The 57,671-nt window shown below is 60.7% G+C and carries 49 protein-coding genes and 3 pseudogenes (1 of these 52 running past the window's edge); 26 read left to right on the plus strand and 26 right to left on the minus strand.

From position 1 onward, the window contains the following. Nucleotides 1-408 precede the first annotated feature (408 nt). Complete coding sequence (locus GTP44_RS02660; protein WP_161018214.1) at nt 409-813, plus strand: response regulator; 405 nt, start codon at nt 409-411, stop codon at nt 811-813. Between the two features lie 86 nt (nt 814-899). On the opposite strand, the gene GTP44_RS02665 is transcribed toward GTP44_RS02660, so the two are convergent. From GTP44_RS02665 to GTP44_RS02690, 6 genes are all read right to left on the minus strand, one after another. Continuing rightward, nucleotides 900-1,829 (minus strand): alpha/beta hydrolase, encoded by a 930-nt coding sequence (locus GTP44_RS02665; protein WP_161018215.1) that lies wholly within the window; start codon nt 1,827-1,829, stop codon nt 900-902. A 16-nt stretch (nt 1,830-1,845) separates the two neighbouring features. After that, complete coding sequence (locus GTP44_RS02670; RefSeq protein WP_202423952.1) at nt 1,846-4,035, minus strand: TonB-dependent siderophore receptor; 2,190 nt, start codon at nt 4,033-4,035, stop codon at nt 1,846-1,848. Between the two features lie 96 nt (nt 4,036-4,131). Continuing rightward, nucleotides 4,132-6,261: a TonB-dependent receptor gene (locus GTP44_RS02675; protein WP_161018216.1), complete on the minus strand. Its 2,130-nt coding sequence runs from the start codon at nt 6,259-6,261 to the stop codon at nt 4,132-4,134. Between the two features lie 100 nt (nt 6,262-6,361). Beyond that, on the minus strand, nt 6,362-7,789 hold the full coding sequence (locus GTP44_RS02680) for a PepSY-associated TM helix domain-containing protein (protein ID WP_161018217.1): 1,428 nt from the start codon (nt 7,787-7,789) through the stop codon (nt 6,362-6,364). Between the two features lie 16 nt (nt 7,790-7,805). Then, nucleotides 7,806-7,970 (minus strand): hypothetical protein, encoded by a 165-nt coding sequence (locus tag GTP44_RS02685; RefSeq protein ID WP_161018218.1) that lies wholly within the window; start codon nt 7,968-7,970, stop codon nt 7,806-7,808. A 129-nt stretch (nt 7,971-8,099) separates the two neighbouring features. Next, nucleotides 8,100-8,546, minus strand: a complete 447-nt coding sequence (locus GTP44_RS02690; protein WP_229256746.1) for a DUF2946 domain-containing protein — start codon at nt 8,544-8,546, stop codon at nt 8,100-8,102. A 342-nt stretch (nt 8,547-8,888) separates the two neighbouring features. Here GTP44_RS02690 and GTP44_RS02695 point away from each other — a divergent pair, with 342 nt between their 5' ends. Both GTP44_RS02695 and tnpC read left to right on the plus strand, forming a co-directional pair. Beyond that, nucleotides 8,889-11,921 carry a Tn3 family transposase gene (locus tag GTP44_RS02695; protein ID WP_161018219.1) on the plus strand — a complete coding sequence of 1,011 codons (3,033 nt, stop codon included), beginning with the start codon at nt 8,889-8,891 and terminating at the stop codon, nt 11,919-11,921. Then, nucleotides 11,918-12,268: a Tn3 family transposase post-transcriptional regulator TnpC gene (gene tnpC / locus GTP44_RS02700; RefSeq protein WP_161018220.1), complete on the plus strand. Its 351-nt coding sequence runs from the start codon at nt 11,918-11,920 to the stop codon at nt 12,266-12,268. Before GTP44_RS02695 ends, tnpC begins: the two co-directional genes overlap by 4 nt. Nucleotides 12,269-12,312: 44 nt before the next feature. On the opposite strand, the gene GTP44_RS02705 is transcribed toward tnpC, so the two are convergent. Next, nucleotides 12,313-13,311 (minus strand): MBL fold metallo-hydrolase, encoded by a 999-nt coding sequence (locus GTP44_RS02705; protein ID WP_161018221.1) that lies wholly within the window; start codon nt 13,309-13,311, stop codon nt 12,313-12,315. A 127-nt stretch (nt 13,312-13,438) separates the two neighbouring features. On the opposite strand from GTP44_RS02705, the gene GTP44_RS02710 reads away from it, so the two are divergent. From GTP44_RS02710 to GTP44_RS02730, 5 genes are all read left to right on the plus strand, one after another. Beyond that, complete coding sequence (locus tag GTP44_RS02710) at nt 13,439-14,401, plus strand: LysR family transcriptional regulator (protein WP_161018222.1); 963 nt, start codon at nt 13,439-13,441, stop codon at nt 14,399-14,401. 101 nt (nt 14,402-14,502) lie between these two features. Beyond that, nucleotides 14,503-14,892 (plus strand): hypothetical protein, encoded by a 390-nt coding sequence (locus GTP44_RS02715; protein ID WP_161018223.1) that lies wholly within the window; start codon nt 14,503-14,505, stop codon nt 14,890-14,892. Between the two features lie 75 nt (nt 14,893-14,967). Further along, the gene (locus tag GTP44_RS02720; RefSeq protein ID WP_229256747.1) at nt 14,968-16,299 is read left to right on the plus strand and encodes a TolC family protein; all 1,332 of its coding nucleotides are present in this window, start codon (nt 14,968-14,970) and stop codon (nt 16,297-16,299) included. Then, nucleotides 16,296-17,858 carry an efflux RND transporter periplasmic adaptor subunit gene (locus GTP44_RS02725; protein WP_161018224.1) on the plus strand — a complete coding sequence of 521 codons (1,563 nt, stop codon included), beginning with the start codon at nt 16,296-16,298 and terminating at the stop codon, nt 17,856-17,858. The genes GTP44_RS02720 and GTP44_RS02725 overlap by 4 nt, the downstream gene beginning before the upstream one ends. After that, nucleotides 17,855-20,989 (plus strand): efflux RND transporter permease subunit, encoded by a 3,135-nt coding sequence (locus GTP44_RS02730; RefSeq protein WP_161018225.1) that lies wholly within the window; start codon nt 17,855-17,857, stop codon nt 20,987-20,989. The genes GTP44_RS02725 and GTP44_RS02730 overlap by 4 nt, the downstream gene beginning before the upstream one ends. On the opposite strand, the gene GTP44_RS02735 is transcribed toward GTP44_RS02730, so the two are convergent. From GTP44_RS02735 to GTP44_RS02775, 9 genes and pseudogenes are all read right to left on the minus strand, one after another. After that, nucleotides 20,979-21,467, minus strand: a complete 489-nt coding sequence (locus GTP44_RS02735) for a carbonic anhydrase family protein (protein ID WP_161018226.1) — start codon at nt 21,465-21,467, stop codon at nt 20,979-20,981. The genes GTP44_RS02730 and GTP44_RS02735 overlap by 11 nt on opposite strands. 25 nt (nt 21,468-21,492) lie before the next feature. Further along, nucleotides 21,493-21,543 (minus strand): annotated as a pseudogene (locus tag GTP44_RS28160) (hypothetical protein); the annotation flags it as partial. A gap of 314 nt (nt 21,544-21,857) precedes the next feature. Beyond that, complete coding sequence (locus tag GTP44_RS02745; protein ID WP_161018227.1) at nt 21,858-22,256, minus strand: response regulator; 399 nt, start codon at nt 22,254-22,256, stop codon at nt 21,858-21,860. After that, nucleotides 22,253-23,440 (minus strand): hybrid sensor histidine kinase/response regulator, encoded by a 1,188-nt coding sequence (locus GTP44_RS02750; protein WP_161018228.1) that lies wholly within the window; start codon nt 23,438-23,440, stop codon nt 22,253-22,255. The genes GTP44_RS02745 and GTP44_RS02750 overlap by 4 nt, the downstream gene beginning before the upstream one ends. Beyond that, on the minus strand, nt 23,437-23,862 hold the full coding sequence (locus tag GTP44_RS02755; RefSeq protein WP_160990448.1) for a response regulator: 426 nt from the start codon (nt 23,860-23,862) through the stop codon (nt 23,437-23,439). Before GTP44_RS02755 ends, GTP44_RS02750 begins: the two co-directional genes overlap by 4 nt. Nucleotides 23,863-23,878: 16 nt before the next feature. Continuing rightward, a complete protein-coding gene (locus tag GTP44_RS02760; RefSeq protein ID WP_161018229.1) occupies nt 23,879-25,351 on the minus strand; it encodes a sensor histidine kinase in 1,473 nt (490 codons plus the stop codon). A gap of 312 nt (nt 25,352-25,663) precedes the next feature. Beyond that, a complete protein-coding gene (locus GTP44_RS02765) occupies nt 25,664-26,344 on the minus strand; it encodes a hypothetical protein (RefSeq protein ID WP_161018230.1) in 681 nt (226 codons plus the stop codon). A gap of 2 nt (nt 26,345-26,346) precedes the next feature. Continuing rightward, nucleotides 26,347-27,105 carry a MipA/OmpV family protein gene (locus GTP44_RS02770; RefSeq protein WP_161018231.1) on the minus strand — a complete coding sequence of 253 codons (759 nt, stop codon included), beginning with the start codon at nt 27,103-27,105 and terminating at the stop codon, nt 26,347-26,349. A gap of 7 nt (nt 27,106-27,112) precedes the next feature. Next, nucleotides 27,113-27,691: a porin family protein gene (locus GTP44_RS02775; protein ID WP_161018232.1), complete on the minus strand. Its 579-nt coding sequence runs from the start codon at nt 27,689-27,691 to the stop codon at nt 27,113-27,115. Nucleotides 27,692-27,884: 193 nt separating this feature from the next. Here GTP44_RS02775 and GTP44_RS02780 point away from each other — a divergent pair, with 193 nt between their 5' ends. The 6 genes from GTP44_RS02780 (at nt 27,885) to GTP44_RS02805 (ending at nt 34,372) form a co-directional block, all read left to right on the plus strand. After that, nucleotides 27,885-28,562 (plus strand): response regulator, encoded by a 678-nt coding sequence (locus GTP44_RS02780; RefSeq protein WP_161018233.1) that lies wholly within the window; start codon nt 27,885-27,887, stop codon nt 28,560-28,562. Next, the gene (locus GTP44_RS02785) at nt 28,559-29,851 is read left to right on the plus strand and encodes an ATP-binding protein (RefSeq protein WP_161018234.1); all 1,293 of its coding nucleotides are present in this window, start codon (nt 28,559-28,561) and stop codon (nt 29,849-29,851) included. Before GTP44_RS02780 ends, GTP44_RS02785 begins: the two co-directional genes overlap by 4 nt. Before the next feature lie 108 nt (nt 29,852-29,959). After that, entirely contained in the window at nt 29,960-30,490 is a 531-nt protein-coding gene (locus GTP44_RS02790; RefSeq protein ID WP_160990446.1) for a sigma-70 family RNA polymerase sigma factor, read from the plus strand. Further along, a complete protein-coding gene (locus tag GTP44_RS02795) occupies nt 30,487-31,476 on the plus strand; it encodes a FecR domain-containing protein (RefSeq protein WP_161018235.1) in 990 nt (329 codons plus the stop codon). Before GTP44_RS02790 ends, GTP44_RS02795 begins: the two co-directional genes overlap by 4 nt. A gap of 81 nt (nt 31,477-31,557) precedes the next feature. Beyond that, entirely contained in the window at nt 31,558-33,945 is a 2,388-nt protein-coding gene (locus tag GTP44_RS02800) for a TonB-dependent siderophore receptor (RefSeq protein ID WP_229256748.1), read from the plus strand. A 91-nt stretch (nt 33,946-34,036) separates the two neighbouring features. Then, nucleotides 34,037-34,372, plus strand: coding sequence for a hypothetical protein (locus GTP44_RS02805; protein ID WP_161018236.1), 336 nt, complete (start codon nt 34,037-34,039; stop codon nt 34,370-34,372). 16 nt (nt 34,373-34,388) lie between these two features. Here GTP44_RS02805 and GTP44_RS02810 read toward each other — a convergent pair whose 3' ends face one another. From GTP44_RS02810 to GTP44_RS02835, 6 genes are read right to left on the minus strand one after another with little or no spacing between them, the layout of a single operon-like run. Further along, nucleotides 34,389-35,441, minus strand: a complete 1,053-nt coding sequence (locus GTP44_RS02810; RefSeq protein ID WP_161018237.1) for a nitroreductase family protein — start codon at nt 35,439-35,441, stop codon at nt 34,389-34,391. Beyond that, entirely contained in the window at nt 35,438-36,310 is an 873-nt protein-coding gene (locus GTP44_RS02815) for a ThiF family adenylyltransferase (protein ID WP_161018238.1), read from the minus strand. Before GTP44_RS02815 ends, GTP44_RS02810 begins: the two co-directional genes overlap by 4 nt. A gap of 35 nt (nt 36,311-36,345) precedes the next feature. Further along, on the minus strand, nt 36,346-37,566 hold the full coding sequence (locus GTP44_RS02820) for a carboxylate--amine ligase (protein WP_161018239.1): 1,221 nt from the start codon (nt 37,564-37,566) through the stop codon (nt 36,346-36,348). Continuing rightward, nucleotides 37,559-38,689, minus strand: a complete 1,131-nt coding sequence (locus GTP44_RS02825) for an acyltransferase family protein (protein WP_160990441.1) — start codon at nt 38,687-38,689, stop codon at nt 37,559-37,561. Before GTP44_RS02825 ends, GTP44_RS02820 begins: the two co-directional genes overlap by 8 nt. Next, the gene (locus GTP44_RS02830) at nt 38,686-39,300 is read right to left on the minus strand and encodes an arsenate reductase/protein-tyrosine-phosphatase family protein (RefSeq protein ID WP_161018240.1); all 615 of its coding nucleotides are present in this window, start codon (nt 39,298-39,300) and stop codon (nt 38,686-38,688) included. Before GTP44_RS02830 ends, GTP44_RS02825 begins: the two co-directional genes overlap by 4 nt. Further along, the gene (locus GTP44_RS02835; RefSeq protein ID WP_161018241.1) at nt 39,297-40,319 is read right to left on the minus strand and encodes a polysaccharide deacetylase family protein; all 1,023 of its coding nucleotides are present in this window, start codon (nt 40,317-40,319) and stop codon (nt 39,297-39,299) included. Before GTP44_RS02835 ends, GTP44_RS02830 begins: the two co-directional genes overlap by 4 nt. Before the next feature lie 153 nt (nt 40,320-40,472). Here GTP44_RS02835 and GTP44_RS02840 point away from each other — a divergent pair, with 153 nt between their 5' ends. The 3 genes from GTP44_RS02840 (at nt 40,473) to GTP44_RS02850 (ending at nt 46,709) form a co-directional block, all read left to right on the plus strand. After that, nucleotides 40,473-41,735: a glycosyltransferase gene (locus tag GTP44_RS02840; protein WP_308494302.1), complete on the plus strand. Its 1,263-nt coding sequence runs from the start codon at nt 40,473-40,475 to the stop codon at nt 41,733-41,735. A 13-nt stretch (nt 41,736-41,748) separates the two neighbouring features. Then, the gene (locus GTP44_RS02845) at nt 41,749-44,106 is read left to right on the plus strand and encodes a hypothetical protein (RefSeq protein ID WP_161018242.1); all 2,358 of its coding nucleotides are present in this window, start codon (nt 41,749-41,751) and stop codon (nt 44,104-44,106) included. Between the two features lie 236 nt (nt 44,107-44,342). Then, nucleotides 44,343-46,709 (plus strand): acyl-CoA dehydrogenase, encoded by a 2,367-nt coding sequence (locus tag GTP44_RS02850; protein WP_161018243.1) that lies wholly within the window; start codon nt 44,343-44,345, stop codon nt 46,707-46,709. Nucleotides 46,710-46,716: 7 nt separating this feature from the next. On the opposite strand, the gene GTP44_RS02855 is transcribed toward GTP44_RS02850, so the two are convergent. The 4 genes and pseudogenes from GTP44_RS02855 to GTP44_RS02870 form a co-directional block, all read right to left on the minus strand. Next, nucleotides 46,717-47,814 (minus strand): Tle-like phospholipase domain-containing protein, encoded by a 1,098-nt coding sequence (locus GTP44_RS02855; protein WP_161018244.1) that lies wholly within the window; start codon nt 47,812-47,814, stop codon nt 46,717-46,719. Further along, complete coding sequence (locus tag GTP44_RS27110) at nt 47,811-48,008, minus strand: hypothetical protein (protein ID WP_202423953.1); 198 nt, start codon at nt 48,006-48,008, stop codon at nt 47,811-47,813. The genes GTP44_RS02855 and GTP44_RS27110 overlap by 4 nt, the downstream gene beginning before the upstream one ends. A gap of 202 nt (nt 48,009-48,210) precedes the next feature. Next, a pseudogene (locus GTP44_RS02865) lies at nt 48,211-49,002 on the minus strand (phospholipase effector Tle1 domain-containing protein); the annotation flags it as partial. Nucleotides 49,003-49,112: 110 nt separating this feature from the next. Beyond that, complete coding sequence (locus GTP44_RS02870; RefSeq protein WP_161018246.1) at nt 49,113-49,922, minus strand: ferritin-like domain-containing protein; 810 nt, start codon at nt 49,920-49,922, stop codon at nt 49,113-49,115. 180 nt (nt 49,923-50,102) lie between these two features. Between GTP44_RS02870 and GTP44_RS02875 the strand changes: the two genes are divergently transcribed. The 9 genes and pseudogenes from GTP44_RS02875 to GTP44_RS27800 form a co-directional block, all read left to right on the plus strand. Continuing rightward, entirely contained in the window at nt 50,103-50,633 is a 531-nt protein-coding gene (locus GTP44_RS02875; protein ID WP_161018247.1) for a PRC-barrel domain-containing protein, read from the plus strand. A 115-nt stretch (nt 50,634-50,748) separates the two neighbouring features. After that, on the plus strand, nt 50,749-52,179 hold the full coding sequence (locus GTP44_RS02880) for a circularly permuted type 2 ATP-grasp protein (RefSeq protein ID WP_161018248.1): 1,431 nt from the start codon (nt 50,749-50,751) through the stop codon (nt 52,177-52,179). 3 nt (nt 52,180-52,182) lie between these two features. Further along, nucleotides 52,183-53,130, plus strand: a complete 948-nt coding sequence (locus tag GTP44_RS02885; RefSeq protein ID WP_160990433.1) for an alpha-E domain-containing protein — start codon at nt 52,183-52,185, stop codon at nt 53,128-53,130. Nucleotides 53,131-53,144: 14 nt separating this feature from the next. Then, nucleotides 53,145-53,945 (plus strand): transglutaminase family protein, encoded by an 801-nt coding sequence (locus GTP44_RS02890; protein WP_161018249.1) that lies wholly within the window; start codon nt 53,145-53,147, stop codon nt 53,943-53,945. 41 nt (nt 53,946-53,986) lie between these two features. Continuing rightward, nucleotides 53,987-54,862 (plus strand): proteasome-type protease, encoded by an 876-nt coding sequence (locus GTP44_RS02895; RefSeq protein WP_161018250.1) that lies wholly within the window; start codon nt 53,987-53,989, stop codon nt 54,860-54,862. Nucleotides 54,863-54,911: 49 nt separating this feature from the next. Next, on the plus strand, nt 54,912-55,286 hold the full coding sequence (locus GTP44_RS02900) for an Hpt domain-containing protein (protein ID WP_160990430.1): 375 nt from the start codon (nt 54,912-54,914) through the stop codon (nt 55,284-55,286). A gap of 356 nt (nt 55,287-55,642) precedes the next feature. Beyond that, on the plus strand, nt 55,643-56,056 hold the full coding sequence (locus tag GTP44_RS02905; protein ID WP_160990429.1) for a hypothetical protein: 414 nt from the start codon (nt 55,643-55,645) through the stop codon (nt 56,054-56,056). A gap of 349 nt (nt 56,057-56,405) precedes the next feature. Beyond that, a pseudogene (locus GTP44_RS27795) lies at nt 56,406-56,600 on the plus strand (serine protein kinase); the annotation flags it as partial. A 122-nt stretch (nt 56,601-56,722) separates the two neighbouring features. Continuing rightward, a protein-coding gene (locus GTP44_RS27800) for a serine protein kinase (protein WP_371867130.1) crosses the window boundary here: on the plus strand, nt 56,723-57,671 show its 5' portion. 527 nt of this gene lie beyond the right edge of the window; only the first 949 of its 1,476 coding nucleotides appear in the window; it begins with the start codon at nt 56,723-56,725; its stop codon lies beyond the right edge, outside the window.

The raw sequence follows: 57,671 nt of genomic DNA on the forward strand, positions 1-57,671 counted from the left end.
GCTCAACTGGGAATGGATACGGCTCTTTCTTTTTGCGCGGTTTCTTGGTGGTCATCGTGTCGATCATGGAGCATCCCTTTCGGTATTATTTCATGACCCCGTTTCACACAGAAATTCTTACAGGCTCTGAACCCTGACATGCTGTTTCTCCAAATTCCGCGGGTTGCTTCGCCAGGAAATGTCGAGAAAATTATATAATTTAGCGGTGTTCTGTACAAATCAGTCTTGCTAGAAACTTAGGCTGACTATATTCTTCTTCACATCGCTTACTCGCCTTTCCAACACTGACCCTGTTTTTTTTCAATGGGATAATCAAAATTGAAAATCCCTTTAAGTTGGACACAGGCGTCGCTTTAGCGCACCCGCCGGGTGAAGTGCGGAGGGGAAGAAGCTGGCTGTGGTGCTGTAATGAATGATCGAAATGCCAGCCCGGACACCGCTACAAATGGCGCACTCATCCTCGTGGTCGATGACGAGCTTGATCTTTTATCCGCCTATGCCATGTTGTTAGAACACTTGGGTTATCGAATACGCACAGCGAGTAATGGCCGAGAAGCTTTGGCGTGTGCTTTACATGAGCGGCCCGATATTGTTGTGTCGGATTTTATGATGCCGATAATGGACGGAGCCCAATTGTGCAGAGAGTTACGCGCCAGTCCTGCGCTTAGTAGTATCCCATTCATACTTTGTAGCGCAGGAAGGCTACGCAACGATGTCCCGATTCCCTACGATACTTTTTTTCCCAAGCCTGTCTTGGTTGATCGACTGGTAAATGAAATCAATCGGCTTATCTCGCGCAGAGATGCTACCTAGTTGTAGTGCGTGCTTGATTCCATCGCCCTCGATCTACCGCTGCGCCTTGACTTTGCCCAGCTCTGGCTGACAAGCGTCGACCGCATTTATCTTGGGCTGTCCTGCGACGGCCCCATTAGACCGCGAGACTGCATCCACCAGACCAGTTCGTCGAACCAGTGGTCACTCGTCGTGCCTTTCTGCTTGAGATCGAACCCGTGCCCGCCGCGCTCATAGATGTGGAGTTCGGCTGCCACTCCCGCCTGCCGCCATGCGGCGTAGATTTGCATGGCATCGTTTGGCTGATACTCGTCATCGGATGCTGCAGCGATGAAGGCCGGTGACGCATTGGCTGGCACAGGTGTGCGTAGTCCGCCGTAAAGCAAGGCGACGAAATCGGGTCTCGATGCCTTGTCTCCGATGGCGAGGTCTGCTGCGAGAAAGGCTCCAGCGGAAAAGCCGATAAAGCCGACACGATTGGGGTTGACGCCCCATTCGTTCGCGCGTTGTCGCACTACCTTCATGGCGCGCGCGCCGTCCTCCAGAGCATTTTGTTCACCAGCAAAGCGCGGTATCTCAACGGAAGAGCCACTCTTCGCCCGCGCCATCAGGGTATCCATTTCCTTCATATGCACTTCCGGCATCTGCATCGAATCAGCGGCACTTCGGATCGTACGGTATTTGAGCACGAGCGCAGTGATGCCACGCTGAGCCAGTCGACGCGCAACCGCCGTGCCGCCGGCGTCGTAACCCAGTCCAACAAAACCGCCTCCGGGCGCGACGATCATGGCTGTGCCATTGGCCTGGCCGGGCGCGGGGCGGAACAGTTCCAGCGTGGGTTCGCTGACGTTGCGGATCATGGTGCCGTCCCCACTGTCTAACTGCTCCCGGATTTCCGGCACGCCTAGCGAGGCGATCATACCTTGAGGATAAAGCGGAATAATCATCGCCTCGACTGTCGATGTCTGTGCAGTAGCTGTCGCCGAAAGCAGTATCGCGGCGGCAACCAGGCTGACACTTCTGATGGAGCGGTTCATGAGCATTTTTCGGCTTTCAGAACTTGGTTTTGAGGGTAAGGAAGGCCGAACGCGGCTGGACTGGCATGACGAGTGGATTCCCGAAATACTGGTAGGTGTCAAACGAGCGCCGGCCAGCCAGATTAACGACTGAAGCCTGGATCGTAAACCGTCCGAGGTCGTAAGCAGCCTGAGCGTCGATCATGGCGTAACCAGGTACGCTCAACGTGTTGGGGAGCGTGATCTGGCGGGCACTGAGTGCAGTTACTCCCGCGCCAAAAGACAAACCTTTGGCCGCACCTTTAAGAATGCGGTAGTGTGCAGCGAGACGTCCGCTATTGCGAGGCACCCGGGTTAATTCGCTGCCCACCGGAATCGCATTATCCGCTGTCACCCGGGTGTTCGTGTGGGCATAATTGGCAAGCAGCGACAGCGCCGGCGTCGGCTCCCAAATCAGGTCGGCTTCCACTCCGCGCGCACGTTGCCGGCCAGTCTGGATATTGAACCCCACGTTGTTCGGATCCGCCGTGGCGACATTATCGCGACTCTGGTTGAAGACCGAGAAAGTGCCCGACAACCCGGCTGTCGGTAACGCCAGCTTTAGGCCGTAATCGATGTTACGGGAGGTCTCGGGTTTGGGCACTGCGACGCCAACGAAGCCAAATGCCGCGCGAAAGGCCGTCGCGTAACCTGCAAAGAGCGCGACGCCGGGAGCGATATCCAACGTTGCCCCGATCCTGGGCAAAACACGATGGTAAGAGTCATCATTGGCCACGCCGATATTGCTGGCTTCCTCGAATTTGAGTTGCGTATAGCGCAGCGCACCCGTCACATGTAGCCGGCCGTAGGTCGCCTGATCCTGCAGATAAAAGGCCATCGTTCGATAATGGTCTGTCTGCAGGTAGTTGACCGGCAATTGCGGCGTGTAGACCACGTCATAGACCGGCTTCGCCAAGTCGATCGTCCCTTCGGGCGTATTGCTCACGAATAGTCCCATATTGCTGGAGAAACGGGTCAAGTCGTAATCAAGACCTGCGAGGAAGGTATGCGTACCACCGAGCATTTCCACCTTCGCCTGCACGTTCGCGTCGAACGTCGCTTCCTTTGTGTCGGTGATCATCGTGATCGGAAGGATCGGGTAGACGGTGGGCGTGGCCGGGTCAGGCGCCATCATGTCTGGATCGACGAAGCTGCCATACTCCCGGATCGCGCTCTTGTAATAGCGGCCGCTGACGGTCAGCTTGACGTCATCGGAGAAGCGGTGGCGCAGCGTCGCCTGCCCCATGTGGTTGTTATTCGTGGTCAAAGGCTGTGCCAGCGGCGATCCAGGAAAGGCATTGCGGTCGATCTGTCCCGCCAGCGCCTGCCCGGCCGGCAGGCCCGAGTATTCGAGCTGACTCCGGTGATTGGACTGACCTTGAAGCAGCAGATCGGTCGCGGGATCGATCTGGAATGATAGACTGGGCTGCAACGACCAGCGTCGCCCATGAACCTGATCGATCCAGCTTTCGTTGTTCTGGTATTCGCCGGCAATCCTTGCGGCCACGCCAGGAGCCAGCGGTACGTTGATGTCACCGGAAGCGCCCTTGTCGGAATAGCTGCCAGCGCGCATCGCCAAGAAGCCGCCAAGCTTGTCGTTTGGCCGCTCGGATTCAATATTGATGACGCCGCCCAGCGGCGTGCCTAGACCGCCGCCGTAGAGGGTGGCGCTCGGCCCCTTGAGTACGTCAATCCGCTCTACGCCCACCAGGCTGGTCGGATCGAACGCCTGCTGGTTGCCTGCGTAGATCGGCAGACCGTCCAGATAGACCTCGGCAGGAAAGCCACGCACGAGCGGAGGAATCAATAGCTGCTCTTCGGAGCGCGTAGGAACCACGCCGGAAACATTGACCAGCGCCTCGCCCAAGGTGCGGCGGTCTTGGTCCTCGATCAGCGATCGAGTCAGTACTTGCACTGACTGCGGCACCTCGATCAGTGGCGTGTCGGTGCGCGTCGCCGCCGTTGCGCTCGGTACAGCGTAACGCTCGCGCCTTCCTGTTACGACAACCTGCTTCATGGTCCAGCTCGATACATCCTGTTTTTGATCGGGTGGCGTGCCACCATGATCGGTGGTTGCATCCAGAGCGGGCGAAAGGTCTGCGCCCGGAGCGGCGGCGCCTTCCGCGCGAACGTCAACGCTAGTGGCGAAGGCAGCGGCCACACAAATGCACATATACGTTTTTTTCATCTTATTTTCTGATTCATGTCGTTAGGCGCCATCATGTCGCCGGAGAAATTCAGGGTTGTCCTTGGTTTAGCGCGCTAAATAAATAGGTGAGCCGTTTCAAAAACGATAGGTGACCGTCAGCTGTGCTGACAGCGGCCGGCTAGGATCGAGCGTGTAGTTGAAGACACTTGCCGATCCGCCGGTGTAATACTTGCGATCGAATAGATTAATGACGTTCAACTGCGTCCGCCATGCGCCGCTTTGATACGACAACGAGGCGTCGGTGCGGACATAGCCGGGCAGCTTGTAGGTATTGGGGAGATTCGCTTCCCGTTCGCCGACGTAATAAATACCGGCGCCCACACCCAACCCTTTCAACGCTGCGCCCTGGAATTCGTAGGTATTCCAGACGCTTGCGTGGTGGCGCGGGACATTGGACAGTGCGTCACCGACCGGCAGGCTGTTGTCGCTCTTCACGAAGGCATCGGTATAGGTGTAAGCAGCGATAAGTTTCCATGCCGGCGTGATCGATCCCGCGATGTCGAATTCGACTCCCCGGCTTGCTTGCTTTCCAGTGAGTACCTGACGCGTCGGATCGAGGGGATCGCTGGCCAGAATATTGGTGCGCTTGAGGTCGAATGCCGCGAGGGTTGCGTTCAGGCGATTCTTAATCAATTCTTGCTTCAGGCCGACTTCAACCTGTTCGCCGAGCTCGGCGTCATACGTGCTAATGGTCACGCCGTGGGCGATATTGGGCGCGTGGCTGCGGCTCCAATCCGTGAACAACGCAGTACTGTCGGTCGGTTGCCAGACCAAGCCAATGCGTGGCGAGAAAGCATTCTGGCTGCCTCTGGCAACCTCTGATCCGCCCAGCAGCTCACGATTTTCAAACCGGTCGCCACGCAAGCCAATATGAAGTTTGACCTGCGACGTAACATCAATCAGATCCTGAACATACACCCCAAGGTCCTTGCCCTGGGCCTGATGGTAAGGGCCCGATGCCGAGGCAGCTACTAATGGGGAAACGTAGTTGGGGTTGAACAAGTCGAGCGTCAACTGCGATACCGCCGAGCCGGCGCCACCCTGTTCAAGGTAGCCATAGTCAATGCCGGCGAGTAGGGAATGTTTAAAGGCGCCAGTGGTGAAATTGCCGAGCAACTCGGCCTGCGCCGAATACTGCCTCGATGCTTCATTTGCGCCGCTATAAACCGAGACGTCGAGCAGGTTGCCGCCCGTGTACGAGCCGCTGTCCGGGAAGCTCTGTTGGGATAATTGGTGCGCATGGCTGTAATGTGCGGCGGCGCGCACCTTCCATTGAGCGTTCAGCGCGTGTTCGAATAGCAGCGTAGCAGCCTCGGTATCGTTTTTAGCAAAGTCGCCTGCCACGCCGGGATAGACGCCATCGCGCAGCCCAAAATACCGGGTGCGGGAAAGCGTCGCGTAATTTGGGAGGTTTGGGACCCCAAAATCAAAGCCATCACGATTCAGATGGTTGAATTCGGTGAGCAGCGTCAGCGAGGTTCCACGACCGTTATTCCAGCTGATCGCTGGTGCGATTGACCACGAATCGTAGCCCGCGTTATCGCGGAAGGTCGAGTTCTTTTCATATGCGCCGTTGAGGCGGACGCTCAGGCCGCTGTCGAGACCCTGATTGACATCAAGAGTCGAGCGGCGCAAGCCATAGCTGCCCAGTGTCAGACCCACTTCACCGAAGTTCTCCGGGCCCGGTCGCTTGGAAACAGTATTGACGTAGCCACCTACAGCGCCAACACCGCCGTAAAGCGCTCCGGCCGGACCCTTGAAGACCTCCACCTGCTCAATGTTTTGTACATCACGGAATGCCAGATAGCCGTAATTGCGGAAGCCGTCCCTCAGGCCGTTGTTTTCGCTAAAGCCGCGGATATTAAAAAACGTCGCGCCGTTGCCGCCGTAATTGGACTCAGCAAGCACGCCGCTGACATTATCGAGTAACTGGTCAGTGCGGGTAACGCCGCGGTCGCGTAAAACTTCGTGCGGAACGACCTGAATCGACGCAGGCAAATCTTTTAGTGGGATCGATGTGCGGCTGGTGCTTTCCGCAACTACAGCCTGATAGCCAGGATCAACATCGGCACGAACCAATACAGTGGGTAGCTCTTGAGGGGTGCTTGCGTCAGCAGACCAGGCGATCGAGACATTAGAAGAAAACGCGATACCGAGCGCGATTACGAGCGGGCGAACCTTGGTGCTTTTGCATTCAAATTTCATGGTGTAATCCGATTAATTATGTGTAGTTTGTGTATTGGATTGGCATTTTTCAGGCCGCGATGCCGGTCGGCCGCTGTTGAGATCAACACCAAAGGAAGCATCAGGGCGATTTCATTTGTGCAGGAGGACGGCGCATCTTCTCAATGAGGCTGTCGAACAGCAACACGGCCAGCATCGACGCCCCCAATAGCGGGAAGCAACAGCCCAGCACAACGGCGATTACCACTACGCCTTTGGCCAGCTGATCACCTTCCTTGCGCGCCGGCGCGGCCAACTTGCCGGTGGGACGGCGTTTCCACCAGGTGATGACTCCGCTGAAGCAAAGTGCGACTAGGGCCAAGCAGCCTGCAAGCATGACAATCAGGTTGGGCGTGCCATACTCGGCCCCCTGGTGCACGCTGACACCCCACTCGGTGATGCGGCCAATGGGGCCGATTTGGTTGGCGCCGATATCCATCAGCACCTTGCCGCTGTATTGGTCAATGTGTACTACTCGCTGGCCTGCAACTTGGCCTGGCGTGCGGATCGCGGAATAGACACCGCGAGGATCGCGCGGCAGCGCCAGACGGTAGCTGCCATCCATGCCAATGCGGGCAAGGTCGGCCAACACCGTATCGGGACCGACGACGACGGGATTGTTCAACACCGAATAGCTGCTGGCGCCATGGCCGGAATGGGCCATCGCTTTATGTTGCGCGTGCGGGTCGTCCGATGCCGGGACAGATTCCTGCTGCTGTGCCCAAGGCAACTCGCCAAGCTCGGCCGCTGGCAGCGTGGACTTGGGTACACCGCGCCACATGCCGTTGGGCACACCAAGATCGTGTGCGCTCAACCAGGCGTTAACGTTCTTGCCCCAGAACACGGACCACGGCATTCCTGTCAGCGCCAGAAACAAGATGACGACGCCCGCAAAAACGCCAGTGACGGCGTGGAGATCACGCCACCAGATCCTTCCGGCCGCCTTGGGACGAATAGACACCACGCCAGCAGTTCGTCCACGTGGCCACCACAGGTAAATTCCCGTCGCCATCAACACAATGATCCAGCCGGCCATGATCTCGATGACCACATTACCTGCGTCGCCGGCGATCGCCAACGAATGAACGTGCTTGACGATGGTCATGATGCGGTTGCTTTCGTCGATCGCGCCCGTAACGCGCCCCGTACCCGGATCAACAAACACCTGCAGCGTCGCGCCGTCAGGTCGGATGATGTCGACTTGCGCGTTGCGGCCACTGTCTGCCGGCGACGTGTATGCCTTGGGTTGTCCAGGATAGGCCATCAAGGCTTGGGCAATGATCCTCGTAGGCTGGAGACCTTGGACCTCGCTTGCCGCCGCTGGCCTGAGCATTTCGGACGAATAAACAATGTCGTCGATCTGCTTGTGAAATAGATATATGGCGCCTGTCACCGCAAGCGAAAAAATAAACGGCACACAAAGGACGCCGGCAAAGAAATGCCAACGCCAGATGCGGCGGTATAAGCCAGACGATCCAGCTGTGCTGTTGGGTACGTTTTCCGTACTCATAGTTTTACCTCAATAGTTAATGGCTTATCTGCGCCAGAGGAACGAGCTTCAGTGAGTGAGACGGCAGCGGCGGCAGGCTATAAGAGGCGAAGTAAAAAAACGCCAACGCTGCAAACGCAGCGGCGTTGAAGCAACGCAACGCCCGAAGGGCGAAGGCGAGCGAGTTCAGTGATTGGTTCATGGCAATCCTCGTTAAACAGGTTCAGATCGCCGCCAGATTTATGGCGGCATAATGCACCGGCAAACCGGGCATATACTGGAGCTGGAGATGTGACCGCATCAGCGCACGCGCGTGCTGCCGAGGGCTTGGTCAGGCGAGGAAGGGAGGTGCGCGCGGGTTGGCGGTAGACCACGCATGCAGGGAGTGCGGTGCGGCGTAAAACAGCGGTGGATAGATATCGCGACCGGAGTCGATGGCAAAGACAAGTGATGCAGAGCCCGTCAATGCAAACGTGCCGCCATGGGTGACGCAAAAAGCACAGTGCTCCATTCCATGTTTGGCTGTGGCCGGCTTTTTGCTACTTTCGGAGTCAGTAACTTTGACTACTTTGTAGCCATTGACCGTACAGATTTCCAAGGTGACCGCGGGGTCGGTTCGGGCGGCCAGCGCGTGCGAAATGGTCGGGGCGAGCGCACTGAACAAGATGGCCAGCATGGCAATCCAGATATGCAGTGTTTGTCGCTTTGCTGTTCTGATCATGCTGACATTATAGTAGAAAGTTCTTCCCGATTGACGTAAAACCAGGCTATAGGGCAATTTGTCCTAATATTCGTACCCATCGGCGACAGCCTTGTTCTCAATGCTCCTGGTCATGTTGCTGGTCTCCTTCCAATTTCACACCAGCTCAGTTAATCATCGCTCGGAAGTGACTGCGAATTCCTCACGCAATCCATAGAGTTTGCATGACCTGTATACGGGTCATTTCTGACCCATTTAGGGCCATTTTTGAGCTGGTCGAGCTCATAGGTGAGCCAGTATGGCTCAGGGATTTGAGCGAGGTTGACTTGGTGCTGATACTGGTGCAATGTTGCGCTTGTTTTAATGCCGTACATAGGATTCAAGCGACTCATCAACCAGTTCTTCCAGGAGCAACGCGCGATGGCCAGTATTGAACGAACCGCATATCCCAGATTTCCCCGTACGCTCACGCTCAAGGATTTGCAGACATCGTTCACGCCAAAGCCGGAAGAGTCAGAATGGGCTCAGAATTTCGGACGCGGGCAGGAAAGGCGACTGGCACTGTTGGTGCATTTAAAGTGCTTTCAGTTCCTGCGCCATTTTCCTCCGTTGGAGGCTATTCCGTCAGAAGTAGTCGAGCACGTCTCAGCAAGCCTTGGAATGCAGCCGGTCGGCAAGTTAATTTACCCCAAGGCCCATACCGCACTGTACCGGGATCATAAAACCATACGGACTTTCTTGGGTGTGAAGGCATACACGGACGCCCATACCCGCACGCTAACGATCGATATTGCACAAGAAGCAGCGGCGGTCGTCGATACCCGCGTGGACATCATAAACATCACTGTCGAAGAACTGGTGCGGCTCGGCCACGAACTGCCCAGTTTTGGGGAAGTCGATAAGATCGCTGAACAAGCGTACGCCGCTGCCGAATCGACATTGCATACCCGCGTCGCCCAGCGCCTCACACCTGAGCAGCGCAACTGGCTGGACCAATTACTCAAGACCGATTTGATTGCCAGGCGCTCAATGTATAACGAAATCAAGCGCTCCGCAAAAAAAGCATCGCGCAAACATCTGGATCTGGTGTTGGACCAGCTACGGTGGCTTGAGGAACTGCCAGGGTCAGACACGCTGGTCGCCGACATACCGGCGACCAAGCTGAAACACTTAGCGGATCGGGCCGCAGTCCTCGATGCTGGAGACATGAAAGACTTCAGGCCGGCAAAGCGCTACACGCTGATTTTGTGCTTGATCCGCCAGATGAGAGTTGGTGCGCGTGACGATATTGCGGAGATGTTCATCCGGCGCTTGAGCGCGATTCACAAGAGCGCCCGTGAGGAGTTGCTGGTGATTCAGGCCCGGCAGCGTGAGCTGAGCGAAGTTCTGGTCGCAACGCTGGAAAAGGTGGTTGAGATTCTGGCAGAAAAACTTGATGATGCGGATACGGGGCGGCGTATTCGAGAGCTATTGGCGCCGCATGGTTCGCTCGAAAAACTGCAGGCAGACTGCGAAGCGATCAGGGTTTGGGGATCAGGCAATCATTTGCCATTGCTGTGGAATACCTTTAAGTCATGGCGTTCTGCAATGTTTCAGATGGCGAAGGTACTGCAGTTCCACTCGGCTACGCAGGATCAATGTCTGCTCAACGCCCTGGCGGTCGTACTGCAAAACGAGCACAAGAAAGCGGAATGGATCGCCGACGATGTGGATCTTTCTTTTGCATCCGAGCGCTGGAAAAAACTAGTTCGCCGTTCTCATGGCTTGGGCAATCCAACTAACCGGCGCAATCTGGAAGTGTGTGTGTTTTCCCATCTGGCGAGCGACCTGCGCTGTGGTGATGTATGCATCGACGGCGCCGGGACATTTGCAGACTATCGTGAGCAATTGATGCCTTGGGCCGAGTGCCTCGAATTGCTTAATGCTTACTGTGAGCGCGTGGGCATCGCATCTGATGCTGATGCGTTTGTACAGCATCTACAAAAGCTGCTGTCCGACACCGCTGATCAGGTCGACAAGGAGTTCCCGCAGCATGCCGGCGACCTGTCAATCGGAGCAAACGGCGAACCGACGCTTAAGCGCACGACGGCGCGCGAGATCCCGGCATCGGCGATCGCACTACAGGCCGCCATTGAGAGCAGGATTGTGCCACGCAATCTGCTCGATATCTTGGCCAACATTGAACACTGGACAGGTTTCACACGCAACTTTGGGCCGCAGTCTGGTGACGACCCCAAGCTACGCAATGCCAAAGAGCGATACCTGCTAACGGCATTCGCAATGGGATGTAATCTTGGCCCGAATCAGGCAGCTCGCCATCTGTCCAACGGTGTGACGCCGCACCAGCTTTCGTACGTCAACCAGCGGCACATGAGCTTAGAACAGCTCGACAATGCCTGCCGTGATCTCACCGAGCTCTACCTGCGTTTAGATCTTCCTAAACTGTGGGGAGAAGGTAAGAAGGTGGCCGCTGACGGTACGCAGTACGATTTTTATGAGCAGAACCTACTCGTCGGCATGCACTTCAGGTACAGAAAAATGGGCGCCGTCGCATACCGCCACGTAGCTGACAACTACATTGCTTACTTCCGTAGTTTCATCCCGCCGGGCGTTCTAGAAGCAATCTACGTCATCGAGGGGTTGATGAAAGCAGGCTTGTCCGTGCATCCTGACACGGTGTATTCGGACACACACGGCCAATCAGAAGCGGTGTTCGCATTCACCTATCTGAATGGTATCCAGCTAATGCCGCGCATACGGAACTGGAAGGATTTGAAGTTCTATAAGGCCGACAAAGCCCACAAGTACAAACACATCGACCGGCTATTTACCGAAGTGATCGACTGGAAACTGATCAAAAACCACTGGAACGACCTGATGCAGGTCGCTATCTCGATTCAGCAAGGTCGGGTGTCCTCACCGATGCTGCTGCGCAAGCTAAGCCATGAAGGACGCCACAACAGGCTCTTTGCCGCGGCGCGAGAACTGGGCCGCGTTCTGCGCACGGTATATCTACTCAAATGGATCTCTCAGAAGGAGATGCGTCAGGAAGTCACTGCTACAACGAACAAGATCGAGTCCTATCACGCCTTTACCAAGTGGCTCGACTTCGGCGGTGACGTGATCGCAGAAAACGATCTGAACGAACAACAAAAGCGGGTTCGCTACATCGACCTGATCGCCTCAGCGGTCATACTACAAAATACCGTCGATATGATGCGCATACTTCAAGATATGGAAGCCGACGGCGAGCATGTTGACGTCAGTGAGGTTACATTTATGAGCCCATACGGGACCAACGGGGTCAAACGCTTTGGCAGTTATCATCTTGATTTGAAGCGTCCTCCAGAACCGTGGGTCAAAGAGTTGATGTTCCGACAGGCGGTCAAAAAGGCGAGGCAAGCGAGTGCCCCAAGTGGTGCCGCCGGCGCAGCAAAAGGGAAGAGTGTGTGAATAAACCAAACGAAACCGCCGAAACGCCATATGGTCGCCTCGACGTAGCAGCGCTGAACGCGGCGCAAGACTCATTCGATACCAGCAAGCTACTCCAGATGGTTGACGAACTTGACGCCGTATTGGTCGCAACAAGGAAAGAGGACGGACTGCGTGATATGTTGCTGCGCCTACACGGGATGGCGCACACCGTCATCAATGGCGCCGCGCTATCGGTGCCGGCAAATGAAGAGACGCTTCCAGAGTTGGCGTTTGATGTCGCATCAGAGGTGCTGGAGATCATTTCGACGCTGAGACGGTGGCAACCACATCTAGAAGTACTTGAGCGACTGGCCACTAGAAACTAATTTCGAAATTTGCATAAGGGGCTAGGTTTATATAACTACAGCACTTATGTGTCATTTCCACCTTTATCCCGGCACACCCTCCTGAATGGTACGAACCGAAAGCCCTGCTCCAGCGGCACCAAGCTACCAATTGCAGGAAACGGGAAGTGGAAGCCCCCCACTAAGGCATCATTGTCGAGCGTTTCAAGGAAATGATGTCGTACGCTCAGCGCGGACGCAGGGTCCATGTCAGTCGCGACGGACCACTCCGGATGGAGCGCAAACACAGCGGGCACATTAATCATGTCGCCGATATAATGGAAAGGCCGCGAACCATTACGAATGGTGTAGGTGGTGTGACCTGGGGTATGTCCATAAGCTGGTACCGATAAGATTCCGGGTGCTACTTCATGGCCTGGCTCGTAACGTATCAACATTGTGTCAGGCATACCGGTAAACACCCTTTGCGCCAATTCGAACGCAGTTTTACGTTCCGGGGCCGCTCGCATATTCGATGCACTCATCCAGAAATCGTACTCGCGCTGAGCCACCCAGACTTTGGCGTTGGGGTAGACAAACTCGCCAGCACGATTCCTCAGCCCGCTGATATGGTCCGGATGAAAATGAGTGATCAGCACGGTGTCGATATCTTCTGGCTTGAATCCTGCCGCCTTCAGACTATCGACTAATCCCCCCGTAGTTTCCCGCGGCGTGCCAAACTCACCAAGCCCCGTATCGAGCAGAATACGACGCCCTTCTGAAATGACAAGGAAACCGGTAAAGGGAAGTTCAACCTGAGTGGTGCTCAGCCCCAACTTATTCACTAAAGCCAACACCTCTTGAAATGGAGCATTGGACACGTATTGGTCGTTGAGTGGGAAGTGCGTCACGCCGTCATACAGTGCGACAACTTCTACATCGCCCAGACGAACCCGTCGAAATCGCTCTTTCTGTCCAATTTCTAACGCGGATAAAGGACGCGTCTGGGCGAATGCAAGCTGTTGTGAAAAAAGAGTGATGGCGCTGGTTGAGGCAATGCAGGCGAGCATTTCACGACGATTCATTTGATTAACTTTCAATGTGATAGTAAACGGAATGTTCTGTACATCTACACCGATAACTATAGTGCTGTCGGAAAAGTGCCGATAGATGAGAAAATAGTAAGAACCGTCTCAAATATAGAACAATGCCATGCAAATATCTAACCTAAATGACCTCGCCCTATTTGCTGCGATCGTAAAAGCTGGCTCCATCACCGCGGCGGCGAGCGCCACTGGGCAAACCAAATCGAAAATTAGTCGGCGGTTGGCCGTACTTGAGGAGCAACTCGGTTTGCGCCTTATACAACGCTCGACCAGGGCAGTCCATGTGACTGAAGTTGGCGCGGACTTCTTTAAGTATTGTGAAGCTATGCTTGAAGCGGCGCAGGGCGCGATGAATTTAGCGAAACAGGCGATTGAACAGCCTCGCGGTTTGGTCAGAGTCAGCACGCCGGCAGGTCTGGCCCATCTTTTTTTAGCCGATCTTCTTCCCGGATTTCTCTTAGAAAACCCCGAAGTGCAAGTTGCGCTGGAGCTGACCAATCGCCGCGTTGATTTAATTAGGGAAGGATTTGACATAGCGCTCCGGGTACGCACCCTACTGTCGGATTCTGAACTCATCCTGCGCAGCCTTGGTACCTCGCCGCAAGTCCTTGTGGCGAGTCCGGCATTTGCGGAAAAGCTTGGTTCAATTCATGAACCGTCAGTCTTGGATGGAGTCGTTGGTCTTGGGGCAAGTGAACACGATGGCATGTCTGCTTGGCTGGTAAAAGATGCCAAAGATAAAATTTATACTATTCCCTTTAAACCTGCGCTACGTGCTAGCTATGGCCCGCTTCTGATCCGAGCAGTCTTGCAAGGGGTAGGCGTAGCTCAACTGCCGCTCAACCTGTGCCACGAACATTTACAACGTAATGAATTAGTTCTTTTGCTTCCTAAGTTCCGCTTACCCGAGCATCAACTTCACTTGGTCTATGGTTCAAGCAAGGGCCTGTCGCCAGCCGTCAGAGTATTTGCCGATTACTTGGTCGAGCACCTCAGACCACAGTTAAAGCATGTTCAAGATGTATATAAGTCGATGTTAAATGAAACACCGGCGACCTTGATTGCTTGAGTCGGCATCCACTACCGTACTTCCTCGCCGATGCGCTGCAAAGTGGCGCCGTCAGTCAAGAAACTCCCCGCGAGTTGTGCTAACATCGCCGCAGAATGCATATGTCACAAACTAATCGGGCGATCGCGGCCATCATTATGTTGTTCAGCTTGCTGTTTGCTCAGCTGGCTGTTTCTGCATACGCCTGCCCGATGCCGGACAAGTCGCGCCAGGTTGCGATGGTTGGCATGGCTGGTATGCAGGGCTGCACGGACATGGGTATGGACAAGAGCAGCCCCGCCCTGTGTGCCGGGCACTGTGACACGGGCCACCAGTCGGCAGACACCCCCGGCGCGCCCGCCGTCCAGCCATTCGTGGCCTGCAACTTGGAAATCGTGCTCCCCGCCATCGAGCGCACCTACCTCTCGCTTGCGATCTCACTCGAATCTGTCCCGCTAACGCGCGCCACGGCTCCGCCTTTGGCCATTCAGCATTGCTGTTTCCGCATTTAATCCTCCAGAGCGCCTAGTTCGTCACCGCCTCGCCGTCCAGGCATGCGGTGTTGTTCATCGCATTCTGGAGATAATATGTCAGTCCCGTTTTCCGCGCACGCCGCTGCGCGAGTTTCCCGTCTTCGGCTGCTACCGAAGGCCGCGCTCATGCTTTCGTTCCTCGTCGCCGAGCATGGCGCACTGACGGCACCGCAGCCGCTGACACTCGGCGAGGCCCAGCAGCGGGCGGTCGCCCGCTCGCGTCAACTCGGCGCCCAAGACCAAGCCATCACTGCCGCCTACGAAATGGCGGTCGCCGCCGGCCAGCGCCCCGATCCGGTGCTGAAGGTGGGGATCGACAATTTGCCCGTCAGCGGTTCCGATCGTCTTAGCCTTGGCCACGACTTCATGACCATGCGCCGGATGGGCCTGTCGCAGGAGCTGACCGGTGCCGACAAGCTGCACTGGCGCTCCGTCCGCTATCAGATCGAAGGAGATAAGGCCCGGGCGCAAAAGGACGTCGCGCTGGCCGCCATCGAGCGCGACACCGCCATCGCCTGGCTGACGGTCTTCTACTCGGAGCAAATGGCCAGCGCAGTCGCCGCCCAGGTGACCGTGTCGCGCCAGGAAATTGCGGCCGCCGAGGCAGTCTACCGGGGTGGGCGCGGCAGCGCGGCCGATATCCTTGCGGCCCGATCTGCATTGCTCGCGCTCGATGACCGCGCCAGCGAGGTCCAGCGCCGCCAGCGTGCCGCCCACACCATGCTCGCCCGCTGGACTGGGGAAGATACCCCGGTGGCCGGCACACCGGATATCGAGCGTATTCGCTTGGACCCAGCCGCGCTCGACACCGATCTCGCCCTGCACCCTCAGATGGCCGTCCTGAACCAGCAGGCGGACCTCGCGCAAGCTGACGCCAATTTGGCCAGGGCGAATCAGCACACCGACTGGAGTGTCGAAGTCGCGTTCCAGCAGCGCGGATCTGTGTATTCGAACATGCTGTCGGTCGGTATTTCGGTGCCGCTACAGTGGGATAGGAAAAACCGACAGGACCGCGATCTGGCGGCCAAGCTTGCCCTGGTCGAGCAGACGAAGGCCGAGCGTGACGAGATGCTGCGCGAACATATCGCCGAGACACACAGCATGCTGATCGCCTGGCAGAGCGGCCAGGAGCGGATTGCCCGCTACACGCACGAATCGTTGCCGCTGGCCGCCGAACACAGCCAGGTAGTACTGGCCGCCTATCGCGCGGGGCAAGCGACGCTGGCCAACGTCCTGGCGGCGCGGCGCGGCGAGCTTGAACTGCGCCTTCAGTCGCTGGAAGTCGCGCTGGAGACAGCGCGCCTGTGGGCACAACTGAACTTCCTCTTTCCCGAGGGCGCAGCCGCACAGCACTCCGCCACCATCAACCATCAGGAAGCCAAATGAAGAACCAGAATATTGTCGCGGCGATCAGCGCTATGGTGATCGCGGCAGGCGGATACGGCGCCTACCGTTTCGGGGTGCGTCAAGGCCTGCAGTCGGTGCCGGAAAGTGGCGCCGCTGCGTCAGTCGCCGGCGACGCCGGCAAGAAGCCACTGTACTGGCACGACCCTATGGTCCCCGATCAAAAGTTCGACAAGCCCGGCAAGTCGCCCTTTATGGACATGCCGCTGGTGCCGGTCTACGCCGCCACCGGTGGCGATGACGGGGCCGTCATCGTCAGCCCGCGCGTCCAGCAGAACCTCGGCATTCGGACTGCCGTTGTCACTGTCGGCAGACTGCCATCCGCTATCGTCGCGGTCGGGAGCGTCGCGTACAACGACCGCGACGTTGCGCTGGTGCAGGCCCGCAGCAACGGGTTTATCGAACGCCTGTATGTCCGCGCCCCACTCGATCGGGTCAGACAGGGGCAGCCGCTGGCTGAGCTGTATGTACCCGACTGGATCGCAGCGCAGGAAGAATACCTGGCGACCCGCCGTCTGCAAGGTGGCGACACCGCACCGCTGGTCGACGGCGCCCGCCAGCGCATGCGTCTGGCCGGTATGACGGACCGGCAGATTCGGCTGGTCGAGTCGAGCGGCAAGGTGCATCGACGTCTCACCATTTCCGCGCCCGTCAGCGGCGTGGTCGCGGAGCTTGGCGCCCGCGAAGGCATGACCGTGACATCGGGCGCGCAACTGTTCCGCATCAACGGTCTTTCCACGGTGTGGGTGAATGCGGACGTGCCCGAGAACCTGGCGGCCAAAGTCCGGCCGGGCGATGCTGTCGAGGCGCGCTCGCCTGCCCTGCCGGGCGGCGTCTTCAAGGGCAAGGTCGGCGCGGTGTTGCCCGAGGTGGACGCCGCCACACGCACGTTGAAAGCCCGGATTGAACTGGCGAACCCTCGCGGACAACTGGTGCCCGGCATGTTCGCCACGATTACCTTCACCGCCACACGCGGCGCCGATGTGCTGCTAGTCCCGTCCGAGGCCGTGATCCAGACCGGCACGCGTAGCGTGGTCCTGCTGGCGCGGGAAGGTGGAAAGTTCCTGCCGGTCGACGTCGAACTTGGTGGCGAAGGCAATGGCCAGAGCGAGATCCGCAAGGGCCTGACCGCCGGGCAAAAAATTGTCCTGTCGGGCCAGTTCCTACTCGATTCCGAAGCCAGTCTGAAGGGAACAGCGACCCGCATGGGCGATTCCCAGTCCCCCGGATCGGCGCCGGAGGCGCCGCTCCATCACGGCCAGGGCAGGGTCGAGCATATCGGCAAGGACGAGGTGACGATTTCACATGGCCCGATCGCCACGCTGCAGTGGGGCGCGATGACCATGGGATTCAAGATGCCGCCGACAGGAATGCCCGGCAACGTCAGCGTGGGCGACCACGTGGCGTTCGACCTCAAGCCGCGATCGGACGGCGCCTTCGAGATTGTCACGATTTCGCCAGTCGGGCACGCGCCCGTCGCCAACGACAAGGCGATGGGCGACATGAAGATGCCTGCGGCGCCGACGGGAGCGCAACAATGATCGCGAAACTGATTCGCTGGTCGATCAGCAAACGCTTGCTGGTCCTGCTGGCCTCGGTGTTGATCGCCGGGTGGGGCGTCTGGTCGCTGGCGCGCACGCCGCTCGACGCGATCCCGGACCTGTCCGACGTGCAGGTCATCATCCGCACCACCTATCCGGGCCAGGCGCCACAGATCGTCGAAAATCAAGTGACCTATCCGCTGACCACCACCATGCTGTCGGTGCCCGGTGCGAAGACGGTGCGCGGCTATTCCTTCTTCGGCGACTCCTTCGTCTATATCCTGTTCGACGACGGCACCGATCCCTACTGGGCCAGGTCACGTGTGCTCGAATACCTGAATCAGGTGCAAGCGCGCCTGCCTGCGCAGGCTAAGACGGCGCTCGGCCCGGACGCAACCGGCGTCGGCTGGATCTACGAGTACGCGCTGGTCGATCGCAGTGGCAGACTTGACCTTTCGCAGCTACGCGCCTTGCACGACTGGTTCCTGAAGTTTGAGCTGAAGGCGGTGCCGAATGTCTCCGAGGTGGCCAGCGTGGGGGGGATGGTACGTCAGTACCAGATCGTGCTGGATCCCGACAAGCTGCGCGCCTATTCCATCCCCCATGGCAAGGTGATCGAGGCCGTGCAACGCGCCAACCAGGAAAGCGGCGGCGCGGTGCTGGAGCTGGGCGAAGCCGAATACATGGTTCGCGCGTCCGGCTACCTGCAGTCGCTGGACGACTTCCGGCAGATTCCGCTGATGACCACGGATGCTGGCGTGTCGGTGCGACTGGGCGATGTCGCTCGCGTGGCATTGGGGCCGGAGATGCGACGCGGTATCGCCGAACTGAACGGTGAAGGTGAAGTGGCCGGCGGCGTGATTGTCATGCGCTCCGGGAAGAACGCGCTGGACACCATCAATGCCGTCAAGGCCAAGCTGGACAAGTTGAAATCGGGCCTGCCCGCTGGTGTTGAAATCGTCCCCGTGTACGACCGTTCCAACCTGATCAAACGCGCGGTCGAGCATCTGGAGCACAAGCTGATCGAGGAATTCATCGTCGTCGCGGTGGTCTGTGCGATCTTCCTGTTCCATCTCCGCTCGGCGCTGGTGGCAATCGTATCGCTGCCATTGGGGATACTGATCGCCTACATCGTGCTGTCCTACCAGGGGGTGAATGCCAACATCATGTCATTGGGCGGCATCGCCATCGCCATCGGCGCCATGGTCGACGCGGCAGTCGTGATGATTGAGAACGCCCACCGGCATATCGAGGCTTGGCATCACGCCTATCCTGGCCGGAAGCTGGCCGGGGAGGCCCGGTGGACGGTGATTGGCGACGCGGCGGCCGAAGTCGGCCCGGCGTTGTTCTTTTCGCTGCTCATCATCGTGCTCTCCTTCATCCCGGTGTTCACGCTGGAGGCGCAGGAGGGACGCCTGTTCGCGCCGCTGGTATTTACCAAGACCTACGCGATGGCGGCGGCGGCCGGCTTGGCAGTGACGCTGATTCCCGTGTTAATGGGCTACCTAATCAGGGGGAACATACCAGCCGAACAGAAAAATCCGCTGAACCGATGGCTGATCGCGCTTTATAGGCCGCTGCTGGAAATCGTGCTTCGCCATCCCAAAACCACGCTGGTGGCGGCGGCACTGGTCGCGCTGGCGACGCTATGGCCGATGTCGCGCCTGGGCGGTGAGTTCATGCCGCCGCTGGATGAGGGGGACCTGCTGTACATGCCCTCGGCGTTGCCGGGCATCGGCGCCGGCAAGGTCGCGCAGCTGCTGCAGCAGTCCGACCGCCTGATCAAGACGGTGCCCGAGGTCCAAACCGTGTTCGGCAAGGCCGGCCGCGCTGAATCCGCTACCGATCCAGCGCCGTTAGAGATGTTCGAGACGACAATCCAGCTCAAGCCGCGCGAACAATGGCGGCCCGGCATGACCACCGACCAGCTGGTCCAAGAACTGGACCGCATCGTCAAGCTGCCTGGGCTGTCCAATATCTGGGTGCCGCCGATCCGCAACCGGATCGACATGCTGGCCACCGGGATTAAGAGCCCGGTTGGCATCAAGGTGGCCGGCACGAGCCTGCAGCAAATCGACCGCATCACCGGGGCAATTGAGCGGGTTGTCAAGCGTGTACCCGGCGTGTCGTCGGCCCTGGCCGAACGCCTCAACGGCGGGCGCTACGTCGAGATTCATATCGACCGCGACGCAGCGGCGCGCTATGGCTTGAATATCGCCGACGTGCAAAGTATCGTGTCGAGCGCCATCGGTGGCGACAACATCGGCGCAACGGTCGAGGGCCTGCAACGCTTTCCGATCAATGTGCGTTATCCGCGCGAGGTGCGCGACTCGGTAGAGAAACTGCGCGAGCTGCCGGTGTTGACCGAGCGCGGCGCGCAGATTCGGCTTGGCGATGTGGCCACGATCCGGATTGATGACGGTCCGCCCATGATCAAGAGCGAAAATGCGCGCTTGTCCGGCTGGGTGTACGTCGATATCCGGGGCCGGGATCTCAGCTCCGCAGTGCGTGAGATGCAGCAACTTGTCGCCAAGGACGTCGCGCTTCCGGCCGGCTACTCGGTGTCCTGGTCCGGGCAATTCGAATACCTGGAGCGCGCGACCGCCAAGCTCAAAGTTGTCGTGCCCATGACGTTGGTGATCATCTTCGTGCTGTTATATCTGACCTTCACGCGGATCGACGAAGCGTCGCTGATCATGGCGACGCTGCCGTTCGCGCTGGCGGGCGGCATCTGGCTGCTCTGGGCACTGGGACATAATCTGTCGGTCGCAAGCGGCGTTGGATTCATCGCCTTAGCGGGTGTGTCGGCCGAATTCGGTGTGATCATGCTGATGTATCTGAAACAGGCCTGGGAAGCGCGCCTGATGCAGGGCGCAGCCGGCGAAGCTGACCTGCTTGACGCCATACGCGAAGGCGCCGTGTTGCGTGTGCGGCCGAAGGCCATGACGGTCGCCGTGATCATCGCCGGCCTGTTGCCGGTCATGATCGGATCCGGAACGGGCTCCGAGCTCATGCAGCGTATCGCGGCGCCGATGGTGGGCGGCATGATCACCGCGCCGCTACTGTCGATGTTCGTCGTGCCGGCGCTCTACCTGCTGTTACGGCGCAGGTCAATCCGCGCTAGTCGCTAACCTCGACAACCCGGCTGTTGAGCGGCTGGATTGGGCGCGCATTCATTGTATAAAGCTTGCGAAACGCGGACAGCTGTTGCTTAGAAATCTCGGCGGTTTGCTTCAGTACCTGCCACCGGACGCCATCGCTGCATGGCGGTGTCGTCAAGGAGCCCATAAATTTAAAATAGCTGTGATCGGCCGGCAATAACTCCCCAGGATTCATATTCGCCAATGCGAGAAGTTTGCCTTCGGTGGGCAGCGCGGTGAACATTGGCGCCAACGCTTGATTCCTGCGTCCCTCCTTGAACAGCAGCGCGACGACCGACAGCTTGCCATCGAAGCCCTTGTGAACGAAGTGCGCCACCAGCGGGTAACGCACGCCGTTGACCGATTCTTCGCTGGGGGTGTGGAAGTGGAACTGCAGCAAATGGCCGACATCCTCGCCGACTTTCAGTCGTGTTCCCGGCCGCAGGATTGACTTGCACCGTGTGGCCATTGTTGATCACCTCAGCAGTCCCGGCGGCGTAGCTAAATTCCAGCGCAGCTAGTGGCGCCTTCTTTGCCGCACGCACGTCGATGTTAATCGGCGATTGTTCCTGACTCAGCCGGCAGGCCGCGTTGGCTTTATCGAGATCCGCCCCATGGCCAAACGCCGCAGTGTTTGCCTGGCAGGCGCGCTGATATGATCAATATGCGCGTTAAATACCAAATTCATCAAATATGATATTTCCGTGCGGCAATTCACTATAACAAAAAACGTGAATTCAGTTTCAAAATTATGTGATGCTGAACGATCTGGGGTCTTGGATGTCGCTTAATAGAGACGGCAGAGACGGTAGAGCGCACCTACACGTGGGATAGGACATCGCGCTGCGAAAGCGTTGGCTCATCGATTCGACAGGCCCAAAAGGCGCCGCGCTGTAAGCGCCCTCTCAAGCCGCTTTGGCAGCGCTTCAATGTTGATCGGTTTGGTCAAATAATCGTCAAAGCCGGCAGCAGCGCCGCGCGCCACATCCCCCGGCATTGCAAATGCGGTGACCGCGATAATCGGCATTGAATGGAATTCGGCATTCGCACGCAACTTTCGTAGTATCGTGTACCCATCAATATCGGGGAGTTCCACGTCGACCAGCAGCAGGGCCGGACGGTGCCGCTCGACCTCCTGCAAGCCCAAAATGCCGTTGGGCGCCCCAATCACGCGATAACCCAGACTACCGAGTAATACCAGCAGCAGATCCAGATTGGCGGGCGCGTCGTCGATCACAACGATAGTTTCCCCGTTCATGGTGATCGACTTCCTGCGCCGTGCGCCAATGTCGGCGGTACCCACTTCGGCAAGACGGCATAAAATACACTGCCCGTGCCGGGCGAACTACTCACGCCAACGTGGCCGCCTTGCGCTTCGACGAGTTTGCGAGTCAATGACAACCCCAGGCCACTGCCTTGGCATGACGACTGCGCGTTATTGCCAACCTGCCGGAATTCCTGGAACAACAGCGGCAACTCCTCGCTACCGATCCCGACGCCGCTGTCGTGCACCTCCAGCCTGATGTGGTCGGGACCGTCGACGCGGGTGTGGATCGATGCGTAGCCGCCGGCCGGCGTGAACTTGATCGCGTTGGACAGGAAGTTGTACAGAATTTGCTTGAAGCGCAGTACATCGATATAGAATTCATCCAATGTATCGTCGCGCACAACGGTGACCGAGATCGATTTCTCCCGCATCAACGTTCCGCAAATGTCTACCACCTCAGCGACCAGCGCCGAAATGCTAGCACGTTCATACCTGAACTCCATCTTGCCGGACTCGATCTTGGCCATGTCGAGGATGTCGTTGATGAGGTTCAACAGGTGCTTGCCGCTGGTGCAGATGTGCTCAACGCACTTTTGATAATCACGTGAATGGGGCATGACTATGCCCGTGCGCAGCATCTCGCCAAACCCGATCACCGCGTTAAGTGGTGTGCGCAACTCATGCGACATGCTGGCGATGAACTGGCTCTTGGCGCGGTTCACTTCTTGCATCTGAGCATTTTCCCTCTGCAGTTGCTCGCTACGCGCCATCTGCACGGCGGCGTCGCGCCGGGCGATCGCGTAGTCGATTGCCCGCCGCACGTTATCGGACAGCACCCGGTCCTTGCAGAGATAGTCCTGGGCACCGGCCGCAATGCATGCCATAGCCATCTGTTCGTCATTACCTGTGAGCACCACGATCGGTAAGTCACGATGGTGCAAGCGCACCTGCTCAACACAAACAACGCCCTTGCCGTCAGGAAGCCCTAAATCGAGCAGCACGACATCGAGCGCCAGACGATTAAGCAGGCCCAGCGCCTGTCCCAAACTGGTCGCGTAGACCAACTCGACGGTACTGCCTGCACTGAACGTCAACGTTTCCTCAATCAGCGCGGCATCGGCGGGATTGTCTTCTACGACCAGCACCTTCAGCGGCGCATCAAGCTCATTGCTCATGGCAGTTTCACCAAGGTGAACCAAAAATTCTCCACCGAACGCACTATCGACTGGAAAGCTTCCAAGCCAACCGGTTTGGTCAGATAGCAATTGGCGCCGACATCATAGCTCTTCACAATATCGAGCTCGGCGTCCGAGGACGTCAGAACAACGACCGGGATCGCACGCAACTCGGCCTGCTGTTTGATCTCGGCTAACACCTCCCTGCCACTGATCTTCGGAAGATTCAGGTCGAGGAATATCAGATCGGGCAACGCATAATCGGCATACGGTGGCTCGCGACGGAGCATTTGCAATGCCTGCTGACCATCGATCGCCACCGTGATGTCGATGCGGACCTTGCTCGCTTCTAGCGTATCCCGTGTCAACTCGACATCACCGGGATTGTCTTCCACCAACAAGGCGCGAAATAGACGTCTCATTACCTCCCCCTTCGGATCAGGCACGCAAAGTAAAATGGAAGGTAGCGCCGGCGCCCAGCGCCGAGTCGACCCAGATACGACCGCCGTGGCGCTCGACAATACGCTTGGCAATGGCCAGGCCGATGCCACTGCCCTCATAGCGTCCGAGTTCGTGCAGCCGCTGGAACATCTGGAAGACCTTGTCTGCAAACGCCGTGTCCAGGCCTATGCCGTTGTCGCTCACTGAAAACTGCCAACTCGTTTCATCGATCGGCTGGGCCTCGATACGCAGATGCAAAGGTGTCTCTGAACGAAATTTGATCGCGTTACCGATCAGGTTCTGAAATAGCTGCCGCATCTGCCCTTCATCCACCGTCAGTGACGGCAGAACCCCCACATCGACGCGTGCGTCGCAATGCTGCAGTGGCGCCTCCAGTAGGTGCAGGACGCCTTCGACGACTTTTTGCATCGCAGTCCGCACCTTGGGCTTGCCTTGGCTGCCCACGCGCGAATATTGTAGTAAGTCAGCGACCAAGCGTTGCATGCGCTTGGCGCCATCATTGGCAAAATGCAAATACTTATCTGCCTTGGCATCCAACTGTCCTTGATAGCGCTGGGAGAGCAATTCCGTGAAGTTGGCCACCATTCGCAAAGGTTCCTGGAGATCGTGCGAAGCGACGTAGGCGAATTGCTCTAAGTCGGCATTGCTGCGCCGGAGATCGTTTTCTACGCGCTTACGTTCGCTGATGTCGATGATGCAGGCCAACGTGGCGCCACCGTCCAGGCCCTCGATAGGATTCAAGCCAATTTCAACCGGTATTTCGACGCCATCGCTGCGCCGCGCGAATAATGCCCGCTCGGCGCCCATCGGACGCGTCGATGGGGAGCGATGGAAACCGGCGACCATCGCTGGGTGCTGTGCTCGATAGCGCTCGGGTAACAGGATCTCAAGCGGTTTACCGATGAGATCTTGGCGGTCATAGCCAAACACCTCTTCGGCCTTGCGGTTGATAAAAGTGATGTTACGCTGTTGGTCGATGACCAGCATGGCATTGGGCGACGATTCGACGATGTGGCGAAAGCGCTGTTCAGCCTGGCGTATCCTGCTAATGTCAATGACACTCGCCAACACCAGCTGACCTTCGGCGGCATCGATCGGGGTGAGCCCGATTTCAAGGGGAAATTCCGTGCCGTCGCTACGGCGTCCATTCAACTCCCGCCCCACTCCCATCGGCCGGGCGCTGGGGTTCGACAGGAAAGCCTGTCGTAGCGCGGGATGCGCCGCGCGCAGCCGTTCCGGTATCAGTATTTCCACCTTAGCGCCGAGTAACTGGCGGCGCGGGTAGCCAAACAAGACCTCCGCGGCGGCATTAATAAGCAGTATCTCGCCCTGCTGATTAAGTAACAATAACGCACTCGGCGAACACTCAACCAAATGTCGGAAGAGGCCACTATTGCTGTCCACCGCATGCACCTCGGGCGACAATGGTGCCGCGAAGGAGTTGCTCATGAATGTCGCTCCATCAATTTAGGTGGAAAACACACTCATGGTCTACTTCGTATGGCATGAGTTACCAGAACAGAGAGGTTGCAGTCGAAGCGCCGCGCTCCGACCATGTTGCCACATCAGCGTGGCTGCCGGCAATCAGTATCCCTCTTCGGCCGATAAGGTTGTGGCTTTATTGATAATCTACGGCTAACGGTTTCAACCGTCCGAAGTGCCAGCGCTGCCGTACAGCACCGTACTACTCTTTGGCATAGCCCTTGATCTCCTGTTTTTTTTTTGGCGTGGTGCGCATCGGCGAAGGGTGTCGATCATTCGCTATTCCAGCAACGCTGTGATGGCCAGCGGCGTGCCGCTGGTGATCACTTGCCCGACCTCCGGCAACGCAGCGAAGCGATAGCCGATCACGCGGAAGTTTTGCACCGCGTCGCCGCTGAAGGCCGGGCCCTCCTTGGGTGCAAGAGCCATCAACGCGCCATCGGCCGCTTGAAACCGTACCTGCACCGCTTCGCCGCGCCTATAAATAAACTGGACGCCGGCGCAGCTCTTGCCTTGGTCTTCGCCGGCATAGCGCAGATAGGCCAGCAGTTGATCACACGCGGTGCGCAAATCAGCTGAGGAATAAATGCCATCAGGCCGCGTGACGATGGACACCCAGGGCCCGGCGCTGAACTGCCCTGCTTTGCGGCTGACCACCAGTTCCGCATTGTCGTCGTAGGCCGCTCTGGAAAACGGGAAGGTGGCGCGGCCGAGCGCATCGAGCGTCAGCGATGTTTGCGTGGTTTTAGTGGTCAACGTTAGCCGCACGCCGTCCAGCGTAACGTTCTTGTCGCGCGGACGAAGACGATAGTGGTTTTGCAAAAACTGTTTGGGCTTGCCGTACTTTTCAAACCAGATCATCTGACGGTAAGCATCGCGATAGGCGATCCAGTCGCTGTCCTCCTGCGCCCAGGCGAAGGAAGACAGCAAGGTGAAACAGAGCAGGATCGCCGGGCGCATCGTCAGAACCGGTACGCCAGGCCGGTTGACCAGGTGGTAAAGGTGCGCCGGTCAACGATAGGACTGTCCGCCGGCTGGCTGCCCAGGCGGGACGCGGTGACGCCACTGGTGAGCAGCCATTTGCTGCTCAGTGCCCAGTTCCAGTTGGCGCCAACCGACAGCGCCGCCATGCCGCCATCCGGACGATAATCGCGCACGCCCCCCCGGTCGCGGCGCACTTCATAGCGCTCGCGCATGACGGAATCGCTGGCCAGCGCCACGCTGGCGAACAATGACAAGGCGTGGTGCGGCGCAAGTCCGGTCCAGCTTTGCTGCACGCCCGCCTCGCCACGGAAGCCGTGCGCGCTGGTGTCGTAGACCATGCTGGTGCGCAGCCGCGCATCGTCACCGAGGTAATAGTTAAAGAAGCCGCCGGCGTCGGGCGAGCCGCTGATGGGGGGTGAGCCACGCAGGCGACGACTGTCGTTCGGATCGCGTGAGTTGGTCGACATCAGCAACGGCCCATATTCCACGCCGGCCGTTTGTGACAGATGCAGCCCGGCGACACCACCGGACGAAACGAAGATGCCGTTACTCCATTCAACCTGTAACAATGGCCGCAGCAGTACCGGACGCGCTTCGCCGGCTTGCGCCGCATTGCCGGTCACAAGCCCTGCCCCCAGATACATATCGCGGCTACCGTCCGGCATCATTGGCGTATGGTCGTCGGCATATACTACGCCGCACAACGGCAGCAGCATCAGAGGGAGTAGCGGGTTCATGTTGTCCTTAAAAACCGACCTTGACGCCGAGCGATAACTTGTCCATCGTCGCCTTCAGGCCTTGCTGTTTCAATTGATCCGTGTGCTCCAGCTCCAGTTGCAGCGCCACATCCTTGCCAACCATATAGGCGATGCCCACGCCCAGATACACGCCGGTCTTGTGCACCGTATCCCCCGCCGATTGCGACGTGTTGCCCAATGACGCCTTGAAGCGCCCTTGCCCCACCCCCAGCTTGCCGTACAACGACCAGTTGTCGTCCAACCGCCAGGTGGTGCGCACCGCCAGATAGCCCATGCTGGTGCGGGTCTTGATCTGATAGCCCGGTTTCAGATCGAACACGCTATTGCCGCTCTGGTCGCGATAACCGCCTTCCAGCGCCCACGATGGCGACAACACGTAGCCCACGAATACGCCGGCGGAGAGCATGCGCTGATTGGCGCTGCGCTCCACGGAGGTGACGCCATCGCCATATTTAAGATGGCCTTTGCTGCCCTGGTTGATGTTCGCGCCCAGATAAAAATCTTCAGCATGCGCCAGCGAGCTTGCGGCAACGACGATCAGGGTGGGGCACAAAAATTTTTTCATGTCAGATTCCGGTTGAAGTAAGAGCCTCCATGGTAGGGAGCTTGCCGACCGTAATCCGCCGCGATCTGTCGCAGAATTGTCCTCAATTTGTAAGGCGCATTTGTATAAAAAGTGTACGCAGTTGTACTGGATTGTCGAACATGCCACTTTCTGCGCGTCCTCCACTACAATGGTGCTCCAAACAGGAGATGCGATGCAGCGTGTAATGCTGGTGGAAGACGATGCGCGGTTGGCCGCGCTGGTGAAGGAATACCTCGACGGCTACGACTATCAGGTCGATATGGTCTGCCGTGGCGACCTTGCGCTGGAACGCTTCCGCGACACGCAGCCCGACCTGGTCATCCTCGATCTGACGCTGCCCGGCATCGATGGCCTGGTGGTGTGTCGCCAGTTACGCCAGTTGAGCGCTGTTCCTATCCTGATTCTCACCGCGCGCGAAGACAGTTTCGACGAGGTGTCCGGCCTTGAACAGGGCGCCGACGATTACGTCAACAAGCCGGTGCAGCCGCGCGTGCTGCTGGCACGCCTGCGCGCCTTGCAGCGGCGCGGCGCCAGCATGGGCAGCAGCGATATCGTCATCGGCCAGCTGCGCATCTCGCGCGAGAACCGCACCGTCCAATGGCGCGCGCAGGAAGTGTCGATGAACAGCGCGGAATTCAAGCTGTTCCTGATCCTTGCCGACGCCGCCGGCAAAGTCATGTCGCGTAACGATATCCTGGTCAAGATGCGCGGCATCGAGTTCGATGGGCTGGACCGCAGCATCGACAACTGCGTCTCGCGCCTGCGCCGCAAGTTCGGCGATCAAGGCGCCGATCGCATCAAAACCGTCTGGGGCGAAGGTTATCTGTTCAGCCCTTCGGCCTGGGAATGAATCGCCTGTTCCGGCGCTTCGCGCTGCTGGTGCTGCTGGCGATGACGCTGGCCAGCGCCGTCATTTACCTGACATTCCGTCTGCTGTTCGGCGATCCGTTGGAGCAGATCGCGCGCCGCCAGGCCGCCGGCCAGATCTTCCTGCTGGAGCAGTACATCGACCAAGCGCCGGCAGACGAATGGCTGCCACGCCTGAACAAGGTACGTGAAGTGTCCGAGGTCACGCTGGAACTCCAGCCGTTGCGCGCCACGCTGTCCTCCCTGCCCTCGCGCCAGCATGAGGCGCTACTGCGCGGCGAGTTGGTGATCGACGTCGCCGGCAAAGCTTATTACCGCCGCGTCGACACCACGGGTACGCGCTATATCGGCAGCGATGAAGACGTGATTCACGCCGGGCATCTGCCCATCGACATCGGCGAAGCGCTCGGCATGGAGGCGATCCGCTTCGCGGTCATCGCGCTCTTCCTGCTGGTGCCGATCGGCTGGTGGTCGCGCAGACACTGGCGCGGCCTGCAAGCGCTGTCGAAGATGGCCGATGATTTCGGACACGGCAATCTGTCCGCCCGCGCCGACGTGGCGCGCAGCGCCAGCATCGCGCCGCTGGCCGGCCGCATCAACGAGATGGCGGACCGTATCGCCGCCCTGCTGGAAGCGCGCAAGCATTTGCTGCACGCTGTGTCGCACGAACTGCGCACACCGATCGCGCGGCTGGAGTTCGGCATGGAGCTGCTGCGCGAGCGTCACGCTGGCGACGATGAAGCGTTGCAGCGCCGGCTGCAAGCCATGCTCGCCGATGTCGAGGAACTGAAAGCGCTGGTCGAGGAGCTGTTAAGCCTCAATCAACTCGATCACGCCGAGGCGATGCCGCGGCAAGCGTTTGCGCCAACGCCACTGCTGCGCGCCTGCACGCCGCCGCAAGGCGCGCACGAATTCAACGCCAGTATCGCCGACGACCTGGGCGAGCTGCATGGCGATGCACGTTTGCTGGCGCGTGCCATCAACAACCTGCTGGGCAACGCCGCCAAGTACGCGCAATCCCGCATCACGCTGACCGCCACGCGCGGCGAGCAACTGCACATCGTCGTTGAAGACGATGGTCCCGGCATTCCCGCGGACGCGCGGGCGCAGGTGTTTGAGCCTTTCTACCGTCTGACGCGCCAAGCCGATCATGCGGCAGGAGGTTACGGCCTGGGTCTGGCCATCGCCGCGCGCGCCATCCGCTTGCATGGCGGCGACATTCTTATTGATGCATCACCGCTGGGCGGCGCACGGTTCACCGTTTCAATCTAGCTCCTTCATATTTATCATAACGCGTTACGACAAATAGGCTCTTGTGCGACAGTTTGCACTGAACATATAATAATGAGAATTATTCTCATGTATTCAAGGTGATCTTGCATGCCGGCCTCCGATATCATTACGCAACCACAGCTGCATACGCTGTATGCGGATCATCACGGCTGGCTGCAAGCGTGGCTGCGCAAGAAGCTGGGCTGCGTCTTCACCGCTGAAGACTTGACGCAGGATACATTTCTGCGTCTGCTGCTTCGTCCCCGACAGCTGGACGAAAAGCAAAATCCGCGCGCCTATCTGACCACCATTGCCAAGGGCCTGATGGTCGATCATTGGCGGCGCGCGGAAATTGAAGGTGTCTGGCTGGCCGCCATGATGGAGCTGCCCGGCGCCACGCATCCATCGGCCGAATACCAGGCCATCATTGTGGAAACGCTGATGGAGGTCGACCGCATCCTCGCCAATCTGGCGGAAAAGCCGCGCGCTGCCTTTCTGCTGGCGCACTTGCACGATCTGACCTACGCCGAGATCGGCGCGCGGCTCCAGGTCTCGGAGCGGATGGTCAAGAAGTACATGGCCCAGGCCATGTTGCATTGCCTGTCGGCCGGCGCCTCGTTCCGCGCGGCGCAGCCATGAACGCCGCCCACGACGCCATCCCCTTCGCCACGCTGGAGCAGGCCGCCGAATGGTACGCCGTGTTACGGTCCGGCAAAGTGGCGGACGAGGAACGCCGTCGCTGGGCAGCATGGCTGGCGGCGGATGACGCCAACCGTCAGGCGTGGGCGCGGGTGGAGAGCATCGGTCAGGGCGTTTCTTTCGCTAAAGATGCGCCGGAGGCCGCCAGTTCGGCCCTGGTCGCGGCCAATCAACTGCGCCAGCGCCGCAAGATGCTCAAGACGCTGACCTTGGCGGCGATCACCGGCGGGCTTGGCTGGCAACTGTCGCGTCAGGACGAGTTGCGCGCAACCATCGCCGGGCTGATGGCGACGCATCGCACCGGCGTTGGCGAGAGCAACCGTCTGCGGCTGGCCGACGGCACGCAACTCTGGCTCAACACCCACACCGCCGTGGACGACCGTTACGACGCCAAACAGCGTCAGTTGGTCCTGCATCATGGTGAAATTCTGATCGAAACCCATACGGACGCGCAGCAGCCGTCCCGCCCTTTCGTGGTTCACAGCCGGCAAGGCAGCATGCGCGCGCTGGGCACGCGTTTTGAGGTGCGTCAGTTTGATGATCACACGCGGCTGGGCGTCAGCGAAGGGCGCGTCGAGGTAATGCCATTGGGCGCGTCGTCGCCGCACATCATCGAGGCCGGCCAGGAAGTGCGCTTTTCGCGTCACGCCATTTCGCCGGCCGACCGGTTACCGCCCGCGCGACAGGCATGGACGCATGGCATGCTGATCGCCCAGGATTTGCCACTGGCGCAGTTTCTGGCCGAATTGTCGCGCTACCGCCATGGCCATCTGGGCTGCGATCCGGCGGTGGCCGATCTGCGGGTCGTTGGCGGCTTCCCGCTGCGCGACACCGATCAGGCGCTGGCCATGCTGGAGGCGGCGCTGCCGGTGCGGGCACATGCGGTGATGCCGTGGTGGGTGACGGTCAAGCCGTGGCAAAAATAATCGCACCTTCCGGTTCCCTTTTTCGCGCGTTGCACGGAAAGCAGAGTGAAGACAGCTTTTTCCTCATTTCCGAAAGTTTCCATGACATTCAATCTGACTCAGAAGGCCCTGGCCGCGATGCTGGCCGCCGCCCTCCCCGCCCTGGCCGTGGCCGCCGAGGCCGTGCCGCGCGCCTACAACATTCCGGCCGGGCCGCTCAACGCCGTGATCGCGCGCTTTTCCGCCGAATCCGGCGTATTTGTCGCCGCCGATGGCGCGCTGACCAATGGTAAAAACAGCCCTGGCCTGGCGGGCACGCTGACACCGCAGGAGGCGCTGAACCGCCTGCTGGCCGGCAGCCGTCTGCAAGCCGTTGCGCAGGGCGGCGGCTACGTGCTGAAGGAGAGCGCGGCGCCGGCGACCGTGCAGCGCCCCGATGCCGCGCTGGCGCTGCCGGAAGTGCAGGTCCGGGGCGAGCGCGAGACCGCGCTCGGCCACGTAGACGGCTATGTGGCGCGCCGCAGCGCCACCGCCACCAAGACCAACATCCGCCTGATCGAAAACCCACAGTCGGTGTCGGTGATCACGGCCGACGAGCTTGCCGACCGCAAGGTCGAATCGCTGGACGAGGCGCTACGCTACACCGCCGGCGTCACGCCCAATATGAAACCATGGTCGGTGGACGAGTTTTCCATGTTGCGCGGCTTTGAGCTGGGCACCGCCGGCATTTTTCGCGATGGCCTGCTGACCTCGGGCCGCGCCTACGCGGCGCCGATCGAGCCATACGGCCTGGAGCGTCTGGAAGTGCTGCGCGGCCCGGCCTCGGTGCTGTACGGCCAGTCGCCGCCGGGCGGCATGATCAACGCCGTCTCGAAGCGCCCTTCGGCCACCGCCGTGCATGAAATCGGCGTTGAATATGGCAGCTACGACCGCAAACAGGTCAAGGCCGACCTGGGCGGTGCGCTGGACCAGAATGGCGAGTGGACTTACCGCCTCACCATGCTGGGCCGCAATTCCGGCACGCGTATTGACCTCGACCGTGACAACCGTCTGTACGTCGCCCCGGCGCTGACCTGGCGGCCGGACGCCGCCACCTCGCTGACGCTGCTGGCGCAGTATCAGAAGGATAACCAGTCCTATGTGTGGCCGAATCAGCTTCAGAATCCTGGTGCACAGGGGCAGCCGTCACCCAGCGTCAACCTGGGCGGTCGGGACAACCGATGGAACCGCGAAAATCACACCTTCGGCTATGAATTCGAGCATCGGTTCAACGACACGTGGCAGATTCAGCAAAATCTGCGCTACACCGAACTGAAGCGCGATGAGACCAACGTCTTCCCGCGCGTGTTGCAGGCCGACGGTCGTTCCATGACGCGGCTGTTCTATCCGCGCAACTCGGCCTGGCGCGGACTACAGACCGATACCCGTGTGCAGGCGACGTTCAAGACCGGCGCGCTGGCGCACAATGTGCTGATCGGCTTCGATTATGCGGACAACAAGACCACCGACAGCTTCCCCTACAGCATCACGCCGATGCCTAATCTCGATCTGTACAACCCGGTGTACGGCGACCAGCAGACGGCGGTGCCGTCGCCATCGCCGCGCTATGAACTGTATCCACTGAAGCAGAAAGGCCTGTATCTACAAGACCAGTTGGCCTGGGATAAATGGGTGGTGACCGCCGGCGTGCGCCGTGACCGCGCGGATAACGAGAACACCCGCGTGCTGCCGGCGGCCGGCACCGCCACGCAAACGTACAGCCAGTCCGCCAGCAAGACCACCAGGCGCCTGGGCGGCGTCTACCTGTTTGAATCCGGTTGGGCGCCGTATGTCAGCTACTCGACCTCGTTTTCGCCGGAGATTGGCCGTGACATTAACGGCGAACTGCTCCAACCGTCCACCGGACGGCAGCTGGAGGCCGGCCTGCGCTATCAGCCGGACCATGGCAACGTCAGCTACACCGCGTCGGTGTTTAACCTGACGCGCAAGAACGTGACCACCGCCGCCACGCAGGACCCGAATTCGCTGGTGCAAAGCGGCGAAGTCCGCTCCCGGGGGCTGGAACTGGAGGCGCGCGCCGACATCCTGCGCAATCTCAGCATTGTGGCGCAATACACTTATCTGGACAGCGAGATCACCCAAAGTAACAACGGCGATCGCGGCCTGGCGCAGATGGGGGCCGTCAAGCATAGCGCATCGGTCTGGGCCAAGTACAGCCACAAGCTCAACGATACCGCGCTCGGCTACGCCGGCCTGGGCGTGCGCTACTTCGGCAAGGCGCGCTCGTCCATGGACTATGGCAATAGCAACCTGACCAATCCGTCGCTGGGGATGGTCGATGCCGCCTTCGGCGTCGAGCAAGGGCCATGGCGCTACTCCGTCAACTTCAATAACCTGTTCGACAAGCAGGTGCTGCTCGATTGCGATGGCAAACTCTGCTATCGCAACGCCGAGCGCACCGTCAACGTCAGCGCAAGTTATCGCTTCTGATGGGCGGCCTGCCGGCGGCGGCACGATGTTTTTACTTTTGTTGCCCAAGGCAGGCTAAAATTATCGTCACGCGTTACCTTAAAAGGAAACCATGAAACAAGCGGACGATAATCAAACACTGGAATTGGACATGGCCGGCGCCAGGCGCGGTCGCGGCCGGCCGGCCACCGGCAATGCGATGAGCAGCGCCGAGCGGCAAAAAGCCTATCGCGACCGCAAGCGCGAGGAAAAGCACGCCATCGTCACTTCCCGTAACGCGTCACAGGAAATGCCGCCGGATGATGGCTCCCCGCGCCGCCTCATCGCCGAGCTGGACAAAGCGCACAAAACCGTCGAAGCACTGCGCCGCGAAAATGCCTTGTTGGCCGCAGAACTGGCGGCAAGCAAACGCGCCTATGCCGACTTGGCAAAACGTCTAAAAACGTAACGCGTTACGCATAATTTCAGCGCATCAAGTCCTGCAGGTCCCTGCGAATGGAACGGGACTCGGACGCGGTGCCATACCCGACGCGACCCATGTACACCGCACGTTCAACTTCGCCGCCCAGCAGCTGGCGCAAATCATGCCGCAGCGCCTCGGCCTCGGCCACCACGGCGATGTCCGTCGTAAAGCGCACACCGTCGCGCAGGTAGGCGCTGAAGATCAGTGGTGTCAGTTCCGGCTGCATCATCAGACCCAGACTGGTCAGCGTCAGCCACAGCCGCTGTACCGCGCGGCCGGCGTCAACGTAATCGTCGATGCCTTGCGGGGGCTGGGCGGCGCGCAGCACATAGTGCGCGGCACAGGCCAGGCCTGGCAGCAAATCCATCTGCAGGCGCGGCGCCCAGGTGCCCATCAGCGCGTTCATCCTGCGCATGCGTTCCCAGCTGTGCATGCCCCAGCGCATCAGCTTGACCGTTATGGCGTCCACGCCGAGCGCGCCGGCCGGCACCTTGTCCTTGCTGCGCAGATTGTCCCAGTCGATGATGTCGCGGTGCACGGTGAACGCTTCCGGCATCGTCAGCCGCACGCGGGCGTTGCGGTACATCAGGCGGGCGGCGGCGGCGCGCGCGGGCCCCTCCAGCCATTGCAGCGTGTAGCCCGGTCCCAGCGCCGCCTCCAGTGCCTGCCTGTGCTCGGGCAGCAGCGGCTGCCGGCTCAGTGGCCGGCGCTGCACCGAGCGCTGCTCGATAACATCGATCAACGGGCTGCGCGCCAGCGCCGGATCGGCGTCGAAACGCACCTCGAACACTGGTTCCTGCTCGCTGCCGCCGCGTTTCACCACCGGCCGCAGTTGATGCGCGGTCGCGGCGATGGCCATGGTCTCCAGCAGCGCGCCGTAGGACACCTGGCTGGCGTGACCGCGCAGGTCGTACACCACGTGGTCGCGGGTGTCGCGGCAATGCACCGCCACTTCCAGCGGACCGCGCCGCTCGAAACGCCACGGCTGGGTGTTGTCGCCGCTGGGCGCCCAGCGCGCCAGCGACAGGATGTCGGCCAACGGATCGGCGTTCATGATGGCTTGAATGTCTTGCTGTACATTTTTACCCCCATCGAAATGGCCAGGCGGTGCAGCGGATGCTGGTTGCCGCCCGGCCGCCAGGTATGCACCAGCTTGTTGAGATAGGCGTCGAAGTGCAGGCCGTGCGGCGCCGCCAGCACCTTGCCGCGGCCGATGAACAGTTTCAGCGCGGTGGTGGCCGCCATGCCCGCGCATAGGTTGATCGCCATGATGGTGGACGGGCCACGTCGCTCGGCCAGATTGATCGCCGACGGCACCACCAGGTAGCCGCGGTGCAGACCGGCTGGCGCCAGGCCGACCATGAAGCGCACGGCTTTTTCCAATTCGGGCCGCTCGCCCCACTGGAAGTAGTCCTCGAAACTCATCCGCCCAGGCAGGAAGCTCAGCGTGGCGGCGCCCATGCCCAGCGGCGCCGCCGTGGTCGATGGAATGCCGCGCTCGGCACACGCGGCGAAAGTGCGCTGGCGGGCGTCGAAGGCGAAGAAGTCCAGGCTGTCCAGATACAGGTCGACGCCGCTCAGGAACCGCGGCAGGTTGTCCGCATTGACGCCGTCGGGGAACATCTCGATGTCCGCCTCGGGATTGATGTCGCGCACCATGCGCGCGATCACCTCGACCTTGGGCTGATCCAGCGTGCTCATGTTTGCGCCCACCTGGCGGTTGAAGTTGACCACGTCAAAAGTGTCGAAGTCGGCCAGGTGGAATTTACCGACGCCGAGCCGCGCCAGCGTGGTGGCGTGGATACCGCCGACCCCGCCACCGCCGGCGATGGCCACGCGTTTGCCGCGCAGGATGGCTTGCTCCTGTGGCGTGACCCAGCCGATGTTGCGGGAGAACGCCTGGTCGTAGGAAAAGCGCGACATGGATGGCACCTCATTGCGTTGGTGTCGGCAGAATATCAGAAATCGATGCGGTGACGGCGCATGCCTGGCAGGTTGTGTAGCGCGCGCCACAGCATCTGCGTCACATCGGCCCAGAGCGGGCCGGGATCGCGCCAGTCATGCACGTAGTAGCGGGTGCCGGGCCGCGCGAAATCGATCAGGTAGCTGGCGAACTCAGCAGCGCCACCGCGCCGGCCCAGCACGCGCAGCAGGCGACGCGTTTCCGGCAGCATGAAGCGGCAACGCAGGCCGGCGCGGTAAGGCGTCTGCCACACCGGCCGGTGCAGGCCGTGTAACTGATAGAGCAGCCACGGAAAGGCGGCGCCGGCATGGCAGGCCAGCGGCAGGCTGCCCCAGAAGCGCCCGTTGACCTCCATTAGCGCCGACTGGCCGGTGACTGGATCGTGCCGGTACTCGACCATGGCCACGCCTTCCCATCGCAATGCCCGCAGTAATGCGACCGAGCGACGCATTTGCTCCATGTGCTGCGACAGCGGCAGCGACTGGCAGACGGTCGATACGCCCCCCTCGGGCGGCCACTCATGCAGGCGGCGATGCTGGAACAGGTAGTGCGGCTGGCCGTCGCGCATCAGGATGAACTGGCCCAGGCCGTAGCCGGCGCAGTATTCCTGCACCAGCGGATAGAGCCCTGCAGCCTGATACGGCCGCAGGTAGGCCAGCAACGCAGCGGCATCGGCGCAGTAGTGCACCTTGTCCAACAACAGTCCAGCTTGCTTTAGCGGCGGCGCCACGCCGTTCGGATCGGCCCATTTCAGTACCACTGGATAGCGCAGCTTGCCGACCTCGGCGGTGGCGTGTTCCAGCGAAGCGGGCTGCAGCGTGCGCGGCACATGTATGCCCACCCGCTCGGCCACTGCGTAGGTTGCGGTTTTGTCCAACACCAGCGCCATGGCCTCGGCTGAAGCGAACAGCAGGCGGTAGCCCTGCAAGTGGGCGCGCTCGGCGTTGAGCGCGTTGATATCGGTTTCCGAGATGGCGAACAGGCAGGCCTCGCCGATTTCTTCGTACAATTGTCGCAGTTGGGCAACGACGCCGGCCGTGCCGTCACCGGCGCGGAGCAGGCCACGCTTCAGATAGCGCGACCGCAAGCCGAGGGCCTCCGCGCTGCGCGCGATGCCGTACACCGGCACGCCGCGCCGGCCAAGATCTCGGATGATGGCCAATCCAATTGGCGTGTCGATGCCCAGCACCACGGCGGGTAGCAGATTGTCAGGCATGATCTTTGGAGGCTGTCGCCACCAGTCCTCCAGGCGGCGTTCCGCTGGTCATCAAGCGCAACAGAAGCGCCCTCATCAGGCCGCGCCAGTAGCGGCGGCGGCCTTCCGTCACGCTGCCGATCGCCACAATGGCAGCCAATGTAGCCGTCATGGTGGCGAGGTAGAACCAGGGCTGATTAGGATCACCATTAAACAAGGCGGCAAAGAACTGCAACAGCGGCTGGTGCAGGATGTACGCGCTGAAGGTGTAGCCGGCCAGCAGGCGTATCCCCGGTTCCGCCCACAGCAGCGGTTTTCCGACATATGGCGCAATCGCACGCATGCCGACGAAATTGCACGCCACGATCAACGCCAGCAGGTAATCAGTGAGGAAGAATTTGGAGAACGCCATCTGGTGATGCAGCGCCGAACCGATCAGTTGCCGCAGCCACGCGCTGGCGGTCTCGGTCATGCCGGAGAAATGAAAAAGTCCGTAGGCGGGCAACGAGCAAGCGAACAGCGCCGCACCGATGGCCGGGCTGATGTTTTTCAAGCGCTGCCAGCGTTGCAGCAGCACGCCCAGCGCCCACACCGGCGCCAGCACCATGATCTTGGGGCCGAGCAGCAGCGCGACCGCGCTCGCCCAGTACCAGCGCGCCGGTCCGCGCACAAAGGCGAGGATCGCAAACAGCACGTAGTACCAGAACTCGTAGCACAATGACCAGTAAGGCACGTTGGAGAATGACATGATGGACGCCAGCCATACCTCGTTAAGGAAACTCAGGCTGGTGGCGATACGCAGCGCCGCCCAGCCGTGGGTGGTGGTGCCTTGATAAAACTGCGGCCCCAGCGCTTGACCGGCCAGATCCAGCAGCGGCGTCAGCAGTACGGCGGGAATGGCCAGCGCGTAAAAACGCGACAGCCGGCTGGCCCAATATTCCAGCGGTGTATTTTCACGCTGCTGCGCGATGTGGGCGATGACATAGCCTGACAGCACAAAAAACACCATCACCGCCGCGTGACCGTGCTGGCTGAAAGGCAGCTTCGCGCTGGTCAGCAGGCGCAGATTGGAGTGATACAGGATCACCGCGCCGGCCGCCAGCACACGCACGAGATCTAGATAGAGGGAAAATTCGCGTCTCATCGCCTTGCTCCCGCTGTCTGCGGGCCGCGTCCGGCCTGCGGCACAACGCGTTGCAGAGCAAATACGGCTTCGCGCAAGCTGCAGAAACACTGGTCGAAATAGGCGTCGCTGAGGGTGAAGGGATCGTGCAGATGCGGCTGGCGCGGTGTGCACCACAGGCCCAGCAGCGCCACCTCGACATCGTCGCGCGCGCCGAAGCGGTGGCGCAGCGCGCGCGCTTGCCACAGTTCCATCACCAGAAACAGGTCGCCCGGCCGCACCTCGAAGTCGCTCAGATTGATGGCGCGGTGCGCCGTCAGGTCGTAGCCCTGGCGGCGGGCGGCCCGCAGCGCGCTGTCCGGCGTGCTGGCGCCGGTGGTGGTGGACAGGCCGAGCGATGCCGTTGCCATGTCCAACCGAATCGCCACTTGCTGGGCGAAAGCGCTGCGGCAGATGTTGCCCAGACAGACAAACACCACCCGCCGCACGCGCTGCGGATGACGCAGTTGGTACGGTTCCAGCCGCCCCGCAGCCAGTGCCAGCCGCGCCAACAGGCTGCGTACCGCGCCGCGCCAGGTACCGTGACGGCGGTCGATCCAGCCGGTCAGTCGCCGCAGAGGATGCCAGCTCATGCCTGGACTCCCTGCGCCAGCCGCCAGGTACCATAGCGGTCGTACAGCAGTTGGCTGGCAAGCCGACCGGCGCTGCGCCAGGCCGGACTGTGCAGCAAGGGATTGGCATCCGATACGGCTGTCAGCGGTTGTGCGGCGGCCACCGCCATGCCGCAGGCCTGATACTGTCCGCGATGCGCGCCGAGGTAATCGCACAGACCGCGCAGCCGGTTCTGATTGAGCGCATGCGTGCGCAGCACGTCGAAGTCGCCGTTGCGGCTCTGCACGTATTCAAACGGATGGGTCAGTAGCACCACCTGCTCCAGCCCGACCGCGCGTACGCGTTCCAGCAGCGCGATGGTTTGGCCCAGGCCGGTGCCGGAAACGGTCAAGGTTTTCAGATGTGGCCTGAACAGGCGCCAGTCGCTGAAAGTCAGCACCGGGCATTCCAGCACGCCATGACGCAAATGGCGACCGGCATACAGGCGATATTCCTCCAGCCCACTATCGTAAATCGCCAGCCCGACGTTGGAGGCGTAAGGAATGCCCACCTTGGCCAGGACCGCGTACAGCGCGTTATCGTGTTGCATATTGCCTGCTCGAAAAACCTGCGGCGGCGCCAAACCCCAGTCGGCAAAAGCCGACAATCCCTGGCGCAGCAGCGCGCCGGTCGAGGCCGGATCGCGGCCGACGAACTCGTCCTGGCGCGGCTGTCGCCCTACCCGTTCGCGCCAATCGGGATGCTGGAATACCGCCCAGCACGGATGCAGATGTAATTGCACTTCATGGCCAGCGTCGGCGATGCGTCGCGCCAGTGGCCCCATTGGATCGGCGGCGCCGAAGTAGTGGCGTTGCAGCGTCTCGACAAAGAACGTCGCTTGTAAGCCGTTCCGTTGGAGGCAGTCGAGCATGAAATCCAGTCCTTGCGAGCGGCCATTGATGGCGCAGCGGACCATGGCGTCGCCGACCGGACGACGGGCCGCGTCGGTGAATGCTCCGCCAATGCTGAACTCGGTATCTATGGTCAGGCAGACAAGCATGATCGGTCCTCGACGCCAGTACGGCAACAACATAAGGTAGTACGTGGCAATTTGGACAGTTTGAGCCGGCGCAAAGTTAGGCGCGGAACAGGAGCGAACGGGGCACTTTATCGTCAAACTGATGCCTGGACATAAACTCGGCGGAGCGCACACATGGTAATGCCGCAACGCGCGGTGCTGATGATCGCCTTCCACTACCCGCCGATGCGTGGTAGTAGCGGCGTTCAACGCACGCTGAAATTCTCGCAATACCTGCCCGCGCTGAACTGGCAGCCGGTGGTGCTAACGGCGCACCCGCGCGCCTATGGCAATCCGGGCGACGATCAGTTGGGCGAGATTCCGTCCAGCGTGCTGGTATGCCGCGCCTTTGCGCTGGACGCGGCGCGACATCTGTCCTGGCGCGGCCGCTATCCTGGCTGGCTAGCCTTGCCGGACCGCTGGGTGAGCTGGCTGATCGGCGCGCTGCCCGCAGCGATGATGCTGCTGCGCCAGCACCGGCCACAGGTAATTTGGTCGACCTATCCGATCGCCACCGCGCATCTGATCGGCTACGCGCTGCACCGCCTGACCGGCCTGCCATGGATCGCCGACCTGCGCGACCCGATGACCGACGAGGGCTATCCGGAACACCCGCTGACCCGCCGTTGCTATCTGTGGATAGAACGCCTGACGGTGGAACATTGCACACTGGCTGTCTGCACCACGTCGGGCGCGGTTCAGGCCTACCGTCAACGCTTCCCGGCATTGCCGCCGACGCGCTTTCGGCTGATCGAGAACGGATACGATGAAGAGAACTTCGCCGAGGCCGCCGCTACGGCCGCGCCGCCGGCCAAGGACAGCGGACGTCCGCTGGTCCTGCTGCACAGCGGCGTGATCTATCCGTCCGAGCGCGATCCGGCGCCGATGCTGGACGCGCTGCGCGCCTTGCACGAACGCGACGCGATCAGCGCGGCCACATTGCGGGTAGTGCTGCGCGCAACCGGACACGACGCCAGCATCAAGCCTTTGATTGCCGCGCGCGGCCTGCAAGAGATCGTGGTTCTAGCCCCGCACCTGCCCTACCGCGCCGCGCTGGCCGAGATGTTGTCAGCGGACGGTTTGTTAATACTGCAAGCGGCCAATTGCAATCACCAGGTACCGGCCAAGCTCTATGAATACCTGCGCGCTGGCCGCCCCATTCTAGCGCTGACCGACGCCGCCGGCGACACCGCCACCACGTTGCGCGCGGCCGGCATCGACACCATCGCGCCGCTGGATGACCGAGCCGGCATTGAGGACGGCCTGCTGCGCTTCCTGCCCCTGCTGGGCAACGGTAACGCGCCGCTGGCCGACAAGGCGGCGCTCGCCGCGCACTCGCGCCAGGCGCGCAGCGTGGCGCTGGCGGCGTTGCTGAACGAAGTGATCAGTGCACGCTGATGGACGCTAGCCGATGAGCCACAACGCCCGCACACTGGCAGCGCTGCCGCCAGCGATTCTGCTAGGCGTGCTGCTGGCCGATTACCCATTCCAGCCGCTGACGGCGACTGTGCTGACAGGGATCTACTGCGCGCTGCTGTACTGGCGTCCGCAACTGTGGCTGCTGCTGGTGCCGGCCGCGCTGCCTTGGCTGGATCTGTCGCCATGGAGCGGCCGCTTTTACATCGACGAGCTGGACTTGATGCTGCTGGCAACGCTGACGGTGGGTTATTGGCGGCTGGCGGCCAAGCCGCACGACAGCAGGCTACCCAGCGCCGCCGCCACGCTGTTGGCAATGATCGCCATTTTTACCAGCGTCGCCGCGTGGCGCGGACTGCAACCGCTAACGGCGCCCGACTTGAACAGCTACGCCAACTACCTCAGTCCCTACAGCAGCCTGCGCGCGGCCAAGGGAACACTGTGGGCACTGCTATTGCTGCCGCTGCTGCGACGCGCCGGCGGAACGGCCGGCATCGCCGCCAAGCTGGTGCCCGGCATGCTGCTGGGCTTGCTATTCACCGGCATGGCGGTGATGACGGAGCGCGCCCTGTTCCCCGGCATGCTGAATTTCTCCAGCGACTACCGCCCCACCGCGCCGTTCGCCAGCATGCACACCGGTGGCGCCGCGCTGGACGCCTATCTGGCCATGAGCTTCCCGTTTGTCGCCTGGTGGCTGCTGCGGCCTGCGCGCCTTTGGCAGACGGCGGCCGCGCTGGTCTTGCTGCTGATCGGCCTGTTCACCGGCTTTACGCTGTTCTCGCGTGACGTCTGGTTGGCCTACGGTGCATCGGCGGCGGTACTGGCCGTGCTGCACGCCGGACCGCAACTGGCCACCGGCCGTCTGCGCGCGTCCAGCGTGGCCGCCTTGGCGACGGTGATGGCGCTGCTGTGCGTCCTGCTGACCGCGGCATTTACCAGCGGCGGCTACCGCGCACTGGGGACCTTGCTCGTGGTGTGGGCCGCCACGCTAGTGCTGGGCGGTCTGCGACATCAGCCGATCTCGCCACGCTACGCGGCTGGGGCGGCAGTGCTGCTCAGCTTCACGGCGACGGCAGCCTTCATGCTGCTGCGAGCCGATGGCCTGTCGGGTTGGCTCAAAGGGCCATATTTCGCCTTCCTTTTGACGGCGGCTTGCTGCGCCAGCGCCCTTCTGTTGGCCGCTGTCGGACCATTGCGTTGGCGGATGGGCGCGCACGCCGCGGCGCTCGGCGCGTTCGCTCCACTGCTCGGGTGCGCCGTGCTGGTGGCCTGGCACTGGGGCGGTGCTTCCGCAGCACACTCAACAGTCTTGGCGGTGCTGCCGGCAGTGGCACTGCTATGCGTGCGACCAATGTGGAGAATTGATCGCGCCACCATCAGCCTTGGCTGCACTGCGGCGGCGGTGCTGGCGGTGGCCATCCCCATCCTCGGCAGCGCCTACATGGAAGAAAGAATGAGCACCGTAAAGCGTGACTGGGAACATCGCCTGCGCCACTGGGACGAGGCGCTGCACATGATGCCGGACAACTGGGACAGCCGTCTGCTGGGCGTGGGGCTGGCGCGCTATCCGGCCATCTACTACTGGCACAACCGGCTGGGCGAACAGCCCGGCAGCTACGGCTACGAGTCCGAAGCCGACGGCAACCGCTACCTGCGTCTGCTGCCGCCCCAGCACCCTCGCGGCTACGCCGATCCGCTGCGTCACCTGCAACTGGTGCCGCTCACGCCAAACACGTCTTACCTGCTGGCATTCGAAGCGCGCAGCGCCGCCAAAAACACGCATCTGACGGTGGCCTTGTGCCGACGCTGGCTGCTGTATCCGCAAGATTGCGTGACGCCGGCCACGCTGTCCAGGTTAGCGCGCAATGAATGGGGCCACTATCAGTTCATGGTGAATAGTGGCAGCCTCGGAAGCCGCACGCCGGCCCTGGTGCAGCTGGAACTGGCCACTTACGGCCCACCGGCGGCGATCGATGTCGACAACATCAGCCTGCGCGGGACAGACGGTGTGGAACGGGTACGCAACGGCGGCTTCACGCAAGGCCACGACGGCTGGTTCTTTAGCAGCGACCGTGACCACCTTCCGTGGCACATCAAGAACCTCTACGTGCACACCTACTTTGAACAGGGTTGGCTGGGTTTGGCCGCACTGGCGCTGCTGTTGTCGTACAGCGGCTGGCGGCTGGCGGCGCGCGCCTGGGCCGGCAAGGAAGGCGCGGCGGTCTACCTGGCGGCGCTGTGCGGCGCGCTGGTGGTGGGCATGTTCGACAGCCTGTTCGACGTGCCGCGCCTGACGTTGCTGTTTTTCCTGCTGTTGGGCGCGGCGCTGTTAAACGACCGCACCACGGTCTAGCCCTCTGCGTCTTCGTCACGCTGCTGGATCAGAAATGCCTGGTGCGACGACACCGCTAAGCCCGATGGTTGACCAATGCCGGCTCGGCAGGCGCGTCGCTGGATGATTCTTTGAAGCTGCGGAGTAGTCGATTAATCATGATTTTTATGCTCGCACATGTCTGCGCTATGAGCGGAAGCGTACAGTAATCGTGCGCGGCTCGGGCTATCGTCGGCCCTAATTACAAGGAGCGCATCATGATCCTCTGGATAACCTTGGCCGTGCTGGCCGCCATTACGATCGTCCTCGCTGCCGCGCCGCTGCGCCGGCGCTGGATTACCCCGCCGATCTATGCGCTGTTCAAGCGCATTCTGCCGCCGATGTCCGACACCGAGCGCGATGCGCTGGAAGCTGGCACCACCTGGTGGGACGCCGATCTGTTCTCCGGCAAGCCGGACTGGAAAAAATTCCTGCAACTGCGCCGTCCGGCGCTGACGACCGAAGAACAAGCCTTCATGGACAACGAAGTGCGGCAGCTGTGCGAACTAGTCGATGACTGGGAAGCCACCCAGGTCTGGCCAGGGCTACCGGCCGCCGCCTGGCGGTTTGCCCGCGACAAGGGATTCCTCGGCATGATCATTCCCAAGCACTATGGCGGCAAGGCTTTCTCGGCGTACATGCACTCGCAAGTCGTGATGGCGCTGTCGACGCGTTGCTCGGCGCTGGCGGTGCAGGTGATGGTGCCCAATTCGCTCGGCCCCGCCGAACTGCTGCTGCACTATGGCACCGACCAGCAAAAAAACTATTACCTGCCACGCCTGGCCAAGGGCGAAGAAATCCCCTGCTTCGCGCTGACCAGCCCCTATGCCGGCTCGGATGCGGCCGCCATTCCGGACACCGGCATCGTCTGCATGGGGCGCCATGAGGGCCGTGAAACGCTGGGGCTGCGCATCAGCTGGAACAAGCGCTACATCACGCTGGGGCCGATCGCCACGCTGCTCGGCCTGGCATTCCGCGTGGAAGATCCAGACGGCTTGCTGCCACCGGACGCAAAACCCGGCATCACCTGCGCGCTGATTCCCACTAATCATCCGGGCGTGGTGATCGGCCGCCGCCACTGGCCGCTGAACGCGGTGTTCCAGAACGGTCCGACCAGCGGCCAGGACGTGTTCATCCCGATGGAATGGATCATCGGCGGCCCGCAGCAAATCGGCAAAGGCTGGCGCATGCTGATGGAATGCCTGGCGGCCGGCCGCGCCATCTCGCTGCCATCGGCCAGTGTCGGCACGGCCAAGCTGGCGGTACGCGGCACTAGCGCCTATTGCGCCATCCGCCGCCAGTTCAACACCGCCATCGGCAAGTTCGAGGGCGTGCAGGAAGCGCTGGCGCGCATGGGTGCCAATTTGTACATGATGGATGCGGCGCGGCGGCTGTCGGCGCTGGCGGTGGACTTGGGCGAAAAGCCGGCGGTGATCTCGGCCATCGCCAAATACCATGTGACCGAGCGCGGCCGCGAGGTGGTCAATGACGGCATGGACATTCTTGGCGGCAAAGGGATCTGCATGGGGCCGTCCAACTTCCTCGGGCGCGCCTACCAGCAGATTCCGATCGCCATCACGGTCGAAGGCGCCAACATCCTGACCCGCTGCCTGATCATTTTCGGCCAGGGCGCGATCCGTGCGCATCCCTACGTGCTGAAAGAAATGCGTTCCACCGCCGACAGCGACCAGCAACGTGGCCTGCATGATTTTGACGCGGCGTTCTTCGGCCATCTGCGCTTCACGGTTGGCAACGCGGTGCGCGCACTGTGGTACAGCCTGACCGGTGGCGTCGCGGCGCCCGCCCCCGCCGGGATCGCTCCCGAGATGCAGCAGCACTACCGCGCCGTCGGCCGCCTGTCGACCGTGTTTGCGCTGATGACCGACGTGTCCATGTTCACGCTCGGCGGCGACCTGAAGCGCCGCGAACGGATCTCGTCACGGCTCGGCGATGCATTGTCGATGTTGTACTTGATCAGCGCAACGCTCAAACGTTTCGAGGACGAAGGCCGACCAGAGGAGGATGCGGCCTACGTGCACTGGTCGGTCCAGGACGCGCTGTGCCAGGCACAAGATGCTCTCGATGGCGTGCTGGCCAACTTCCCGAGCCGCATCGCGGCGGTGCTGACGCGGCTGCTGACCTTCCCGTTGGGCTTGCCCTACTCGCCGCCATCGGACGCGCTCGGCGCGGCAATCGCCACCGCCATGCAAACCCATGGCAGCGCCCGCGAGCGCCTGCTGGCCGGCAGTTTCCTGGCCGACGACCTGCGCGATCCGGTGGCGTGCGGCGAACTGGCGTTCGGCTTGCTGGCGTTTGTCGACAGTATCGAGCGGCGCCTGAAACCAGCGATCAAGGACGGCAAGCTGCCACCGATCCCGCAAAGCCTGCCGTTGATGGAGGCCTGGATCGCCAACGCCGCTGCCCAGGGCCTGGTGACGCCGGAGGAACGCCGTGCCATATCCGACTTCGCCCGCTATACCGACCTGTCAGTCCATGTGGATGATTTCCCGCCGGATTTGGGCGCATCGGCCGACGCCGCCAAGCGCAGGCAGATGACGCAGCAACCCGCGGAAATTGCGGTCTGAGTTAAGACTATGGGGCGGCGTCGCCCCAGTCGATAAATAGCGTCATGTCCGGGTTGCGTTTCCACAGCTTAATGGGACAAATCTCATAGGTGTTCAGGACCGACCTCGCGAATTCCGCTGGATAATCGAAGTGTCCATCGCCTTGCACGATGTGCATGGCGAAGTTGCAAGCCAGAATAGACATTTCATGATCGCCTATGCTGCCTGAATTCTGAAAATAGAATTCATAGTCTGACCGGTTAATGCGGGTACTGGTCAGGCGCGTGGTGATAAAGCGCGGAATCTGCAGGAACTCGTTCAGGTGATGCACGCGGTAGATCACCGGATCATAATTAGGTGGCAATGGCGAAGGTTTTTTCGCCGCGAGATAGCTCCAGTTTGTAATCGGCGATGAATCAAATACGTAGGCCGCCTCTATATCTGTCGACAGATAGGCGATCTGCTGGGCGATTCCACCACCCAAGGAGTGACCTGTCACCAGAATGCGAATATTGGGCTGCTCCTTGCGGATATGCCGTACCAACGGAACGATGGCCTCCCGGGCATACCTGTATTCGCCCGGATCGATGGCGAAGATCGCCGCAAGATTCGACGACCAGTCGCGCACGCGTTGGTAGAGGTTGTAGTTTTCCGTGCCACGAATGGCAATCACGGCGATGTCTGGCTCAGATTGCCCTGGCGGCTTATGCGCGTAAGTCTCGAAGTAAAGACCGTGCTTGTCGTAGCACGAGACAATTTTCGTATCCGCGTCCTTATCGTAAGCCTTGATAACCATACGAGACCAGCCACTTCCATCAGCGCGCGTTGGCATGCCGAAGGTGTCCTCCTCGCCGTCGAGATGGCGGCAAGCGAGGAGATTCCGCGTTTCTTCAGGCAGATCTGTCCGATATACGACCTTCGAAAACAGCGCCATCAGGGCAAACTTCCTGATGTTCTCTTCGAACGCATCGCCTGTTTGTATTTGCGGCGCCGGTATCACCAGGGCGCTGGTTTTTGTGGGCACGCGTTTTTGCGTGTTGATCCACCCTTCAGTGGTCACCAACACGCCGCAACCGTTGAGTAACGGTAGCAGCAACACCATCAGGCCCGCGATTTTGAGGCTCATTTCTTCACCACACGGGTCAGAGCCAGCGCATCGTCGCAAGTGAAGGGGTATGAAATCGTTTTTACTTCGCCGAAGATACGCATCGGTGCGTTGCCGTGGCTGCGGCGCTCCGATACGCTGGAATGGAACACGGCCTGCTCGCCCGGCGCGCGGTCTTCACACACGCTTTTGTAGTTGCCGTATTGATCCCCCATCGACCAGTGCGCGACGTCCAGCGCGTTGGCGGTGAAGGCTGTTCTGGCTGTTTTGAGCGTGTAGTCTTTGAGCAGATTGTCGAGCATCCAGTTCAACGAGATATCGGACAATCCTCGCGCATCGTTGTAGCCTCCGCCGACATCGGCGTGCGCACCTGGGAACCATAGTGGTCAGCTCGGGATTAATCGCATCACACAGCAGGATGGGCCTGAACTTCGAGCGCTTCTCATCAACGGATACCGCGTGGGCGATGTAGTGAATTGGCGGATAAGAGCCGGACTTATAGCGGTCGCCGTCCGTGGAATTCTTCTCTTCCTTGCATTTGCCAAACTTCTTCAATGAAGAGCCGGGCACGGTATCCCACAACCCGAGGAAATTGACTTCCACGCCTTGCACTTCCAGATTCAAAGTGCGTTTGATCTCATCCGCGAGCAAGGGGCGGTCGCCGCTTTTCCAAGTCTTCCATTGCTGGAGATAGTCATCGTCATCTTTAGACTTCACCAAAGAAAGGATTTTTTTGCCTGAGCCAGGGGATGCCTTGGGAATACCCGCGTATGAGAGCAGCCCCGCCAATGCCCTTGCCTCATGGGCTCCCCGGCTGAATCCGAAGATGAAAACCTTGTCGCCTGCACGATAATTATCCGTGATGAATTGATATCCGGTCAAAATGCGGGGCTGCATGCCGTATCCCAGCGCCGCTTCCAATACCTGCTGGGCGCTGGCGCCTGCCGTTGCCACACCCTCGATATAAATGCTGGCCGTTGCGGTATTGTCGTCCTGCGAGATCAGCTTGAACGTTCGGTAAACATTTGTGCCTGAGGCTGATTCGTTTGCTGTGCCATCCATGAAAACAAAGATGTTGCGGGCTTGTGTGGTATTTGCGGACGCCAGATGCGATTCCGCATTGACGGTGCTCGCACATCCGGACAGTAACTGACACAACAACACCAAGGCGCTAACTGTTTGCACGATGCTTTTCATCATCACCTCCATCCAAAGCCTACTAGTTGAAAATTATCGAATAGATAATTTTCAACTCATCATAGTACGACTTTGATCTGCGGGCAAAAAAATTGTGATTATTGCTACTTGGAAGTAAATAATTAATTTACGTTTTGCAGCGCTTGCAGTTCCTCCTCGGTAAAACCCGCTTGGCGGCGGGCCGCCAGGTTGAACGGGCCACGCGGCGTGGGGGCGTTGTACTGGCGCGCCAGCTCGGCGTAGGTGGGCATTAGCGCCAGGCCGCGCTGGCGGCACAGGTAGCCGTACCAGCGGTTGCCGATCTCCACATGGCCGATTTCGTCGCGCAGGATGATGTCCAGGATCGCGGCCGCGGCCTTGTCGCCGGCCTGGAACAGTTTGGCGCGCAGCGGCGGATTGGCGTCCAGACCGCGCGCTTCCAGCGTGCGCGGCACCAGCGCCATGCGCGCCAGTACATCGCCGCAGGTTTTCTCGACCATCTCCCACAGACTGTCGTGGGCGATGAAATCGCCGTAGCGGTAACCCAATGTTTGCAGATGGTCCTGCAGCAGCGCAAAGTGATACGCCTCTTCCCTGGCCACTTGCAGCCAGTCGGTGTAGTACTCGGCCGGCAAGCCGGGAAAGCGCCAGATGGCGTCCAGCGCCAGGTTGATGGCGTTGAATTCGATGTGCGCCAGCGCGTGGATCAGCATGGCGCGCCCTTCCGGCGTGTTCATTGCGCGGCGGCCGACCTGTAGCGGCGGCACCAATTCTGGCCGGTCCGGGCGGCCGGGAATCGCCGCCGACGAGCTCAGCAACGCCCGCGCATCCGCCACGCATTCGCCTTGCTGCGATGCGTCCGCCATCGCATACACCGCCGCCACCTTGGCGGCCGGATCGCGCCCAAGCAGGCAATGCAACGCGCGGGCGCGGAGTTCTTCTGGTGCTGCCATGCCTATCCTTCCAATTTCACGAGGGCGACAGTTTAACACTTGGTTCTTGCTGAACTAATCTCTGTCCTACACCCACACCGCACGCGCGCCTATACCTCAACCGTCGCCCCGGCAGCATGATTAGGTCTGTCACCGCGCCGTCTGGCGCGGGATCTGATTAATCACTATCTGGAGACCATCATGAGCTACCTCGACCGCGACACCTATGGCATCTATCGCAGCGACAACTATGTCGATACCGACAATACGGGCCCTGGCCCGCGCCTGATGGGCGCCGACACCCTGATCGGCGAAGACGTCTACAACCGCCAGGACGAAGACCTGGGCGACATCAAGGAAATCATGCTCGACATCCGTACCGGCCAGGTGGCCTACGCGGTGTTGTCGTTCGGCGGCTGGATGGGCATGGGCGACAAGCTGTTCGCCGTGCCGTGGCAGGCGCTGCAACTGGACACCATCAACCAGCGCTTCCTGCTGGACGTATCCAAGGATCACCTGAAAAACGCCCCCGGCTTTGACAAGGACAACTGGCCCGACATGGCCAGCACCGAGTTCAACACCGAACTGCACAGCTTCTACGGCACCCAGCAGAACGTTGCCGGCGGCGTTACCTCGACCGGCAGCGTGATGGGCACCGGCACCGGCACCGGCAGCCTGCAAAGCGATCCGGGCTACGGCAGCACCACCGGCGGCGGCAACCTGTCGCGTTAATGCGGGCGTAACGACGCCGGGCCACCCGCCCGGCGTTTTTTGCACCAATATCGGGCATTCTCATTGGCACACTTCTTGATAGAAGAGTAAATGTGCCAAACAGGGAATGTTCGATATGCCAAAATTCTTCAATGAAATGACTGTGGACGGCCTGGCCCACACCGCCAGCGCCGAAGTCCGTGAGCACTACCGGGAGTTTTGCGGTTGGCTGCAACGCCAGTCCGCCGATACCATCGAGCGCAAGCGCGCCGAGGCCGACCTGACCTTCCGCCGCGTCGGCATCACCTTCGCCGTCTACGGCGACGATGCCGGCACCGAGCGCCTGATTCCGTTCGATACCATCCCGCGCATCATCCCGGCGGCGGAGTGGAAACAGCTGCAAACCGGGCTGATCCAGCGCGTCAAGGCGCTGAACATGTTCATCCATGATATTTATCACGATCAGAACATCATCAAGGCCGGCATCATTCCCGCCGAGCAGATCTACCAGAACGCGCAGTACCGGCCGGAGATGCAGGGCATTAATGTCGCCTCCGACATCTACGCCCACATCGCCGGGGTCGACATCGTGCGGGCCGGCCAAGGCGAGTTCTACGTGCTGGAAGACAATCTGCGCGTGCCGTCCGGCGTGTCCTACATGCTGGAAAACCGCAAAATGATGATGCGGCTCTTTCCCGAACTGTTCGCCCGCAACAAGATCGCGCCGGTCGACCATTATCCCGACATGCTGCTCGATAACCTGCGCTCGGTGGCGCCGATGGGCATCAATGACCCGACCGTGGTGGTGATGACGCCCGGCATGTACAACTCAGCCTATTTCGAACACGCCTTCCTGGCGCAGCAGATGGGCGTGGAGTTGGTCGAGGGCAAGGATTTGTTTGTCAACGAAAACACCGTATTCATGCGCACCACGCGCGGCCCGAAACGGGTGGACGTGATCTATCGCCGCCTGGACGATGATTTCCTCGATCCGCTGGCGTTCCGTGCCGACTCATCATTGGGCGTGCCGGGCTTGCTGTCGGTCTACCGCGCCGGCCGCGTGACGCTGGCCAACGCCATCGGCACCGGGGTGGCCGATGACAAGTCGATCTATCCGTATGTGCCGGACATGATCAAGTTCTATCTGTCGGAAGAACCCGTGCTGAACAACGTGCCGACCTACCAGTGCCGCAAGAAGGAAGATCTGGCCTACACGCTGGCCAACCTGCCGCAACTGGTGGTCAAGGAAGTGCACGGCGCCGGCGGCTACGGCATGCTGGTCGGGCCGGCCTCGACCAAGGCGCAGATCGAAGACTTCCGCCAGCGTCTGATCGCGCGGCCGGACGGCTACATCGCCCAGCCGACGCTGGCCCTGTCGGCCTGCCCGACCTATGTCGAGAACGGCATCGCGCCGCGCCACATCGACCTGCGGCCGTTCGTCCTGTCCGGCAAAACGATTTCCATGGCGCCCGGCGGCCTGACCCGCGTGGCGCTGCAGGAAGGCTCGCTGGTGGTCAATTCGTCGCAGGGCGGCGGCACCAAAGATACTTGGATATTGGAGAAATAAATCATGCTGAGCCGAACCGCAGACCATTTGTTCTGGATGGCGCGCTACACCGAGCGCGCCGAAAACACCGCGCGCATGCTCGATGTCAACGTGCAAACCTCGATGTTGCCGCAGTCCGACGAGGAAAACGCCCAGGGCTGGCGCGCCCTGCTCGGTATCTCCGAGCTGCAATACGCGTTCAATCAGAAGTACCAGTCGCTGGAAGGCCGCGAGGTCATCGATTTTATGGTGCGCGATCCGGACAATACCTCGTCGATCGTCGCCTGTCTGACACAGGCGCGCGAAAACGCCCGCGCCGTGCGCGGCACGCTGACCACCGAGGTGTGGGAAATCCAGAACCAGACCTGGCTGGACATGCAGCGCCGCCTCAAGAGCGATCTGCTGGAAACCGATCCCAGCAAATTCTTCGAGTGGGTCAAGTACCGCTCCCACCTGTCGCGCGGCGTCACGCTGGGCACCATGTTGCGCGACGAGGCGGTGCACTTCATCCGCCTCGGCACCTTCCTGGAGCGCGCCGACAACACCGCCCGCATCCTCGACGTGAAGTACCACGGCGGCGCGGCGGAAAGCGGCGAGAGCATGAGCCAGCGCGATTTTTATTACTGGGGCGCGATGCTGCGCTCGGTGTCCGGCTTTGAAATCTACCGCAAGGTCTACCGCGACGTCATCACGCCGGCGCGTATCGCCGAGCTGCTGATGCTGCGCGCCGACATGCCGCGCTCGCTACTGGCCTGCATGGACGAGGTGGTGCAGAACTTGCGCGCGGTACGCAACGACGTGTCGGCCGATACCGAACGCTTCGCCGGCCGCCTGCGCGCCCAGCTGGAGTTCGCCAAAATCGACGATATCCTGGCGGACGGCCTGCATGACACGCTGACCCGCTTTCTGGCCGACATCTACGAACTGGGCAACCGCGTCAGCCGCGATTTCCTGGTGCCGCTGGCGGCGTAAGCGAAAGGACTCCCATGCAACTGTCGATACGGCACGAAACCCGCTATACCTACACGCTGCCGCTGGCCTACACCATCCAGCAGCTGCACCTGACGCCGCGGGTCGAGCCGCAGCAGCATGTGCTGTCCTGGAACCTGTCCACGCCCGGCCACGTGCACGCCTACGCCGACGCTTACGGCAACCAGTCGCACACGATGACCATGACCGTGCCGCATCAGACGCTGGCCATTGTGGCCAGCGGCATCGTCAAAACGGTGGCGCCGGACCGGGGCCGCATCGTCGCCGACGCGCTGTCGCCGCTGATCTTTACCGTGCCGACGCGGCTGACGGAGGCCACGCCGGGCATTCTGGAACTGGCGGCGTCCTGCTTGCCGGACAGCAAGGCCATGACCCGTGACCTGATGTGTCTGGCCGAGCACATCTTTGGTGCGGTCCGGTATCAAAGCGGTGCGACGGCGGTGTCCACCACCGCCAGCGACGCGCTCGCCCTGGGCCAGGGCGTGTGCCAGGACCATGCCCACCTGTTTCTGGCCTGCTGCCATGCGCATGGCATTCCGGCGCGCTACGTGTCCGGCTACATCGATCCCGGCAACACCGGCCACGCCGCCAGCCACGCCTGGGTCGACGCCTGGGCGGAGGACCGTGATTACACCGGCTGGGTCAGCATCGACGTGACCCACGCGCGGCAGATGACGGACGCCTATTGCCGCCTGGCCATCGGCCGCGATTATGACGGCGCGGCGCCGGTGCGCGGCATGCGGCGCGGCGGCGGCGCCGAGTCGCTGAGCGTGGATGTTCAGATCGTGCCGCAGTGAGCAGTGTAAAATAACGGTACTTCTAATCAATACTTGTAAACATGACTTACTGTGTGGGCATGCGCCTGAATGCCGGGCTGGTGTTTTTATCGGATTCGCGGACCAATGCGGGCGTGGATCAGGTCGGCACGTTCCGCAAGATGAGCGTGTTTGAACTGGCCGGTGACCGCGCGATGGTCATGATGACGGCTGGCAACCTGTCGATATCGCAATCGATCCGCCAACTGGTGACCGAGCTGAAGACCGAGGACGGTCACAGCATCTGGACCGTGCCCAGCATGTACGAGGCGGCGCGCATCCTCGGCGAGGCCGTGCGCCAGGTGCATGAGCGCGACGCCAAGGGCTTGGCGGACTTCGGCATCGAGTTCAACGTCAGCATTATTTTTGGCGGCCAGATCAAGGGCGAGCGTTGCCGCCTGTTCCAGATCTACTCGGCCGGCAATTTCATCGAGTCGCATGACGAGAACACCTATTTCCAGATCGGCGAGGCCAAATATGGCAAGCCCATCATCGACCGCGTGGTCAGCCCGGCCACCTCGCTCGACGATGCCGCCAAGTGCGCGCTGATTTCGATGGACTCCACACTGCGCTCGAATGTCTCGGTCGGCCTGCCGCTGGACCTGCTGGTGTATGAAAGCGACAAACTGGCGGTCAGTCATTTTGTAACAATTGATGAACGCAACGAGTATTTCCAGATGATCCGCAACACCTGGGGCCAGCAGCTGAAGACGGTTTTCGAGGGGCTGGAGGCGCCGCTATGGAATGCCGCGCCGGAGACACCGGGCAATGTGTTACATTCGGCCAACACCAACAGCAAGCCGGTGCGGGTAGCGCCGCCGTCCGGCGTGACGGCGCCGATGGCGTCGCCGCTACCGCTGCAGACCTTGTCGCAGCAATTTCACGATGGGCAGCAGTAAGCGGCCATCGCATGTGATAGGATAAAGACAACCTGTCCTGGAGTTCTGCATGAGTGAAGAAAGCATCTTCTCGGTCGATACGCTGGTGAAGTACATGGGCAATGACGACAAAGCCCTGGGCATTGTCGCCAAAATCGTGCGCGATGCCTGCGCGCCCGGTCTGGAACCGTTCGAACAGGCCGGCGCCGCCCTGCGGGAAGGCCGGCTGGACGACGCCGGCAAGATCTTCCACAGCGTGCGCGGTTCAATCGGCGCGCTGGGCGCCAAACGCCTCGTCAGCGCCTCGCTGAAGCTGGAGCAAGCCATCGCCGAACAGCGCGGCGACGCCATCCCTTCCCTGTTTGCCGCATTGGAATCCGAATACCAGCTAGTCTTGCGTGACGCGCAAGATTGGCTGCAACGCAACACACCGGCCGCCGGCTGATCTCCCCACCTTGTTTGACGATTGGTGCAATGTGCGGTTTGCTGCGTTGCACCGCGCAGCGCCGCAGCGCAACAGCTTTGCTCCCTAACGAATGGTTACAATTGTTACCCGCAATTGTCCACTCAATACAAGTTGCCAAAAATCTTCATGCTACTATCCGCAGGACTTGCAGCAGGAGCACGTCAAAAACCGTGCGTGCGCCACTATTTACAGCAATTTTGTAGAATTCGGATGCATGAGTTTCATGATGAATGTTATTGCGTAAGTGACAATTTGCCCAAACGCAAGTATAATGGTGCATCGCATCGAGAATCCGCAGAATCAGTGTGGCGGCTTTAATCTAAGGTAAATTATTTATGGAATTATTCAACAAGTCTGGTGTATTGATATCGGCACTGCTCGTCAGCGTCGGCGCTTTGATCGCTTGCCAGGCTCAAGAAGATGCCATCCCTTCGTCGACGGTGATCGAAGCTGCGGCCATGCAAATGGGCCCGGCCGGTCAGCCAGCCGCCGAGCGCCGCCTGCAGGAATGGGCGGACCAAGGCTCGCCGGTGGCCCAGCGCGAGTTGGCGCTGCGCTACCTGTCCCACCCGGACAAGCGCCGCGAAGCCCTGCAACTGTTCGAGCGCGCCGCCAGCGCGGGCGATGCTCAGGCGGCTGTCGGCCTGGTCGGCATGGAGCGTGAAGGCGTGGCCATCACCGGCGGCACCGCCTTGAACGCCGGCCGCATCATCAAGGAAGCGGCAACCGCCAATTACATTGCCCGCTGAGTTGATTCCACGCTAAGCGACTAAGCCGCCCACCGTTCAGGTGCCGCGGCTTTTTTCTTATGAGCCGCTTGTAGTGCTGGCGGCATTTGTGGAAGTTCCGTTTTTTCGTTTGAGGCAGATCATCTGAGCCATCCGCCGAGCACCGATACTCCTAGTTTGCGGAGGAAAGGCGACGATGGATAACGCGGCACATACCCAAGCGCAGGAAGAGTTTCGTGACCAGTTGCGGGCCTTCACACGGCAGCACCACGCCGGCCACTGGAGCGGCAGTCTGGCCGACTTCATGGAGCAGGTTTTACCGGCGGCGCCGGCGCAGTTCGCGCGCAGCTCGCACCAGTATATCTGGGACATGCTGCGCTGGAGCGGCAAGGAAGGCGATGATGGCAAGCTGCGCTGCGCACTGTTTGCCGACGAGCTGTTCGGCATCGACGACGCGTTGGCTCGGGTGGCCGACTACTTCAAGGCCGCCGCCGCCGGCTCGGAAGTCGGCCGGCGCCTGCTGTTGCTGCTGGGACCACCATCGGGCGGCAAATCGACACTGGTGATCCGATTAAAGCGCGGCCTGGAGGAATACAGCTACACCGACGCCGGCGCCATGTACGGCATCGCCGGCTGCCCGGTACGGGAATCGCCGGCTGCCCGGTACGGGAATCGCCGCTGCATCTGGTGCCGCACACCCTGCGCGCCGGGTTCCGAGACAGTTATGGTGTCGACATTACTGGCGAACTGTGTCCGCATTGCCGCGCGCGGCTGGAGCATGAACTGGGCGGCGACTTCCTGCGCATGCCGGTCGAGCGCATCTTCATTTCCGAAGCCGGACGCAGCGCCATCGGCACCTACGCGCCGCACGATCCAAATACCGCCGACGTGGCCGATCTGGTCGGCTCGGTCGATCTGTCGCGGGTGGCGGAGTTCGGTGACGAGGGCGATCCGCGCGCCTGGTCGTGGTCCGGCACGGTGTACGCGGCCAGCCGCAGTCTGCTCGAAATGATCGAGATCCTCAAGGTCAAACGCGAGTTCCTCTACCTGTTGCTGACGCTGACGCAGGAAAAGAATGTCAAGGTCGCCCGCTTTCCGCTGATCTATCTCGATGAGACCATCCTGGCGCACACCAATCTTGCCGAGTTCCGCAAGTTTTTGCAGGAAAGCGAGAACGAGGGCCTGCTGGACCGCATGGTCATCGTGCAGGTGCCCTACACGCTCAGCTACCGCGAGGAGGCGCGCATTTACCGCAAGCTGATCCTGTCGGCGCCGGCCTTCCGCGACGTCCACCTCGATCCACACGTGCTGCATGCGGCAGCCGTCTTCGCCGTGCTGAGCCGGCTGCACGAGGGCGAGGAGCGCGATGCCGATCTCGCCAAGCGGGTGCGCCTTCACGGCGGCGAGGAAGTCGATGGCGTTCACCAGGCGGAAGCGCTACGCGTGCGCAACAAGGAAAAGGCACCCGACGAAGGCTTGTCCGGCGTATCGCCGCGCTTTGTCATCAACGGCCTGTCGCACGCGATCATCCAGTCCGAGCGCCACAGCATCAGCACCATGGACTTGCTGCTGGCGCTGAAGGATGCGATCGAGAGCGATGCGCGCATCGAGTCCGCCCGCAAGCGGCGCTGGATCG

It is taken from the genome of Duganella lactea (assembly GCF_009857505.1).
Lineage (GTDB): Bacteria > Pseudomonadota > Gammaproteobacteria > Burkholderiales > Burkholderiaceae_D > Rugamonas > Rugamonas lactea.

What these genes read in the sequence shown, in the direction of transcription:
- GTP44_RS02815 (WP_161018238.1), bottom strand. Translation starts at nt 36,310, where the DNA reads ATGTCGCGCTTTTCCTACGACCAGGCGTTCTCCCGCAACATCGGCTGG.
- GTP44_RS02770 (WP_161018231.1), bottom strand. Translation starts at nt 27,105, where the DNA reads ATGAACCCGCTACTCCCTCTGATGCTGCTGCCGTTGTGCGGCGTAGTA.
- GTP44_RS02820 (WP_161018239.1), bottom strand. Translation starts at nt 37,566, where the DNA reads ATGCCTGACAATCTGCTACCCGCCGTGGTGCTGGGCATCGACACGCCA.
- GTP44_RS02900 (WP_160990430.1), top strand. Translation starts at nt 54,912, where the DNA reads ATGAGTGAAGAAAGCATCTTCTCGGTCGATACGCTGGTGAAGTACATG.
- GTP44_RS02830 (WP_161018240.1), bottom strand. Translation starts at nt 39,300, where the DNA reads ATGAGCTGGCATCCTCTGCGGCGACTGACCGGCTGGATCGACCGCCGT.
- GTP44_RS02680 (WP_161018217.1), bottom strand. Translation starts at nt 7,789, where the DNA reads ATGAGTACGGAAAACGTACCCAACAGCACAGCTGGATCGTCTGGCTTA.
- GTP44_RS02785 (WP_161018234.1), top strand. Translation starts at nt 28,559, where the DNA reads ATGAATCGCCTGTTCCGGCGCTTCGCGCTGCTGGTGCTGCTGGCGATG.
- GTP44_RS02875 (WP_161018247.1), top strand. Translation starts at nt 50,103, where the DNA reads ATGAGCTACCTCGACCGCGACACCTATGGCATCTATCGCAGCGACAAC.
- GTP44_RS02670 (WP_202423952.1), bottom strand. Translation starts at nt 4,035, where the DNA reads ATGAAAAAAACGTATATGTGCATTTGTGTGGCCGCTGCCTTCGCCACT.
- GTP44_RS02755 (WP_160990448.1), bottom strand. Translation starts at nt 23,862, where the DNA reads ATGAGACGTCTATTTCGCGCCTTGTTGGTGGAAGACAATCCCGGTGAT.
- GTP44_RS02805 (WP_161018236.1), top strand. Translation starts at nt 34,037, where the DNA reads ATGAAACAAGCGGACGATAATCAAACACTGGAATTGGACATGGCCGGC.
- GTP44_RS02825 (WP_160990441.1), bottom strand. Translation starts at nt 38,689, where the DNA reads ATGAGACGCGAATTTTCCCTCTATCTAGATCTCGTGCGTGTGCTGGCG.
- GTP44_RS02905 (WP_160990429.1), top strand. Translation starts at nt 55,643, where the DNA reads ATGGAATTATTCAACAAGTCTGGTGTATTGATATCGGCACTGCTCGTC.
- GTP44_RS02870 (WP_161018246.1), bottom strand. Translation starts at nt 49,922, where the DNA reads ATGGCAGCACCAGAAGAACTCCGCGCCCGCGCGTTGCATTGCCTGCTT.
- GTP44_RS02780 (WP_161018233.1), top strand. Translation starts at nt 27,885, where the DNA reads ATGCAGCGTGTAATGCTGGTGGAAGACGATGCGCGGTTGGCCGCGCTG.
- GTP44_RS02765 (WP_161018230.1), bottom strand. Translation starts at nt 26,344, where the DNA reads ATGCGCCCGGCGATCCTGCTCTGTTTCACCTTGCTGTCTTCCTTCGCC.
- GTP44_RS02855 (WP_161018244.1), bottom strand. Translation starts at nt 47,814, where the DNA reads ATGAGCCTCAAAATCGCGGGCCTGATGGTGTTGCTGCTACCGTTACTC.
- GTP44_RS02745 (WP_161018227.1), bottom strand. Translation starts at nt 22,256, where the DNA reads ATGAACGGGGAAACTATCGTTGTGATCGACGACGCGCCCGCCAATCTG.
- GTP44_RS02790 (WP_160990446.1), top strand. Translation starts at nt 29,960, where the DNA reads ATGCCGGCCTCCGATATCATTACGCAACCACAGCTGCATACGCTGTAT.
- GTP44_RS02880 (WP_161018248.1), top strand. Translation starts at nt 50,749, where the DNA reads ATGCCAAAATTCTTCAATGAAATGACTGTGGACGGCCTGGCCCACACC.
- GTP44_RS02835 (WP_161018241.1), bottom strand. Translation starts at nt 40,319, where the DNA reads ATGCTTGTCTGCCTGACCATAGATACCGAGTTCAGCATTGGCGGAGCA.
- GTP44_RS02890 (WP_161018249.1), top strand. Translation starts at nt 53,145, where the DNA reads ATGCAACTGTCGATACGGCACGAAACCCGCTATACCTACACGCTGCCG.
- GTP44_RS02710 (WP_161018222.1), top strand. Translation starts at nt 13,439, where the DNA reads ATGCAAATATCTAACCTAAATGACCTCGCCCTATTTGCTGCGATCGTA.
- GTP44_RS02720 (WP_229256747.1), top strand. Translation starts at nt 14,968, where the DNA reads ATGTCAGTCCCGTTTTCCGCGCACGCCGCTGCGCGAGTTTCCCGTCTT.
- GTP44_RS02840 (WP_308494302.1), top strand. Translation starts at nt 40,473, where the DNA reads ATGGTAATGCCGCAACGCGCGGTGCTGATGATCGCCTTCCACTACCCG.
- GTP44_RS02695 (WP_161018219.1), top strand. Translation starts at nt 8,889, where the DNA reads ATGGCCAGTATTGAACGAACCGCATATCCCAGATTTCCCCGTACGCTC.
- GTP44_RS02705 (WP_161018221.1), bottom strand. Translation starts at nt 13,311, where the DNA reads ATGAATCGTCGTGAAATGCTCGCCTGCATTGCCTCAACCAGCGCCATC.
- GTP44_RS27110 (WP_202423953.1), bottom strand. Translation starts at nt 48,008, where the DNA reads ATGGGGGATCAATACGGCAACTACAAAAGCGTGTGTGAAGACCGCGCG.
- GTP44_RS02895 (WP_161018250.1), top strand. Translation starts at nt 53,987, where the DNA reads ATGACTTACTGTGTGGGCATGCGCCTGAATGCCGGGCTGGTGTTTTTA.
- GTP44_RS02885 (WP_160990433.1), top strand. Translation starts at nt 52,183, where the DNA reads ATGCTGAGCCGAACCGCAGACCATTTGTTCTGGATGGCGCGCTACACC.
- GTP44_RS02685 (WP_161018218.1), bottom strand. Translation starts at nt 7,970, where the DNA reads ATGAACCAATCACTGAACTCGCTCGCCTTCGCCCTTCGGGCGTTGCGT.
- GTP44_RS02725 (WP_161018224.1), top strand. Translation starts at nt 16,296, where the DNA reads ATGAAGAACCAGAATATTGTCGCGGCGATCAGCGCTATGGTGATCGCG.
- GTP44_RS02735 (WP_161018226.1), bottom strand. Translation starts at nt 21,467, where the DNA reads ATGGCCACACGGTGCAAGTCAATCCTGCGGCCGGGAACACGACTGAAA.
- GTP44_RS02795 (WP_161018235.1), top strand. Translation starts at nt 30,487, where the DNA reads ATGAACGCCGCCCACGACGCCATCCCCTTCGCCACGCTGGAGCAGGCC.
- GTP44_RS02810 (WP_161018237.1), bottom strand. Translation starts at nt 35,441, where the DNA reads ATGAACGCCGATCCGTTGGCCGACATCCTGTCGCTGGCGCGCTGGGCG.
- GTP44_RS02850 (WP_161018243.1), top strand. Translation starts at nt 44,343, where the DNA reads ATGATCCTCTGGATAACCTTGGCCGTGCTGGCCGCCATTACGATCGTC.
- GTP44_RS02750 (WP_161018228.1), bottom strand. Translation starts at nt 23,440, where the DNA reads ATGAGCAATGAGCTTGATGCGCCGCTGAAGGTGCTGGTCGTAGAAGAC.
- GTP44_RS02760 (WP_161018229.1), bottom strand. Translation starts at nt 25,351, where the DNA reads ATGAGCAACTCCTTCGCGGCACCATTGTCGCCCGAGGTGCATGCGGTG.
- GTP44_RS02845 (WP_161018242.1), top strand. Translation starts at nt 41,749, where the DNA reads ATGAGCCACAACGCCCGCACACTGGCAGCGCTGCCGCCAGCGATTCTG.
- GTP44_RS02715 (WP_161018223.1), top strand. Translation starts at nt 14,503, where the DNA reads ATGTCACAAACTAATCGGGCGATCGCGGCCATCATTATGTTGTTCAGC.
- GTP44_RS02665 (WP_161018215.1), bottom strand. Translation starts at nt 1,829, where the DNA reads ATGAACCGCTCCATCAGAAGTGTCAGCCTGGTTGCCGCCGCGATACTG.
- GTP44_RS02800 (WP_229256748.1), top strand. Translation starts at nt 31,558, where the DNA reads ATGACATTCAATCTGACTCAGAAGGCCCTGGCCGCGATGCTGGCCGCC.
- GTP44_RS02660 (WP_161018214.1), top strand. Translation starts at nt 409, where the DNA reads ATGAATGATCGAAATGCCAGCCCGGACACCGCTACAAATGGCGCACTC.
- GTP44_RS02675 (WP_161018216.1), bottom strand. Translation starts at nt 6,261, where the DNA reads ATGAAATTTGAATGCAAAAGCACCAAGGTTCGCCCGCTCGTAATCGCG.
- GTP44_RS02730 (WP_161018225.1), top strand. Translation starts at nt 17,855, where the DNA reads ATGATCGCGAAACTGATTCGCTGGTCGATCAGCAAACGCTTGCTGGTC.
- GTP44_RS02775 (WP_161018232.1), bottom strand. Translation starts at nt 27,691, where the DNA reads ATGAAAAAATTTTTGTGCCCCACCCTGATCGTCGTTGCCGCAAGCTCG.